Origin of the sequence: Streptomyces gottesmaniae, assembly GCF_031845845.1 — a bacterium.
GTDB lineage: Bacteria > Actinomycetota > Actinomycetes > Streptomycetales > Streptomycetaceae > Streptomyces > Streptomyces akebiae.
The window spans coordinates 172,062-213,369 of record NZ_JAVRFJ010000014.1 but is presented as its reverse complement, the minus strand read 5'-3'; the positions used below and the strand labels follow the sequence as shown (position 1 = coordinate 213,369).

Sequence of the window (41,308 nt, the reverse complement as noted above, 5' to 3'; positions counted from 1 at the left end):
GCGAAGGCCCGCTGGGCGGGTCGGGGGGTCGGACGAGCGGACGGCGGGCGGCGGGCGGCGGAGCGGCGGGGCGGCGGGGCGGCGGGGCGGCGGCGCCGGGGAGGTCCAGGGACGGGAGACCTGACGGTCGAGCATCGGCGGAAGTTGGTCGGAGGGGACACAGGAGACCTGACGGCCGAGGATCGGCCGAAGGCCCGGTGTCCGGGGACCAGCCGGACGGGTCGAGCGGCCGACGGTCCAGGACCTGCCGAGGGGTTGGGGAGCCGTCGGAGGGTTGCGTGGTCGGCCCGGGGCTCCGGCGCTCAGCCGGACGGACGAAGGCGGCTGGGAACGTCGGCGGACCGGAAGATGCCGGAGGGCCGGAGGGCTGCCGGAGCGGCGGAGGCACCCCGGGTGCGCGGCGCCCGGCGGGGAGGGCGTGGTCCAGCGGCTGAGGGCATGACCCGACGGCCGGCGGCGGGGCCGGGCGGGCGGCGGCGGGGGCCGGCGCAGGGCAGAGCGGGACTGTGACGGCAGGGCCTAGCCCGGCTGGCCGTAGTCGCGGAGGCGGGCGCCGGCTGCCGCCAGTTGGTCGGGGGTGAGGAGGTGCGGGGTGCGGCCCGGGACGGAGGACGCCGTCAGCCAGACTCTGGACATCCATTCGAGCTGGGCCGTGCGGTCGTAGGCCTCGGAGAGGGTGCTTCCGTAGGTGATCGTGCCGTGGTTCTGCAGGAGACAACCGGTGCGCCCTGTCAGAGCGCGGAGCATGTTCTCGGCCAACTCAGGGGTGCCGTAGGTCGCGTAGGGGGCGACCCGGACCGGTCCGCCGAGGGCGGCGGACATGTAGTGGATCAGCGGCAGCTCGCTCACGAGGGTGGAGACGGCCGTCGCGTGGACCGCGTGGGTGTGGACGACGGCGCGGGCGTCGGTGGTGCCGTGGATCGCCAGGTGCATGGGGAGTTCGCTCGTCGGGCGGAGCGTGCCGAGGACCTGCCGGCCCGAGAGGTCCACACCCGTCACGTCGTCCGGGGTCAGACGGTCGTACGGCACTCCCGTCGGGGTGACCAGGACGGTGTCCCCGACGCGCACGGACACGTTCCCCGAGGTGCCCACGACCAGGCCCTCGGCCACCGTCCGGCGGGCCGTCGTGACGAGCTCGTCCCACGCGTGCGCCACGTCGTCCGGCACTGCGCTGCGCCGCTCGCCCCGCGCACCTCGCGGAACCTCGACGGCGCCCTGCTCGCCCCGGGCGTTCCCCTGCTGCTCGACCATGCCGCGATCCTGCCAGGCGGCCGCCGGTGAGGGGCACTCGGCGGAGGCGCGGCGGGCGTATCACGGCCCTGCGGAGGGCGCCATATACGCATACGTCACTCCGAGTTGGCGATGGGGCGATGGTCGAGCGGGATTCAGTGATCTTCCAGTAATCTCCGGATGTTTTGTCGCACAATCGCCATTCCGGGGGGAATTATGACCACCGCTCCCAAGCCGTCGCGTCGCCGCAACCGCGCGTTCGCCGCCGTCGTCGCGGCGCTCACCCTCGGGGGGACCGCCCTCGCCGAGATCCCCGTCTCGGCCGCCGCCAAGGCCAGGGGGCACGACGTCTCCTCGCACCAGAAGAAGGTGAACTGGTCGAGCGCGAAGTCGAAGGGCGCCCGGTTCGTCTACGTCAAGGCGACCGAGTCCACCACCTACCGCAACCCGTACTTCGGCCAGCAGTACAACGGCTCGCGCGAGGCGGGGCTGATCCGCGGCGCGTACCACTTCGCACTGCCCCACCGGTCGTCCGGGAAGACCCAGGCCCGCTACTTCGTGGACAACGGGGGCGGCTGGCGCGCGGACGGCTGGACGCTGCCGCCGGCGCTCGACATCGAATACAACCCGTACGACAGGAAGCGGAAGTGCTACGGCCTGAGCGACAGCGCCATGGTCGGCTGGATCAAGTCGTTCAGCGACGAGGTGAAGCGCCTCACGGGCCGCCGCCCGGTGATCTACACCACCACCCACTGGTGGAAGACCTGCACCGGCGACAGCGCGGCCTTCGGCGGCAACCACGCGCTGTGGCTGGCCCGCTACGACGCCGCCGGGGCGGGGGAACTCCCCGCAGGCTGGAAGTACTGGACGATCTGGCAGTACGACAACGGCAGCGGGACCCTGCCGGGTGACCAGAACCTCTTCAACGGGTCGACGAACCGGCTGAAGAGGTTCGCCCAGGGGTAGCGGATCTCGATATTCCGCCTCAGTTCGAAGGCCGGACCGCCGCTCCGCCAGGCCCTGGCCGCCCACCGGCCCACAAGCGGAGTGGCGGCACCTCGTTCATTACACCCGCGCGCCTGCCCCAGTTCATCTTCCGTTCACCCAGGTTGCCTACGGTCCACATGCCACTGACGTCCGAAAGAAGCCCGGGTAAATGGAAAACTTCTCGCTGATCCTCGCGATCGTGGTCATCACCGCGCTTGCGTTCGATTTTACGAACGGTTTCCACGACACCGCCAACGCGATGGCCACCACCATCTCGACCGGCGCGATGAAGCCCAAGGTCGCGGTGGCCATGTCCGCCGTGCTCAACCTTGTCGGCGCGTTTCTCTCCATCGAGGTCGCCAACACCATCTCCAAGGGACTCGTCGACGAGTCCGGGATACAGCCAGAGGTCATATTCGCGGCGCTCGTCGGCGCCATCCTCTGGAATCTGCTGACCTGGCTGGTGGGGCTCCCCTCCAGTTCCTCGCACGCCCTGATGGGCGGCCTCGTCGGCGCCACCATCGCCTCGGCCGGCACGAGCGGGGTCCACGGCGACGTGCTCGTCACCAAGGTGCTGATCCCCGCGATCGCGGCCCCGCTGGTCGCCGGCCTCGCGGCGATGTTCGCCACCCGGCTGACGTACAAGCTCGGACAGCACACGAGCGAGAAGGCCTCCGGCAAGGGCTACCGCGCCGGTCAGATCGCCTCCGCGGGCCTGGTCTCGCTGGCCCACGGCACGAACGACGCCCAGAAGACGATGGGCATCATCACCCTCGCCCTGGTGGCCGGCGGCGCCCTCGCGCCCGACTCCGACCCGCCGGTGTGGGTCATCGTCTCCGCCGGTCTCGCCATCGCGCTCGGCACCTACCTGGGCGGCTGGCGCATCATCCGCACGATGGGCAAGGGCCTGACCGACCTCCAGCCGCAGCAGGGCTTCGCCGCCCAGACCAGCGCGGCCACGGTCATCCTGGCCTCCTCGCACCTCGGCTTCTCGCTCTCCACCACGCACTCGGTCTCCGGTGCGGTGATGGGCGCGGGCCTCGGCCGCAAGGGCGGGGTGGTCCGCTGGTCCACCGCGACCCGGATGTTCGTCGCCTGGGGCCTGACCCTGCCGGCCGCCGCGCTCGTCGCCGCGCTCGCCGAGTGGGTGACGTCCTTCGGCAGCTGGGGCACGGCCGTCGTCGCGGTCTTCCTCATCGCCTCCAGCGCCGCGATCTGGGTGATCTCCCGCCGCGAGGTCGTCGACCACACGAACGTCAACGACACCGAGGAGCCGCCCGGCGTGGTGACCACGGCGATGGCCGCCGTGACGCCGCCGCCGGCCGGACCGGTCACCGAGGACCTCTCGGCGACCATCCCGGTCCCCGCGGCCGCGACCGCCGCCGAGGCCACGTCCCCGGCGAACTCGTCCACGCCGACGCCCGCCCTCTGAGCCCCGCGACCTCCTGAGGAAGAACACCAACATGCACATCGACTGGGCAGCCCTCGGCTCCGTCTTCGGAGTCAGCCTCGTGGTCACCGTGGCCCTCGTCGGCCTCTTCACCCTGGGGATCGTCGGCCTCTCCAAGCGGGAGGCCGCGACCACCGCCGGCACGTCGCCCGCCCTCGCCACGACAGCGGCGTACGCCTGCTTCGCGGCCTGCACGGCGGCGGTGGGTTACGGGATCTACCTGATCATGGCCTGAGGCCCGTCCACCCCTCCCACCTCGCACGACACACAGAGACAAACCCCTCGTACCGTTTGACCGGGTACGAGGGTTTTGTCCATTGTCCACAGCGGGCCGTCACCCTCGCCGGGTGCTGCGCGCCCGCGCGGATGCCGCGCGGCCCGTCGGCCTCAGCGCTCCTCCGGCCCCCGCGGGCGAGCCCCGACCAGAGCCCGGTCCAGGGCCCTCAGCCGCTCCGTGACCGGGGCGAGCCCCCACCACAGGCCCGCCCCCGTGGCGAGGAGGGCGGTCACCGCCGGCCAGACGACAGCCCGCGCCTCGGTCCCCGGCACCAGCAGGGCGGCGAGAGCTCCCACCCCGACGGCGAGGACCCCGGCGACCGTACTGAAGAGCACCAGCGGCGCGGCGGCGGACAACAGCGTCCGCCGGTCCCGCGATGCCCGCGCACGCGCCGAGGCGGTTCCCTTGGTCCGATCTTCCATCGCGTGTACCTCCCGTCCCCCGAACGGTTCTTCAGGAGCCGTCCGCTCCCGGGTCCACAAGCCCCGCCAGAAAACCACACCACGCGCTGTGACGGAAGGAGAGCACAGCGTATTTCTTCGAGCTCGAGTCACACACCAGAACCCGCCCCTCCTCGAACGACGCCCGACCTCCACCTCACAAGTCAGCGCGCCGACACGCGTACTGCCGTTCCCTCAAGTGTTCCCGCCCGGCGCTGCGGAGATGAGCGCGGAAAGAGCCGATTCGGGCGTCTGGCCATATTTCAGCGATGTGGGGCTGAGCACACCCCTGCACCGCAGGTCAACAGCAAGTTGACGGGTCTTCCGGGAGCGTGGTGGACTGCCGGGGCCATGTACGACGGCAGGAGAGGAAGCCGGTGCGAGTCCGGCGCGGTCCCGCCACTGTCACCGGGGAAGAACCTCCCGGGAGCCAGGAACTCTCGCCGTCGGTCTCGTCGAACCAGGGCGTGGACACCCTGAGTGAGGACATATCGCCATGTGCGGCTGCCGCTTGAGTCCCGGTACCGGATCCTCGTCCGACCTCGCGATCGGCTGAACCGGTGCGTGCCGATCGCGTCTTCGCGTACGGCGCCACCGCCGGACTCCTCGGCGATCTGCTGCTCGGCGATCCTCGCCGGGGGCATCCGGTCGCCGCGTTCGGACGGGCCGCCGGTGCCGTGGAGCAGGTGCTGTGGCGGGACCACCGAGGGTGGGGCGCGCTGCACACCGCCGTGTGCGCGGGTGGCGCCGTGGCGCTCGGGGCCTTCGCCTCGTCCGCCGTACGCCCGTCGCGTGCGGCCTCCGTCGCGTTGACCGCCGCCGCCACCTGGGCCGTCCTCGGGGGGACTTCGCTCGGGCGGGAGGCTCGGGCGATCGCGCGGTCCCTCGACGCGGGGGACGTCGAGGGCGCCCGGGCCCGGTTGCCCCATCTGTGCGGGCGGGATCCCCAGGCGCTCGACCCGGACGGGATCGCGCGGGCGGTCGTGGAGTCCGTCGCCGAGAACACCTCCGACGCCGTGGTGGGCGCGCTCGTATGGGGAGCCGTGGCGGGTGTGCCCGGGCTGGTGGGGTTTCGGGCCGTCAACACGTTGGACGCCATGGTCGGACACCGCTCGGAGCGGTATCGGCGGTTCGGATGGGCCTCCGCGCGGCTGGACGACGTGGTGGGCTGGCCGGGGGCCCGGCTGACGGCGGTGCTGGCCGCGGCCTGCGGTGGGGATGCCCGCGGGGCCGTACGGGCCTGGCGCGCGGACGCCGGCAGGCACCCGAGTCCCAACGCGGGGCCCGTGGAGGCGTCGTTCGCGGGGGCGCTCGGAGTGCGGCTGGGGGGCACGTTGTCGTACGGGGGGCGGGTCGAGCACCGGCCGGTGCTGAATGGGGAGGGACGCGCCGTCGTCGTGGGTGACATCGAGCGGACCGTCCGGTTGTCCCGGCGGGTCGGATGGCTGGCGTTGGGGATCGGTGCGGGTGTGTCGCTGCTGCGGACGAGGAGGCACGGATGAGTGGCGGGCTGTTGGTCGCCGGGACCACCTCCGACGCGGGGAAGAGCGTGGTCACCGCCGGGATCTGCCGGTGGCTGGTGCGGCAGGGGGTCAAGGTCGCCCCGTTCAAGGCGCAGAACATGTCGCTCAACTCCTTCGTGACGAAGGAGGGCGCCGAGATCGGGCGGGCGCAGGCCATGCAGGCGCAGGCGTGCCGGGTGGAGCCCACCGCGCTCATGAACCCCGTGCTGCTGAAGCCCGGAGGCGAAAGCAGCAGTCAGGTGGTGCTGCTCGGCAAGCCCGTGGGCGAGATGAGTGCGCGCGGGTACCACGGGGGGCGGCAACAGCGGCTGCTCGGGGTCGTGCTGGAGTGTCTCACCGAGCTGCGGGGCACGTATGACGCGGTGATCTGCGAGGGGGCCGGCTCTCCGACCGAGATCAATCTGCGGCGGACCGACATCGTCAACATGGGGATCGCCCGGAACGCCGGGCTGCCCGTGCTCGTGGTCGGTGACATCGACCGCGGCGGGGTCTTCGCGTCGTTCTTCGGGACCGTCGCGCTGCTCTCCCCCGAGGACCAGGCCCTCGTCGCCGGGTTCCTCGTCAACAAGTTCCGGGGGGACGTCTCCCTGTTGGAGCCGGGGCTCGACATGCTGCGCGGGCTCACCGGGCGGCCGACGTACGGGGTGCTGCCCTTCCGGCACGGGCTCGGGATCGACGAGGAGGACGGGCTGCGCATCTCGCTGCGGGGCACGGTCCGGGAGTCGAACGTCGCACCGCCCGTCGGGGAGGACGTGCTGCGGGTCGCCGTGTGCGCGGTTCCGCTGATGTCCAACTTCACCGACGTGGACGCGCTCGCCGCCGAACCCGGTGTCGTGGTGCGGTTCGTGGACCGCGCCGAGGAACTGGCCGACGCCGACCTGGTCGTCGTCCCCGGGACCCGGGGCACGGTCCGGGCGCTGGAGTGGCTGCGGGAGCGCGGGCTCGCCGAGGCGTTGGTGCGCAGAGCCGCCGAAGGGCGGCCGGTGCTCGGGCTCTGCGGCGGGTTCCAGATGCTCGGGGAGCACATCGAGGACGACGTCGAGAGCCGCCGAGGACACGTCCCGGGGCTCGGGGTGCTTCCCGTCCGGGTGCGGTTCGCCCCGGAGAAGACGCTCACGCGGCCCGTCGGGGAGGCCCTCGGGGAACGGGTCGAGGGGTACGAGATCCATCACGGGGTCGCCGAGGTCCTGGGCGGCGAACCCTTTCTGGACGGGTGCAGGGTCGGACAGACCTGGGGCACGCACTGGCACGGGTCACTGGAGTCGGACGGGTTCCGGCGGGCCTTCCTGCGCGAGGTGGCGACGGCCTCGGGGCGGCGGTTCGTGCCGGCCCCCGACACGTCGTTCGCCGCGCTGCGCGAGGAGCAGCTCGACCGGCTCGGCGACCTGATCGAGGAGCACGCGGACACGGACGCGCTGTGGCGGCTCATCGAGTCGGGCGCGCCGACGGGGCTGCCGTTCGTGCCGCCCGGGGCACCGGGAACACCGGGAGCGTCCGAATGAGCACGGGCACGCTGTTGAACGACCGGCCGCGGGTCAACCGCCCGCTGCCGGAGGGTGACTTGGAGGGCGACGCAAAGTGAGTGTTCCTTTTCCGTTCACGGCCGTCGTCGGCCAGGACGACCTGCGCCTCGCGCTGCTGCTGAACGCGGTGTCGCCGGCCGTCGGCGGTGTGCTGGTGCGCGGCGAGAAGGGCACCGCGAAGAGCACCGCCGTGCGGGCGCTCGCGGCGCTGCTGCCGGAGGTGGAGGTCGTCGTCGGCTGCCGCTTCTCCTGCGATCCCGTGAAGCCGGACCCGGCGTGTCCGGACGGGCCGCACGAGCCGGCGTTCGAGACCCGGCCGTCGCGGATGGTCGAACTGCCCGTCGGTGCCTCCGAGGACCGGCTCGTCGGCGCCCTCGACATCGAACGGGCGCTGTCCGAGGGCGTGAAGGCGTTCGAGCCGGGGCTGCTCGCGGACGCGCACCGGGGCATCCTCTACGTCGACGAGGTGAACCTGCTCCACGACCACCTCGTCGACCTGCTGCTCGACGCGGCCGCGATGGGCGCCTCGTACGTGGAGCGCGAGGGCGTCTCGGTACGGCATGCCGCGCGGTTCCTGCTGGTCGGGACGATGAACCCCGAGGAGGGCGAGCTGCGGCCGCAGTTGCTCGACCGGTTCGGGCTGACCGTGGAGGTCGCGGCCTCGCGGGAGCCGGACCAGCGGGTGGAGGTCGTCCGGCGGCGGCTCGCCTACGACGACGACCCGGCCGGTTTCGCGGCCCGTTGGGCGGACGAGGAGGCCGACGTACGGCAACGGGTCGTCACGGCGCGGGAGTTGCTGCCGTCCGTGGTGCTGGGCGACGGTGCGCTGCGGCAGATCGCGGCGACCTGCGCGGCCTTCGAGGTGGACGGGATGCGGGCCGACATCGTGATGGCCCGGACCGCGACCGCGCTGGCGGCGTGGAACGGCCGGACCGAGGTGCTCGCGGAGGATGTGCGCCGGGCGGCGCTGCTCGCGCTGCCGCACCGGCGTCGCCGGAACCCGTTCGACGCGCCGGGGCTCGACGAGGACAAACTCGACGAGACGCTGGAGGAGTTCGCGGAACCGCCGCAAGGCGCACAGGACCCGCAGGACCCGCAGGACCCGCAGGACCCGCAGGACGACGATCCCGATCCCGATCCCGACGGGCCCGGTGGGGGTGGGCGGCCGCCCGCTCCCGAGTCCGACGGACCGCAGGGCGGCGACGGGGGCGCGCAGCCCGAGTCCGGCGAGGGTGTGCCGGCGCAGGCACCCGCCGCCGGGGAGCAGTCCGCCGTGCGGGCCGCCGAGCCGTTCCGTACGAAGGTGCTCAGCGTGCCGGGGCTCGGGGAGGGTGCCGCCGGGCGGCGTTCGCGCGCCCGGACCGAGCACGGGCGCACGACCGGGGCGCGCAGGCCGCGTGGCACGCTGACCAAGCTGCATCTGGCGGCCACGGTGCAGGCCGCCGCGCCGCATCAGCGGACACGGGGGCGGTCCGGGCCGGGGCTGGTGGTACGGCGTGACGATCTGCGGCAGGCGACCCGGGAGGGGCGGGAGGGCAACCTCGTGCTGTTCGTGGTCGACGCCTCCGGGTCGATGGCGGCACGGCAGCGGATGGGTGCCGTGAAGGGCGCGGTGCTGTCGCTGCTGCTCGACGCCTACCAGCGGCGGGACAAGGTGGGCCTGGTGACGTTCCGGGGCTCGGCCGCCGAGGTGGCGTTGCCGCCGACCTCGTCGGTGGACGCGGCGGCGGCCCGGCTGGAGTCGCTGCCGACGGGCGGGCGGACACCGCTGGCGGCCGGGTTGCTCAAGGCGCACGACGTGCTGCGGGTGGAGCGGCTGCGGGACCCCGCGCGCCGCCCGCTGGTCGTGGTGGTCACCGACGGCCGGGCGACCGGTGGGCCGGAGCCCGTCGCGCTCGCCGGGCGGGCGGCACGGCTGTTCGCGGCCGCGGGCCACGCGTCCGTGGTGATCGACTGCGAGTCGGGCCATGTCCGGCTGGGGCTCGCCGGGCAGCTGGCGGGTGAACTGGGCGGTACGGCGGTGACGTTGGACGAACTGCGTGCGGACTCCATCGCCGGGCTCGTCCGGGATGTGCAGGGGACGCAGCGCACGCAGGGGACGCAGAACACACCGAGGAGGGCCGCTTAGATGCCGCAGGGACAGCCGAGTGTCGTACCGGACGACGGACTGACGACCCGTCAGCGCAGGAATCGTCCGCTGGTCTTCGTGCACACGGGAATCGGCAAGGGGAAGTCCACCGCCGCTTTCGGGCTCGCGCTGCGCGCCTGGAACCAGGGGTGGCCGATCGGGGTGTTCCAGTTCGTCAAGTCGGCGAAGTGGAAGGTCGGTGAGGAGAACGCGCTGCGCGTGCTCGGGGCGTCCGGTGAGGGCGGGTCCGTGGACTGGCACAAGATGGGTGAGGGCTGGTCATGGGTGCAGCGCGACGGCCAGATGGACAACGAGGACAAGGCCCGGGAGGGCTGGGAGCAGGTCAAGCGGGACCTGGCGGCCGAGACGTACAAGCTCTACGTGCTGGACGAGTTCGCGTACCCGCTGCACTGGGGGTGGATCGACACCGACGAGGTCATCGACGTGCTGCGGAACCGGCCCGGGACCCAGCACGTGGTGATCACCGGACGGAACGCGCCCGAGAAGCTCGTCGACTTCGCGGACCTGGTGACCGACATGTCGAAGGTCAAGCACCCCATGGACGCGGGCCAGAAGGGCCAGCGGGGCATCGAGTGGTGACATCGTGACCTCTTACACCTCGGTCCCCTCCGTCCCCCGGCTGGTGATCGCCGCGCCCTCGTCGCGCAGCGGCAAGACCACCGTGGCCACGGGTCTCATGGCCGCGCTGACCGAGCGGGGGCTCGCCGTGTCCCCGCACAAGGTGGGGCCGGACTACATCGACCCCGGCTACCACGCGCTCGCCAGCGGGCGGGTGGGGCGGAACCTCGACGCGTACCTGTGCGGGCCGGAGCTGATCGCGCCGCTCTTCGCGCATGGGGCGCGCGGGTGCGACATCGCCGTCGTCGAGGGTGTGATGGGGATGTTCGACGGCGCCTCGGGGCAGGGCGAGCTGGCGTCCACGGCGCACGTGGCGAAGCTGCTGCGGGCGCCGGTGGTGCTGGTCGTGGACGCGTCGTCGCAGTCGCGGTCGGTGGCCGCGCTGGTGCACGGGTTCGCCTCCTGGGATCCCGAGGTGCGGATCGGGGGCGTGATCCTCAACAAGGTCGCCTCGGACCGGCACGAGGAACTGCTGCGGGACGCCCTGGAGTCGACCGGGGTGCCCGTGCTGGGGGTGCTGCGGCGGGCTCCGCAGGTGGACACCCCGTCCCGGCATCTGGGACTGGTCCCCGTCGCCGAGCGGCAGGCCGCCGCGCTGGAGGCCGTGGCGGCGATGGCCGCGCAGGTGCGGGCCGGGTGCGATCTGGAGGCGCTGGTCGCGCTCGCCCGCAGCGCGGGGGCGCTGTCGGGGGCCGTGTGGGAGCCGCCCGTCGCGGCCACGGGGAGGCGGGAGGTCGTCGCCGTGGCCGGGGGGCCCGCGTTCACCTTCTCCTACGCCGAGCACGCCGAGCTGTTGACCGCCGCCGGTGCCGAGGTGGTCGTCTTCGATCCGCTGCGTGACGAGCAACTGCCTGATGGGACGCGCGGGTTGGTGATCGGCGGCGGGTTCCCCGAGATGTACGCCGCCGAGCTGTCCGCCAACGAGCCGCTGCGCAAGGCCGTGGCCGAGCTGGCGTTCGGCGGGGCTCCGGTGGCCGCCGAGTGCGCCGGTCTCCTCTACCTCTGCCGGGAGCTGGAAGGGCGCCCCATGTGCGGCGTGCTCGACGCGACGGCGCGGATGGACGAGCGGCTGACCCTCGGGTACCGGGACGCGGTGGCCGTGGGCGACAGTGTGCTCGCGTCGGCCGGGACGCGGATGCGGGCCCACGAGTTCCACCGGACGGTCGTCGAGCCGGGGGCCGGGCCCGCTCCCGCCTGGGGGATACGGTCCCCTCGGCCCAGGGTCGAGGGATTCGTGCAGGGAGGGGTGCACGCGAGCTATCTGCACACCCACTGGGCCGGGGAGCCCGGTGTCGCACGGCGGTTCGTGGAGAGATGCCGGGCGTCATGAGCGGTCCGGGGGGCGTCCCGAGCGGTTTGCCGAGTGTCATGAGCGGTCCGCCGTGCGTCACGGGCCGCCGGTCGGCCGGTGGGCCGGCCCGCTCACTCCGCCACGCCCACCACCAGCCAGATGAAGGCCGCCCCGCCGATCGTGCACAGCAGCGTGGAGTGGGCCGGGTGTTCGTGGTGGGCCTCGGGGAGGATCTCCGCGGCGGCGAGATAGAGCAGGGCGCCGCCGAAGAAACCGAGATAACAGCCGAGCGGGCCCTCCGGGATCGTGAACAGCAGCGTGGAGGCGGCTCCCACCACCGGGGCCGCCGCGTCCGCGAACAGCATCGCCAGCGCGCGGCGGCGGGCGTTGCCGTAGACGCTGGTGAGCGTGTACGTGTTGAAGCCGTCCGCGAAGTCATGGGCGATCACCGCGAGCGCGACCGCGATGCCCATGCCCTCGCCGATCTGGAACGCCGCGCCGATCGCGACACCGTCCATGGCACTGTGTCCGACCATCGCGGCCGCGGCCGTCAGACCCACCTGGGGCGTACGGCCGTTGTTCTCCTCCGCACCGTGCGCCGCCTGGCGGACGGCCAGCAGGCGTTCCACCAGGTGGGCCAGGAGGAACCCGGCGACGAACAGCAGCAGGGCCGCCGGTACGCCGAAGATCTCGTCGCCCGCCGCCTCCAGCGCCTCGGGGAGCAGATCGAGGCCGACCACGCCCAGCATCAGACCGCCGGCCAGGCCCAGCACCAGGTGACGGCGGTCCGTCACGCGTTGCGCCGTCCAGCCGCCGAGCAGCGTCATCAGGAACGCGCCGAGTGCCACGAAGACCGCCATGGCTCCTTGCTACCGGAAGAGGTGGGGCTCTTGGCTGCGGCGCCCCGAGGGAGTGAGGAGGGAGGGGACCGGGTTTCGGCCGCGCGTCTCCGTTGGCTGGTCCCGCCCACGCGGCGGAGCCGCACATGTCACGGCCCCGCCCTCCTTGAGGGGCGCGGCTGTGGCTGACCCTGTGTCCGGCCCGCTCCTCGTCGGTGTGGGCGCCTCCCGAGGTGTGCCGGTGGCCGAGGTCCTCGCCCTGGTCGAGGGGACCCTGCGGGATGCGGGACTCTCCGCCGAGGCGGTCGTCGCGCTCGTCACCGTCGAGGCCAGGGCCGGCGAACCCGGGCTCGTCCGGGCCGCCGAACGGCTCGGCGTCCCCCTGGTCACCCGCTCCGCCGGGGAGTTGGCGGGCGTGGCGGTGCCGAACCCCTCCGGCGTGGCCCTCGCCTCCGTCGGCACTCCGTCCGTCGCGGAGGCCGCCGCGCTCGTCGGCGGGGGTGAACTCCTCGTGCCGAAGCGGAAGTCGGCGCCGGTGGACGGGCGGCCCGGGAGGGTGACCTGTGCCGTCGCGACGGCGAACCCTGGCTTCGCCGGACGCGGTGGCAGTGGGCATGATGATCGTCGTGGTCACGATCACGATCACGACCGTGGCCGTGACCACGACCATGGCCGTCGAACGACACCATGACGGTGACCGCCGCCGACCTGCCCCCCGCACCCGCACCACCCCTTCCGCCTTCGAGGAGACACCGTGACCACCCCGCCGCCCGCCCTGCTCATCGCCGGTCATGGAACCCGGGACGATGCCGGGGCCGAGGTGTTCCGCGACTTACTGCGCGAGCTGGGGCGCCGCCACCCCGGGCTGCCCGTCGGGGGCGGCTTCGTCGAGCCGTTCCGGCCGCCGCTGGGCGAGGCCGTGACCGCGCTCGTGGAGCACGGGGCACGGCGGTTCGTCGTGGTCCCGCTGGCATGGGAGCCCGCCGGGCGTGCCGAGGCGGACGTCGAGGCGGCGCTGGACCGCGTGCGGGAGCGGCACCCGGAGGTGTCGCACGGGCGCGGCCGTCCCCCGGGCCCGCACCCCACGCTGCTGAGCCTGTTGGAGCGACGGGTGGAGGAGGCTCTGGGGTCGCCCTCGCCGAGGGCCCCGGGCGACCGGGCCGATGTCACCGTCCTGCTCGTCGGGTACGGGTCCACGGACCCCGGGGCCAACGCCGAGGTGCACCGGGCTGCCCGGTTGTTGTGGGAGGGGCGCGGGTACGCGGGTGTGGAGACGGCGTTCGTCTCGATGGCCGCGCCGGACGTGCCGAGCGGTCTCGACCGGTGTGTGCGGCTGGGCGCGCGGCGGATCGTCGTCCTGCCGTACTTCCCGCTCGACGGCGGGCCGGCCGACCGGGTGCGGCAGCAGACCGAGGGCTGGGCTGCCGCACGTCCGGAGATCGCGGTACGGTCGGCCGATGTCATCGGCCCGGAGCCGGAGCTGCTCGATCTGATCGTTGAGCGGTACCGGGAGGCGCTGGAGGGCGACCCGTACATGAACCGCGATTCCCACGACGCCTCCGTACCCGGCGGCACTCCGCCCGGCGGGAACAGCCCGGGGCTGCCGCGACAGCCACACGCCCGTCCGGACGACGACGGGCACCACGGTCACGATCGACACCACTGGGGACACACGCACTCCCATGCACACTGAATCCGACTCCGGGAGCAGGCACGACCTGCGGAACACCCGTCATGGCCCGTCGCACACGGGTGACGACCCGTCGAACGCGGGTCATGACCTGCGCCATCACGGCGACGCCGAGGTGCGGGACGACGGGGCGAGGCTCATCGACCTCGCCGTGAACGTCCGGGCCGACACACCGCCCGCCTGGCTGCGTGAGCGGATAGCCGGGTCGCTGGCCGGGCTGGCCGCCTACCCCGACGGACGGGCCGCGCGGGCGGCGGTGGCGGCCCGGCACGGGCTGCCGGTCGAGCGGGTCCTGCTCACGGCGGGCGCCGCCGAGGCGTTCGTGCTGCTCGCCCGCGCCCTGAAGGTCCGTCACCCGGTGGTCGTGCACCCGCAGTTCACCGAGCCCGAGGCCGCGCTGCGGGACGCCGGGCACACCGTGGACCGGGTGCTGCTGCGGGAGTCGGACGGCTTCCGGCTGGACCCGGCGGCCGTACCGGAGGACGCGGACCTGGTGGTCGTAGGCAACCCGACCAATCCGACGTCGGTGCTGCACCCGGCGGAGTGCCTCGCCCGACTCGCCCGGCCGGGGCGGACGCTGGTCGTCGACGAGGCGTTCATGGACGCGGTGCCGGGTGAGCGCGAGGCGCTGGCCGGGCGGACGGACGTGCCCGGCCTCGTCGTCCTGCGCAGCCTCACCAAGACCTGGGGGCTGGCCGGGCTGCGGATCGGTTACGTCCTCGCCGCGCCCGGGACGATCGCCGAGCTGGAGCGGGCCCAGCCGCTGTGGCCGGTGTCGACGCCCGCCCTCGCGGCGGCCGAGGCGTGTGTCTCGGACCGGGCGCTGGCGGAGGCGGCCGAGGCGGCCGGTCGCCTCGTCGCCGACCGGGCCCATCTGGTCGCCGGGCTGCAGGAGTTCGCCCCCGACGGCCTGGTCGTGGCCGAGCCCGCCGAGGGCCCGTTCGTGCTGATCCGGCTGCCCCGCGCGACCGCCGTACGCCGGCATCTGCGCAGTCTCGGCTTCGCCGTCCGCCGCGGTGACACCTTCCCGGGGCTGGACGACGCGTGGCTGCGCCTGGCGGTCCGTGACCGGAGCACGGTCAACGGCTTCCTCCAGGCGCTGGACCGGGCGATGACGCTGGCGGACCGCTGAGCGGAGGGGCTCGGCGGTCCGCCGGCGGAACGAGCCGGGTGGTTCGGGTGCTACGGCGTCAGCGCTGCGGGGGTCAGCACTGCGAGCTGTGCTTGCAGTGCATCTTGACGCCCATCTTGTGGTTGAAGTCCTGCCACTTGCCGCGCGCGAACGACTTGTTGACGCTGTCCGGCACGGAGGGCTTGGCGACGTGGGCCCAGACGTGGAGCATCAGGTAGCCGGTCTTCTTCTCGTTGTAGAACTGGAAGTAGACCTTGGAGCCGGCGCCGTCGAAGTGGCCCTTCTGCGCGACGAAGTACCAGCCGTTCTTCATGCCCTTCGTGTAGAACTTCACCGGCGCGTTCCGGCAGCCGAAGGGCCCGGCCGCACAGGCCTTCAGCTTGATCAGCTGGCCCTCCTTGGGGTACTTCTTCGGCGCGTTCTTCACCGGGAACGTGCAGTTGAAGCACCGCTTCAGCTCCTGCATCGGCTCACTGGCCCTCCAGGGGCGGCCGATGTACTTGGCGTTGTTGGGCTTCACGTGGAAGCGCCAGTCGTAGAGCTTGCGGAGCTTCACGGCGGACGCGGCCCCGGTGTTCTTCTCCGCGACCGTCGCCCGGCTCTTCTTCACGACGGCGGCGTCGCCGTGGGCGGACGCGACGCCGGCCGGGGCGAGGACCGCGAGCATGGCGGCCCCCGCGACCGCCAGGTTCGACAGCTTGCGGATGAGGGGTGAGCGGGTGAGCACTGGATCTCCCTGGTGTCGGACGGACGTCTGGGACGGACGTGCGGTGCGCCACCAAGCTAGGGAGTTCACAGGTTCCCCCGACATTGTCACTTCGGGCACTGCCCCTGAGGGAGTGTCAGTGGGGTCGCCCGTACGGCGTCTGGGTCCCGCGGACCGACTCACGGGTGCCGTCCGGGAAGCGGATGTCCACGCCTCCGTGGGCGTCGACCCCGGCGCTCGCGCCGGTGTGCGGCGTGTGCGGGTCGCCGCTGAGCAGGACGAGGGTGACCAGGAGGGATTCGGTCCCGCCGGGCGCCGTCCGTCCTTCGAGGACGGGCGTCGCCGAGTGGTGCCCGTAGGCGTTCGTCCCGACGGCCCCCACGACCCTTCCGGGGCCGTCGCCCCAGCCGTGCAGGCCCACCAGCGCGCTGGTCAGGCCGTCCGCGCGGCGGGCCAGCGCCCAGCCCGGGCCGGACGTCCCCTCGGGCGGCCCGTCGCCGTCGGCCACGGCCCAGCCCCCTTCGCGTACGGGCGTGCCGGCCGGCGCGTGGACACGGTGCACCCGCACCTCCCAGGGGCCGTGCACCACGCTGACCGTCTCGATCCCGTCGCCGTCCTCGCCGCCGTACCGGGACGCGGCGCGGCGGCCCTCGGTGCCCAGGGGACGGATACGGCCTCGGGGGGAGGGTGTGCCGTCGGGTGCGAGCAGGGCGAGGTGGTTGTCGGGGCCCGTCGGGGTCTCCGGTGCCGTGGCGCTGGAGTAGGCGAGCCGGGCGTAGTGCGGGCTGTCGTCGGCGGTGGCGGGCGGGGGCGGCAGCCGGTCGCTGCCGTGGTTGACGAGCCGTACGAGGCCGTCGGCGGCCGTGGTGTGCAGCAGCCAGCCGGGGCCGGGCAGGGCGAGCGTGGTGTCGGCGGTGTCGATCGGCGCGGGCTCCTCCCGCGCGGTCCACACGGGGTGGCTCTCGGGCAGGAGCAGGCCGAGGAAGGCCTTGCTCGCCCAGTACGGGGAGGCGGGGCCCGAGTAGCGCTGGGTGACGGGGAGGAAGGGCCGGTACCAGCCCAGGGTGAGCAGGCCCCGCTCGTCGGGCACCCCCCGCTCAGCGAAGTGCCTCAGGGCCCCGGAGGCGAGCCGACGGGTCCGGCCCGGCGGCAGGGGTGTGGCGTCGGCGAGGGCGCCCGCCCACAGCGGGGCGGTGGTCGCGAAACGGTAGGTGAGGGAGCGGCCCTGGTGGACCGGAGCCCCGTCGGCGCCGAAGAAGTGCTGGTGGGCGGCGAGGAACTCGCGCAGCCGCCCGCGGTGCCGGGCCACCGCCGCCGCGTCCGCCCGTGGACCCGCGATCCGCGCCCACAGCACCGGATACAGGTGCAGCGCCCAGCCGTTGTAGTAGTCGAACTTCCGCCCGTCGCCGTCGGTGTACCAGCCGCCGCCCCGGTACCAGTCCTCCAGCCGGGCGAGGCCCGCGTCGATCTCGGCGCGGCTGTGCGGGGCGCCGACCGAGGCGAGGAACTCCTCCGTGATCACCTGGAAGAGCCGCCAGTTGGAGTCGTTGACGTCCGCGCCGACGAACCCGCCCAGCCAGTCGGCGACCCGGCCGCGCACCCCGTCGTCGAGCCGGTCCCACAGCCAGGGACGGGTCTCGTGCAGGGCGATCGCGATCGACGCGGCCTCCACCATGGGCTGCGCCCGGTCCGTGATCGCCGGCCACCGCTCGTCACCGCCGGCGGGGTCGGTCCCGGCGGCGAGCCCGGCCGCGTACCGTTCGATCAGCGCGGGCCCGACCCGCCCCCGCGAGCCCGCGATCCGAAAGGCGGCGAGCAGGAAGGACCGTGCGAATCCCTCCAGCCCGTCGGACAAGGGGCCGGAGTGGCTGGCCCGCCCGGGCAGCCGGTACTGCGCCAGGCCGGGTGAGGCATAGGGCACGATCCCTTCGAGCAGCCGGTCGGCGAGCGCCTCCCAGTGGGCACGGGTCCAGCCCGTGAGGGGGGAGAGGAGAGAGTCGGTGGGCGGAAGCGTCGAGGTGTCGGCGGGTGACATGTGCGGCGCGGTCATACGGGGTCGCGACCTCCGGTGAGTTGTGGACAGAGAGCGGTGCGCGCCCCGTCAGGGGCGCGGGGAACTGCGCGACCAGCCGCGAACAACCCGCACTGTCACGACGGCCCCCTCGGCGGAGCCACCGGCGGAGCCACCGGCGGAGCCACACTCCGCCGCACGACGATGTGCGTGCCCAGCACATGCCGCCCCCCTACCCCCCGCTCGGGATCCCGCAGAGCGATCCGCACCGCCGCCCGCCCCAGCTCCTCCGCCGGGGTGCGCACCGTCGTGAGCGGCGGATCGAAGTCCTCGGCCAGCGGGATGTCGTTGTACCCGACCACCGAGATGTCGTCGGGAACCCGAAGCCCGGATTCGGCGATCGCGCGGAGCGCCCCCGCCGCGACCATGTCGTCCCCCGCGAAGACGGCCGTGAACTCCCGTGTCTCCTTGAGTAGTTCGGTCATCGCGCGGAGCCCCGCAGGGCGGCCGAGGCCGCAGTTCACGACCCGCGCGGCCTCGGGCGGCAGCCCGTGCTCCGCCAGCGCGGCCCGGTAGCCCGCGACGCGGGCGTCGAGCGCCGTGTTCCCGGGCAGCCCGCCGAGGAAGACGATCCGGCGGTGTCCGGCCGACAGCAGGTGCCCGGTGATCGCCCGCGCGCCGGCCTCGTTGTCGAACTCGACGACCAGCGCCGGGATCGCGGGATCGGGGGCCGGCCGCCCGCACAGCACGAGCCGGGCCCCGGAGGCGTCCAGGGCCTGCGCGTACTGGGCCACGCGCGAGCGGTACGCGTCGTCCTCGACGACCCCGCCGACCAGGATCACCAGCCGCGCCCCCTCCTCGCGCATCAGCCGTACGAAGTCCATCTCCCGCTGCGGGTCTCCCCCGGTCGCGCCGACCACGCACAGCCAGCCCCGGTCGGCGGCCTCCGCCTCCACGCCCTCGGCGACCTGGGCGTAGAAGGGGCTGGTGACCTGGCGGACGACGACGGCGGCCATCTTGCGGCCGCCGCCGACCAGGGCGCGGGCGTGCGCGTTGGCGACGTAGTCGAGGTCGCGGGCGGCGCGCAGGACGCGGGCCCGGGTGGTGGCGGGCACCGGATGGTTGCCGCTGAGCGCGCGGGAGGCGGTGGCTGTCGACACCCCCGCCCGCACGGCGACCTCCCGGATCGTGACCCGGCCTCTGGCCGCCGGGTCCTTGGGCTCCGTCTCCTCGGGGCCCGGCGCCCCGGAGAGCGGTTCCTTCCGCGCCGGGGCCTTGAGTTCCGTCTCCTCGGACGCCATGTCGTTCCCCATCCCCCGCGTCTCCTGTTCCGCTGCCGTCGGCCGCAGGCCGTCGCTCATGTGTTGGCCGCGTAGTCCTTCGCGAACTCCTCGGCCATTCTGTCGCCGCCCCGCTGCCGCCACTTCTTCACGGTCGCGTCCCATTCCGAGAGCGGGAGCCGCCCGGCGACGATGCCGGTGATCGTGTCCTCGACGAGGGCCTTGAGCGTGGCTCCCTGGGAGTTCTTGGTGGCCGACTGGAGCCCGAAGGAGGCGTTGCGGATGGCGTGCGGCACGACCTCGCGCTGCCAGGAGTGCAGGGCCCGTACGGCGTCCGGCATGCCCGGTACGAACAGCACCTGCGGGCCTTCGGCGAGGTACTTCAGCGGCAGGTTGGTGTTGTTCTCGACCTCGCCGACCTTGCTGACCTGCGGGGAGCCGTCCTTGGCGCGGGTGAAGTGGGTGCCCTCGACGCCGTAGTGGACGAGTTCCCACTCCTCGCTGCCGAAGGGCGCGGCGAGATAGTCCAGGATGCGCAGCAGCAGTTCGATCCGTTCCTTCTTCGCCTTCTTCAGGACCGTGTAGCCGAAGGAGCGACGGGCGGCGACGATTCCGCCGGGCTCACCGCCGACGCTGTACGGCAGGGCGGCCGCGGGGGTCAACTTGCCCTTGCTCTCGCGGTATTTGGGGAGGTAGGCGCCGAAGCCGTCCTGCATCGAGCCGACCGTGCCGTTGTAGTAGAGCGTGGTCAGGTCGATCTGGGAGACGGAGGTGGCGTCGGGGTGGTACGAGCCGTCCTGGCGCAGCCGTGCCTGGAAGGCGATGGCCGCCTTGAAGCGCTCGTCGGCCCAGGCGGGCTCGAAGGCGCCGCCCTTGGTCACGGACCACTCCATGGGGGCGTTGTGGGCCGCCGCGTGGACGGCGTTGCCGAAGAGGGAGCCGGCCGCGGCGCCGAGGGCGTAGGCGCGCCCGCCGGTGGCCCGTTTCGCGACGGCGGCGAAGTCGTCGGCGCTCCAGCCCTCCCGCATGCCCGCGTCGGTGAACATGCCCTGGTTGAGCCAGAGCGTGGAGCCGGGCAGCGGGCGCTCCAGCGGGATGCCGTAGAGGAGGCCGCCGATGCGGCCCATGTCCCGCCAGGCGTGGGTGGGGATGTTGGCCAGGTTCGGGTAGGCGCCGATCGCGTCGCCGGAGAGGTACGGCGTGAGGTCCTCGGCCCGGCGCCGGACGAACTCGGCCTCGCGGGGCAGGACGAAGCCGGAGAAGACGTTGATGATGTCCGGCAGGGTGTCCGGGTCGCCCGCCATCACCGTCGCCATCTTCTTCTGGTAGTCGGCCTGGGGGACGATCGTGTACTCGATCTTCACCCCGAGGGCCTTCTCGACGGCCGCCCAGAACCGGTTGGCGGAGGCGGGCTTCGGGGGCGTGCCGAACGACACGGACAGCACCTTGACCGTGGAGCCGTCGCCCGGGGTGCGGGAGACGGATCTGGCGAGGTCGGCGGGGTAGGCGGTGTAGCCCGCCTGGACGCCGGCCTCGGTGGGCGCGAGGTCCGGCTTGGGGCCCCGCGCGGGTGTGTACGTCGGCCAGGGCGCGAGCTTCTTGCCCGCGTTGGAGACGTCGCTGTCGCCGGAGCTCGTGGAGCAGGCGGTCAGCACGCCCGGGACGGAGGCGGCGGCCAGGGAACCGAGCAGAGTGCGTCGGGACATGCTGGGCATGGGTGAACCCCTCGTGTCGGCCTGAATCGGCGTGGGTCAGCTCTTGATGGCGCCGGTGAGCACGCCCTTGGTGAAGTACTTCTGGAGGAAGGGGTAGACGAGCAGGATCGGTACGGTGGCGATCACCAGCACCGCCATCTGCACGGTCTGGGGCGCGGTGACCGTGCCCTCTCCGGTCGTCGCGTCGGTGAGCCCGGAGCCGGCCACCACATAGGTGCGCAGGACCTGTTGGAGGGGCCAGTGGTCGCTCTCCAGGTAGAGCGAGGCGTAGAACCAGGAGTTCCAGTACGCCACCGCGTAGAACAGCCCGACGACGGCGAGCGCGGCCTTGGACAGCGGCAGGACGACGGAGAACAGCACCCGCCAGTCCCCCGCGCCGTCGAGCCGGGCGGCCTCGTACAGCTCCTCGGGGATGCCCTGGAAGAAGCCGCGCAGGACGACGAGGTTGAAGACGTTGACGAGGACGGGCAGCACCAGGGAGGCGTAGCTGTCCAGCAGGCCCAGCTCCTTGACCAGCAGGAAGCTCGGGATCATGCCGGGTGGGAAGAGGAACGTGAACAGGATGAGCAGCAGGGCCGGCCGGCCTCCGAGGACCCCGGGGCGGGAGAGCGCGTAGGCGAGGGTGACGGTGCAGGCCAGGCTGAGCAGGGTGCCGACGGCCGTCACCCCCGCGCTGACGCCGAGGGCGTGGGTGACGATGCCGCCGTCGAGGATGTCGCGGTAGGCGTCGAGGCTGGGCTCGGTCGGCCAGAGGACCCAGCCGCCGTTGGCCACGACCTCGTCGGTGGAGGCGAGGGAGGTGGAGACGATGACGAGGAACGGCACGCAGACCAGGAGGACGACGGCGGCGAGGGCGACGGCCTTGGCGGCCTGGGTCAGCGGTTTCGGCTTCTCCAGCCAGCCGGGCCGGACGTCGGTACGGGAGCCGGCGCGCCCGGCGGGACGGGTGCGGGCAGTGCCACCGGTGCGGGCGCTCACTTGTAGACCCCCTGTTCGCCGAGACGGTGGGCGACCTTGTTGGCGGCGTACACGAGCAGCGCGCCGATGACGCCCTTGAACAGGCCCGCGGCGGCGGCGAATCCGTAGTCGCCGCCGACGACGCCCTGGTAGTAGACGAAGGTGTCGATGATCTCGGCGGCCTCGGGGCCGACCGCGTCGCGCTGGAGCAGCATCTGCTCGAAGCCGACGGAGAGGATGTCGCCGAGCCGCATGATGAGCAGCAGCACGATCACCGGGCGGATGGCGGGCAGCGTGACGTGCCAGAACCGCCGCCAGGGGCCCGCCCCGTCGATCGCGGCGGCCTCGTACTGCTGCTCGTCGACCTGGGCGAGGGCGGCGAGGAAGATGATCGTGCCCCAGCCCGCGTCCTTCCAGATGACCTGGGCGACGGTGAGCGGCCGGAAGGCGTCCGGGTTGCCGATGATGTCGACGGTGCTCAACCCCATGCCGTCGAGGGAGGAGTTGAGCAGTCCGGTGTCGCCGAGCACCTGCTGGAACAGGGCGACGACGATCACCCAGGAGATGAAGTGCGGCAGGTACGCCACCGACTGCACGAAGCGGCGGACGCTGCTGAAGGTCAGGCTGTGCAGCAGCAGGGCGAGGCCGAGCGGCACGGGGAAGTAGAAGACGAGCTGGAGGACGGCGATCCAGAGGGTGTTGAGGACGGCCGCCCAGAACGCCCCGTCGTCGAACATCCGTCGAAAGTTGTCCACGCCGACCCAGGGGCTGCCCCAGATGCCGTCGAACGGGACGTATTCCTTGAACGCGATGAGGTTGCCGGCCAACGCGCCGTAGTGGAACAGGAGGAAGTAGGCGAGGCCGGGGAGCATGAGCAGCAGGAGAGCCCGGGAACCCCGTTCTCGCCTCCGTCCCTGAAAACCTTTTCGTCCCGGCGGTGCGCCGTTCGCACGACGACGATCCCGTCCAACCTCCTCTTTACCTGTGCGTTCCCGTAGTACAACGGCCACGGGTCCCCCTCACGTCTCGAAGTCGGAGTGAGGGGAAGTTAAAACGTTTTCAATGGCCGGTCAACAGCCCTGACACAGAAGGGCCGTTGACCTGGTGACCGGATCCGGCCGACCCGCCGCCGCGGCTTCACACCGCCCCACCGGTCCGTACAGGACTTCTTCGCAACGTTCGCAGTCCGGAACTCGCCCCTTCATTTGACATGTCATTGACATGGCTTTGGGGGGCCTTGGTAGACAGTTGCGCCCGGCGATTCCTGTGCGACCCCTGTGCTCACGGGGAACAAGGAGCCCTTCATGGCAGCCTTAGACCACACCCGCGTCCGTACCCGCCTCCGCCGCGTCCGCCTGCGCCGTTTCCGCCTCCGCGCCGCCCTGGTCGGCACCGTGGCGACGGCCCTGATCATCAGCGGCGCCCCCGCCACTCCCGCCACAGCCGGCGAGAAGAGACCCGCGGCCGCGGCCGAACCCGACACCAGCGATCCCCGCGAGGGCTGGAGACCCGCCAGCGAACTCGCCGAGGACGAGGACGAGGACGACCCGGGCGTCCTGGAGCGCCTCTTCGGCGACGACGAGGACGGCGAGGAGATCGACCGGGGCGACGACCAGGAACCGCCCCGCATCGGCCTGGACCGCTCACGGGGCTCGTCCTCCCTGACCCACCGCGGCGTCACGGGCGACACCGACGGCGTCCGCATCGCCGCGCCCCGTACCACACACGCCACCGGCGCCGACCTCGCCTGGAGCGCGTACCGGGGCAAGGACCTGCGGGAGTACGAGGTCCACCGCGCCACGAGGAAGGACTTCACCCCGACCGACGAGACCCTCCTCGCCCCCGTCGACCGCGACACCCGGACCTTCGCCGACCGCACGGCGCCCCCGGCGCTCGACGGCGGCGGCGGCAAGGACAAGACCAAGGCCGAGGCCGAGGACAGGACCAAGGGCAAGGGCAAGGGCAAGGGCAAGGGCAAGGGCAAGGGCAAGACCTACCACTACCGGATCGTCGTCCGCACCCAGCAGGGCAGGCTGCTGGCCGGCCCCGCCCGCACGGTGGAACTGCCCCCGCTGGGCCAGGTCGCCGAAGGGGCGAAGCTGCTCGCCGCCCCCGAGGGGGAGACCTACTTCCTGCCGTACACCCCGGCGCGGATGATCCCCGGCGAGAAGGCCACCGTCGAGGCGACCCTCACCAACACCACGGACACGGTGTGGAAGAAGGGCGAGCGCGTCCTGTCGTACCGCTGGACACTGGACGGCAGGGACGTCACCCATCTCCTCAACAAGGACGCGACACCGCTGCCCGAGGACGTGCCGCCGGGCGAGACGGTGACCTTCGACGCGGAGCTCAAGGCCCCGGTCCTGGTCGACCCGCTCGACAAGCGGCTCACCTTCGGCCTGGAGTGGGACCTGCGGGAGAAGGCCACCGGCGACTGGCTGTCCGAGACGGACGGGGTGCCGCCCTCCGCGCACCAGGTCACCGCCGAGTACCCGACCTCCGACCAGCTCGGTCTGGAGGACTTCCACTCGTACGCCGGCAAGAACACCGGCGCGGGCTCGGCGCTGATGAGCAATCTTCACGCGGGCAACGCGGTGTGGTCGTACAACGCCTTCTCCAACCCGTCGCTCGGCTTCTCGACCTTCCTGCGGCTGGCCTACAACTCGCAGGACGCGTCCAGCACTCCGGCCGGTTTCGGCTGGTCGCTGCAGGCCGCCTCACCGGTCCGGCTGGGCACTGCGCTGGACTTCCACCCCACCGCGCTGCTGCCCAAGCAGATCACGCTGACCGACGGCGACGGCACCAGCCATGTCTTCAGCAAGAACAAGAAGGGCGAGTGGGACTCCCCCGCCGGCGTCCACTTCCGGGTCAGGCAGCTGGAGAAGGACTGTCTGCTCCACCCCCACCAGCGCGAGGCCTGGGAGTTCCTGCGCCCGGACCGCACCCGGTTCCTCTTCGACTGCCAGGGCTTTCCGAGCGCCCAGGTGGACAAGAACGGCAACCGGATGGAGTTCACGTACGAGGAGCGGCTGCTCGGGCACCCGTCCAAGCTGCTGAAGTACGTCACCGACGCCGAGGGCAGGCGCACACTCACCGTCGACTACTGGGAGAAGGGCGAGGCGTACTCGTACGTCGACAAGGACGGGAAGGTGAAGGAGGGCAAGCATCTCCTCAATCCGTTCATCATCGACAAGGTTCGGTCGGTCACCGACATCTCCGGGCGCCGGGTCGACCTCACCTTCACGGAGAAGGGCCTGCTGGCGCGGCTGACGGACGGCGCGAACGCCGAGGACAAGCTGCGCAAGGTGTTCAGGTTCGAGTACGGCAAGGAGTTCGACCACCCCGGCGTGAAGCTGGTCCAGGTCACCGACCCTCGCGGCAACTCCTCGAAGGTCGACTATGTCGGCCCGCACGACGACAAGGACCAGCTGCACTACCTGGGGTACACCAAGACGGTCACGGACCGGCTCGGCGGTGTGACCGAGTACCACTACAAGGACCCCGACGGCCATGACGGCAAGGGGACCGAGACGGTCGTCACGGACGCCGAGGGCAACCCGTCCACCCAGTCGATGGACGGCTACGGCCGTCCGGTGAAGCTCACCGACGCCAAGAAGCGGACCACGAAGCTGGGTTGGGACGCGGACAACAACGTCACGCGTCTGGAGGAGAACAACGGCGCCGCCCGCACCTGGAAGTACGACCCGAAGACGGGCTACCCGCTGGAGAGCCGGGACGCGGAGTCGGTGAAGAACGACCGGCCCGCCGCCACGCTCACCTACGCGACCGGTGAGAACGGCTATATCGCCGACCTGGTGCGCCGGGTCTCCCCGGAGGGCCGTACCTGGCGGTTCGGCTACGACGGACGCGGCAACATGACCTCGGTCACCGACCCGAAGGGCGTGGAGAGCGAGCCCGCGGACGACTACACCTCCACCAACGCCTACGACGCGCGGGGACGGCTCGTCTCCGCGACCGACGCGGGCGAGCACACCACGAAGTTCGAGGACTACGACCCGTCCGGCTATCCGCGGGTGATCGTCGACGCCCTCGGCAACCGCACGCTGACGACGTACGACGTGCGCGGCAACGTCACCGAGGTCGAGGAGGCCGACGGGGCGACGACCACGCAGACGTACGACCTGTTCGGGCGTCCGCTGGAGAACCGCAGGCCGAAGGACCAGCAGGCCGGCGAGTTCATCGTCACGCCCGCGCCGCAGTACGACAGGAACGACAACACCCTCGTCTTCACCGCCCCCAACGGGGTGTCGAGCACCAGCGAGTTCGACGCCGCCGACCAGCTGCTGAAGTCCAGCCAGCCCGGCGACGAGGAGGGCGCGCCCGCACGGGTGTCGACCTTCACGTACGACAAGGCCGGCAACCAGCTCACCTCTACGGAGCCCAAGGGCAACCTGACCGAGGAGCCCGGCGACTTCACCTCGACGACCAGGTACGACGAGGTCTACCAGCCGATCGAGGCGGTCAACGCGGCCGGCAAGCGCGCCTCGGCCGTCTACAACGACGTCGGTGACCTGGTGAAGGTCGTCGACGCCCGCAAGAACGAGACCGACGACCCCGACGACTACACCACCAAGTTCCGCTACGACCTGGACCACCGGCTGCTGGAGACCACCGACGCGATCGGCAAGTCGACGACCAGCACCTACGACTGGGACGGTCTGACCACCGCCACCACCGACGCGGACGGCAACCGCACCGAGCTGGTCCTGGACGCCCGCGCCGCCCTGGTCGAGGCGCACGTTCCGCACGACGACGGCGTCACACGCAAGACCCGCTTCGAGTACGACGAGGTCGGCAACCAGACCCGGGTCATCACCCCGCGGGGCATGGAGACCGAGGACCCGAAGGACTTCGCCACCGAAACCGTCTACGACGAGCTGAACCGCGTCAAAGAGACCCTGAGCCCCTTCGACCCGGACGACGACCGCTACAACACCCCCGACCGGACGACGTACGAGTACGACGCGCTGAGCAGGCTGAAGAAGGTCAGCGCCCCGCCGTCCGAGGGCCAAAGCGTCCGCAACGAGACGGAGTACACCTACTTCGACACCGGCTGGATCAAGACGTCGGTCGACGCCTTCGACATCAAGAACACCTACCGGTACAACGACCTCGGCCAGCAGATCCAGAACACCCTGAGCAGCGCGGGCGATTCGGTCTCCCGCACCCTCAACTCCTCCTTCTACCCGAGCGGCGCCCTCAAGTCCCGCTCGGACGACGGGGTCCCGGTGGGCCTTCAGGTCGCCCTGGTCGACAACAGCGACATCAACAACACGGCGCAGCAGGGCACGTGGGCCGCGGTCGACGCCGAGGGCTCGTACGGCTACGACGCGCAGACGCACGCGCCCGGTGCGGGCGAGGACCGCTTCGTCTGGCAGCTGACGATCCCGCAGGCCGGCGACTACACGGTCTACGTCCGGTACCCGAAGGTCGACGGGGCGGCGAAGGACGCCGCGTACGAGATCAAGCACAAGGACGGCACCGAGACCAAGACCCTCGACCAGAGCGAACTCCCCGGTGAGTGGCGCTCCCTGGGCAAGTACGCCTTCGCCGAGGACACCGGTCAGGCCATCACCCTCACCGACAAGGCGACCGGCACGGTGGTCGCGGACGCGGTCCGGCTGGTCCGCGACTACGAGGGCGACACCGACAACGAGAAGAAGGACTTCTCCTACCGGTACGACGCCAACGGCAACCAGGTCGAGATCACCGACAACAGCCCCGGCGTCGAGACCGACCGCTACACCCTGGCCTACGACGAACTCAACCAGCTCACCGAGGTGGTGGAGCACGACGGCGACAGCGTCCGCGACAAGACGGCCCTGACCTACGACGCCAACGGCAACACGCTCACCACCACCCACGACCTGACCTGGAGCAAGCTGGACTACGACCCGCTGGACCGGGTCGAGCGCATCACCAACGCGTCGTCGCCGACGGCGGACGACCGCCAGATCACCTCGGTCGAGTACACGGCCCGGGGCGAGCTGGCGAAACAGACGAAGCCGAACGGCAACGTCCTGACCGTCGACTACTACCTCGACGGCACGACGAAGAAGACCACGGAGCGGCAGTCCGACGACACCCTCGTCGCCGAGCACGCCCTGAAGTACAACGCCAACGGCCACAAGGTCGAGGACGTCCTGAAGCTGATGGACGCGGACGACCACGGCTCCACCATCGACAACACGTACGCGTACACGTACGACCCGCAGGACCGCATCGCCAAGGTCGCGAAGACCGGCGACGACGAGAAGACGGAGGAGTACCGGCACGACGCGGCCGGAAACGTGGTCTGGCAGACGGTCGACGACACGACCACCACCCACCGCTACGACCGCAACCGCCTCCTGACCTCCACGGCGGACGGCGCGTCCTCGACGTACAACTACGACCCGCTGGGCCGCCTCGACACCGTCTCCTTCGGCGGCGAGACGATCCAGAAGTACCGCTACGACGGCTTCGACCGTCCGGAGTCGATCACGTCGGGCACCGGTGACGCGGCTCGGACGACCCGTCTGACGTACGACGCGTTCGACCGCACGGTGAAGGAGGCGGTCGGCAGCGGCGACGACGCGAAGACCACCCTCTTCACCTACCTGGGCATCACCTCGAACTCCCTGCGGGAGGAGGTGACGGACGAGGGCGTCACGTCCTTCCAGTACGCCTCCTGGGGGCAGAAGCTCACCCAGATCAAGGACGAGGAGGACAAGGACCCGGAGACCACGCAGTACCTCTACCACCCGCACGGTGACGTGGAGGCGCTGACCGACAAGGACGGCGACACCAAGACCACGTACGGCTACACGGCGTACGGCAAGAACGACACGGCCCAGTTCACGGGCGCGGACAAGCCGGGCGCGGGTGGCGAGGCCGCGGAGCCGTACAACTCGTACCGCTTCAACGCGAAGCGCTACGACACGGCGTCCGGCACGTACGACATGGGTTTCCGCACCTACGACCCGGGCCTGAACCGCTTCCTCACCCGTGACATGTACGGCGGGGCCCTGGCCGACATGGGTCTGACCATGGACCCGTACACCGGCAACCGCTACGCGTTCGCCGGCGGCAACCCGATCTCCTTCATCGAGATCGACGGCCACCTGTTCGGCCTCTCCTGGTCCGACATCGGCCACGCCGCCCTGGACGTGGTCGGCCTGATCCCGGTCGTGGGCGAGGTCGCGGACCTGGCCAACTGCGGCTGGTACGCGGCCGAGGGCGAGTACGTCGACGCGGCCCTCTCCTGCGCCTCGGCGATCCCGTTCGCGGGGTACGGGGCGACGGCGGCGAAGGCGGCACGGTACGGCGACAAGGCGTTGGACGCGATCGACACGGCGAGCGACACGGCCCGGGCGGCGGACAACGTGGCGGACGCGGGACGGGCGGCGGACACCCCGCCGACCGGCGGCACCCCGGACGCCCCCACCACCCCGAAGGACCCGGCCCCGGCCGACCCCGCCCCTGCACCGGCCAACCCGGCACCCGCTCCGGCACCGGCCCCGCCGAAGGCCCCGGACACGCCGCCGGCCAGCGGCGCTGCCTGCCAGCTGGCGAACAGTTTCGTCCCGGGCACCCAGGTACTGATGGCCGACGGCACCACGAAGGCCATCGAGGACGTCGAGACCGGTGACAGGGTCGCCGCCTCCGACGTGGAGACGGACGATGCTCAGAGCCGCACCGTCACCCGTACGATCGAGGGTGACGGCACCAAGCGGCTGGTCACGATCACCGTCGACACCGACGGTCGCGCGGGTGACGGCACCTCCACGATCACGGCCACCGACGGTCACCCGTTCTGGCGGCCCGACCTGGGTCTGTGGGTCGACGCCGGCGAGCTGCGGCCGGGCCAGTGGCTGAGCACGGGCAGCGGCAGCTGGATCCGCGTCACAGCCGTCGAGGAGCGGTCGGCACGGGCGACGGTGCACAACTTCACCGTCGACGGTCTGCACACCTACTTCGTGCTGGCGGGCGCGACACCGGTCCTCGTCCACAACGTCGGCCGGCAGGAGTGCATGGCCGAGGTCTCCTCCATGAACAAGGTGACCTCGGGCATCCTGGACATCCAGGTCGACGAGGTGCCCTTCGCCAGTGGTCCGAACTCCGGCGGGTTCATCGACGACATCGCCCGGGTGCCGGGCATGACCGCCGAGAACTTCCATCACGTCGAGATGCAGGCCGCCGCGTACATGCGGTTGAACGAGATCGGACAGGGAGTCCTCTACATCAATCATCCGCGCGGTGTCTGCGGATTCTGCAGCGGGCGGGCCTACGGGGGTGGCGTCAACATCGAGGACGCGCTGCCGCCCGGTGCGCAGCTGTGGGTGGTGGCGGCGGGGCTGCCGACGAGGAGGTTCACCGGAAACGCCAGGTGAGTCGGGCCCCGCGTCAGAACGGGAGGTCGTCGGCGCTGACGTCGGCCGACGGCCTCCGGTCCGCACCGGCGGGGACATAGCTCTCCAGGCTTGAGCGGTATCGCCGGACATCCGCGCCGGCAGCCACGGCGACGGTCAGCATCCAGCTCGGCTCGCCGCCGTCGGGCACATATCCGGCGGGCGGTGGAGCGACCCTGGCCAGGGCGTCCTCTCCGCAGTACAACCGGGCCGAGGGGCTCTCGTTCGCGAACGGAGGGAACGGCAGGGCGGTGAAAGCGGTCAGCGCGTCCCGGAGGACCGGTTCCGGCACCACCGCGGAGAACTTGGAGTCCGCGCCGAGCATCGCCTCGCGCACGGTGGAGTGCAGCAGGAACCCCTCCAGCGGCTCTCCGGAGTCCCGCCAGAGATCCGAGCCCAGCTCCCTGACATGGACCGGGTGTCCTTCCTGGGCCGGATCGACCGCCCAGTGGTAGCCCCCCTGGTTCTCGACCCAGAAGACGATCATCCCGTCGTCGGATCTCTCCAACTCGGCCAACGGAACCGGGTATTCCTGGAAGACGACGTCCACACCGGTCGCCGCCGCCGCCTCGTGCCAGTCGATCAGCTCCAGCGGAATGCCCGGAACCGACGGACCGGCGGGAAGAGCCCCCCGCGCCCCCTCGCCACCGCGTCCGTACCAGCGGGCCAGGAACGATCTGACGCTGTCACGCCGGGGATCCGTCAGCTCTTCCATGCCGGAATCCTAGGACACCTCACCCGACGACCCGACCGTTCAGCACCGCCCTCGACGGCGCCCCCAGCACCCGTACGTCCGTGCGGGGGTCCTCGCCGTAGACGACCAGGTCCGCCGGGGCGCCCTCGGTCAGGCCGGGGCGGCCCAGCCATTCGCGGGCGTGCCAGGTGGTCGCCGCGAGGGCCTCGACGGGTGGGATGCCGGCCTTGACCAGTTCCGCCACCTCCGCCGCCACCAGGCCGTGCGCCAGGGAACCGCCCGCGTCCGTGCCGACGTAGACCGGGATGCCCGCGTCGTAGGCGTTGCGCACGGTGTCGTAGCGGCGGGCGTGGAGGCGGCGCATGTGGGCGGACCAGGTCGGGAACTTGGTCTCGCCGCCGGCCGCCATGGACGGGAAGGTGGCGATGTTGACCAGGGTCGGGACGATCGCGACGCCTCGGGAGGCGAAGAGGGGGATCAGGTCGTCCGTCAGGCCCGTCGCGTGCTCGATGCAGTCGATGCCCGCCTCGACGAGGTCGCGGAGGGACGACTCGGCGAAGCAGTGGGCCGTCACGCGGGCGCCCAGGAGGTGCGCCTCCGTGATCGCCGCCTCGACCGCCTCCCGCGGCCAGCACGGCGACAGGTCGCCCAGCCCCCGGTCGATCCAGTCCCCCACCAGCTTCACCCAGCCGTCCCCGCGCCGGGCCTCCTGGGCCACGTACGCGACCAGTTCGTCCGGCTCGATCTCGTGGGCGAAGTTGCGGATGTAGCGGCGCGTGCGGGCGATGTGGCGGCCGGCCCGGATGATGTTCGGCAGGTCGTCGCGGTCGTCGATCCAGCGTGTGTCGGAGGGGGAGCCCGCGTCGCGGATCAGGAGGGTGCCCGCGTCGCGGTCGGTGAGGGCCTGTTTCTCCGCCTCGTCGGCGTCGACCGGGCCCCCGGGGCCCAGGCCGACGTGGCAGTGCGCGTCGACGAGGCCGGGCAGCGCCCAGCCCTCCACCGTGCGGACGTCGCGGACGGTGGAGGGACGGTCGTAGGAGATCCGCCCGTCCACCACCCACAGCTCGTCGCGGACGTCCTCGGGCCCGACCAGCACCCGGCCCTTCACATGCAGCACCGGCTCATCGCTCATGGACCGCAGACTAGTCACCCGACTGGTCGGCCTTGCCCACCTGGTCCGACGTCTCCTCCTCCACGTCCGCCATCGCCGGGTCGAGCAGGCGGGAGAGGAAGTGGCGGGTGCGCTCGTGCCGGGGGCTGCCGATGACCTGGGCCGGGGTGCCGTCCTCGACGATCACGCCGTCGTCCATGAAGACGACGCGGTCGGCGACCTCCCGGGCGAACGTCATCTCGTGGGTCACCACCATCATCGTCATGCCCTCGTTCGCGAGCATGCGCATGACCGCGAGGACGTCGCCGACGAGTTCCGGGTCGAGCGCCGACGTCGGCTCGTCGAAGAGCATCACCTCGGGGCCCATCGACAGGGAGCGCGCGATGGCCACGCGCTGCTGCTGGCCGCCGGAGAGCGAGGCCGGGTAGGCGGTCGCCTTCTCGGACAGACCCACGCGTTCCAGGTTCTCGGCGGCCACCCGGGCCGCCCGTGCCTTGTCCCGCTTGAGGACCCGGCGCTGCGGCAGCGTGAGGTTCTCGGTCACCGTGAGGTGCGGGAAGAGGTTGAACTGCTGGAAGACCATGCCGATGCGGCGGCGTACGGCGTCGATGTCGACGTCGGGGTCCGTCAACTCCGTACCGCCGACGAAGACCTGGCCCTTCGTCGGCTCCTCCAGGAGGTTCACACAGCGCAGCAGGGTCGACTTCCCGGAGCCCGACGGGCCGATGACGCACACCACCTCGCCGCGCCCGATCTCCAGATCGATGCCCTTCAGCACCTCGTTGGCGCCGAACGACTTGTGCAGGCCTCGGACCTCGATCTCCGCCCTGGTACTCATTTCACGGCCTCCTGGGCCTTCGCCTCCATACGGCGCACGACGAAGCCGAGCGGGATGGTCACCAGCAGGTAGCACAGGCCGGCGACCAGGATCGGCGTGGAGTTGGCGGTGGTGCTGGCCAGGTCACGGCCGTACTTGGACAGTTCGCGCTCCTCCAGCGTGACACCGAGGAAGAGGACGAGCGAGGAGTCCTTGAACAGCAGGACCAGTTCGTTGGTGAGCGGCGGCAGGATGATCCGGAACGCCTGCGGGATGATGATCGAGACCATCGCGCGGGCGGGCGAGAAGCCCAGCGAACGGGCCGCCTCCAGCTGCCCCTTGGGGACCGCCTGGATGCCCGCGCGGATCGTCTCCGCCATGTACGCGGCGGCCACCAGACCGAGCGCGAGCGCCACCTTGCCGTACGTGCCGCCGGGGATCTCCGTGCCGGGGAAGGCCAGCGGCACGGCGACGCCGATGAAGATGAAGATCAGCAGGGCGGGCAGGCCCCGGAAGATCTCGATGTACACGCCGGCGAACCAGCGGTACGGGCCCACCGACGACAGCCGCATCAGCGCGATGACCATGCCGAGGACGAGACCGAACACGAAGCCGGACAGCGTGTAGAGGACGGTGTTCTTCAGCGCCAGCGTGATGACGTCGGGGAACATCTGCTCGGCGATGTCCCACTGGGCGAACTGGTTCTTCAGCCGGGCCCAGTCCGCCGACACCGCGAAGGCGACGACGGCGGCGACGAACAGCACGTACTGCGCGCCCCGCGAGAGGGCGCGCCTGCGGCTCCGGCTGAGGCCCTTCCGCTTCGGCTGGAGCGGTGTGTCGGGGTCGGTCACGCTCATGAGGCGGACGGGGAGGCGGAGGCGGCGCTCTCGTCGTACGGGCCGATCCACTGCTCGTACAGCTTCTTGTACGTGCCGTCGGACTTGGCGTCCGCGAGGGCCTTGTTGACGGCGTCGAGGAGCTTGGTGTTGCCCTTCTTGACCGTGAAGCCGTACTCCTCGCCGGTGTTGATCTGCTCGGCGACCGTGTAGGCGTCGGCGAGCTCCGCGCTCTTCAGCCAGCCCTGGACCACGGGGTAGTCGATCACGACGGCGTCGACCTGGCCGGTGCGCAGGCCGTTGAGGACGGCGTCGGAGGACTCGAAGGAGACCGGGTCGAGGCCCTGGCTCTTGGCGTAGTCCTCACCGGTGGTCTGTGCCTGGGTGCCGACCTTGTGGTCCCCGTCGCCCTTGAGGTCGGCGAAGGAGCCGATGTCGGCCTTCTTGGCGGCGAGGACGGCCTGGGTGGCCTCGAAGTACGGGTCGGAGAAGTCGACGTTCTTCTTGCGCTCCTCGGTGATCGTCATGCCGGCCGCGGCGAGGTCGCACTCACCGGAGTTCAGGAAGGCGCCCGTCTTGAAGTTCTCGAAGGGGGTGTCGAGGATCTCCTGCTTCACCCCCAGGTCGTCGGCGACGAGGTCGATCAGGGACACGTCGAAGCCCTGGACCTTGCCGTCGATCTCCGACTGGAACGGCGGGTACGGGAGGTGGGTGCAGGTCGTCAGCTGACCGGCCTTCACCAGCTCGACCCCGCCGGCCGCGGTCTTGGTGCCGCCGCTGCCGCCGTCGTCCGAGGAACAGCCGGCCACGAGCAGCAGTCCGGCCGCGGCGGTGGTGGCGGCGAGGATGCGGGTCCGGCGTCCGGGGACCGAGTTCACGGGGAGACCTCCTGTGGGGGAACTGAGACAACCGATGATAAGGAAATGTTTGGCTTGCTCAAACTATTCCGATGGCTACCGGGCCGTCTGACCTCCGATGTCGCCGGCGAGGGGCGCGCGGGTGCCGTCGGTACCCTCGACACCATCTACCCCGTCTGTGAAGAGAGCACCCCGTGACACACCCGTTTCTGGATCTGGCCCCGCTGAGCGCGTCGCACTTCGCCTCGATCGAGAACCGGGTGGCCCGGCTGCTCTCCACCGAGCAGGACGTCGTGATCACCCAGGGCGAGGCGCTGCTGCCGCTGGAGGGCGCGATCCGCGGGGCCGCCGGGCCCGGCACGACCGCGCTGAACGTGATCACCGGGCCGTACGGGCAGACCTTCGGGGACTGGCTGCGGGACTGCGGGGCGACGGTCGTCGACCTGGCGGTGCCGTTCCACTCGGCGGTGACGGCCGAGCGGATCCGCGACGCCTTCGCCGAGCACCCGGCGATCGACTTCGTGTCGCTGGTGCACGCGGAGGCGGCCACCGGCAACACCAACCCCGTGGCGGAGATCGGTGAGGTCGTCCGCGCGCACGGCGCCCTGTTCTACCTGGACGCGGTGGCCTCCGTCGGAGCCGAGCCGGTCCTGCCGGACGCGTGGGGTGTCGACCTGTGCGTCATCGGGGCGCAGAAGGCGATGGGCGGGCCGGCCGGGGTGTCGGCGATCTCCGTGAGCGAGCGGGCGTGGGCGCGGATGGCGGCCAACCCGCGGGCGCCGCGCCGCTCGTACCTCTCCCTCCTGGACTGGAAGGAGAGGTGGATCGACGGCGGCCGCCGGGCCCTCCTGCACGCGCCCGCCCAGTTGGAGATGCTCGCCCTGGAGGCCTGCCTGGAGCGCGTCGAGGCGGAGGGGCTCGACACGGTGATGGCGCGGCACGCGTCCGCCGCCGCGGCGACCAGGGCGGGGGCGCTCGCGCTGGGCGGGGGCCTGGAGCCGTACGTGCGTGAGGCGGCCGACGCGGCGCCGGTGGCCACGACCCTCCGGGCACCCGCCGGGGTCGACGCGGCGGAGCTGGTGGCCAAGACGCTCGCCAAGGATCCGGCGCTCCCGCTGGCCGCCGGCGGCGGGGCGCTCGCCTCGGAGATGATCCGCGTGAACCACTACGGCCCCGACGCGACCCCGGACGTCGTGCGCTCCGCCCTCGCGGGGCTGGGCGCGGCGCTGGCGGAGTTCGGCGCCGCGGTCGACCCGGAGGGGGCCGGGCGAGCGGCGGCGGAGGCCTGGGCGTAGAAAGCCCGCTCCATCGGCGGGGGAAATGCGATCGGCTTTTCCGGCAGGAATACAATGGAATTCCCAGAACAGGATCCCGTATCCTTCTGCCCGCTCTCCCCTCGCTTAAACGCAAAGGTTTCGCGAACACTGGCGGGGCCGATTCGAGCAGAAGTCGTGAGGGTTACGTACGTGTGACCGACTCCACAACGTGCCCTTTTTGTGCGGTAATTTACGGGCGAAACCGGCCATACCGACCAGGTAACCGCAGGTTCCTCACGCCCGCGTGATAACACGTGAACGGCCCATGCGTAACCCCGTGCGGCGATGCAATTCGAATTTCCCATGGGTAAATTCAAGCCTCATGACTGCCGCACAAGCAGAACCACTGACAGAAATCGCGGAAGGGATTCGGATCGACCGCCCGGACGTGTCGGACGGCGCGTCGCTGTGGCGCATCGCCGGCGACTCCGGAGCCCTGGACCTGAACTCCTCGTACAGCTATCTGCTGTGGTGCCGGGACTTCGCGGACACCTCGGCGGTGGCGCGGGACGAGTCCGGGGAGCCGGTCGGGTTCGTGACCGGATATGTGCGGCCGGAGCGACCGGACACCCTGCTGGTGTGGCAGGTGGCCGTCGACGAGGCGCACCGGGGGCTCGGACTCGCGGGCGCGCTGCTGGACGGGCTCACCGCCCGGGTCGCGCGACGGCACCCCCTGACCACCGTCGAGACGACGATCACGCCCGGCAACACCGCGTCCGAGCGCCTGTTCGCCGCGTACGCCGAACGGCACGGCGCGAGCGTCGAGCGCACGGTCCTGTTCGAGGCGGGGGACTTCCCGGACGGCCCGCACCAGCCCGAGGTGCTCCACCGCATCGGCCCGCTGTCCCCCTGAGGCCGCCGCCCGTCCGGTCTCCCGCCCGCCCGGGTTCTCTCGCCCGCCCGGGTCCTCCGCCCGCCGGAGGACCCGGGCCCTTCTCCCCTCCCCCTCCCTCCCCTCACCCCCCACGCACCGAGGAGCGATTCGACGTGACCATCACCCAGCCCGACCTGAGCGTCTTCGAGACCCTGGAGTCCGAGGTGCGCAGCTACTGCCGCGGCTGGCCCACCGTCTTCGACCGCGCGCAGGGCAGCCGGATGTTCGACGAGGACGGCCACACGTACCTGGACTTCTTCGCCGGCGCCGGTTCGCTCAACTACGGCCACAACAACCCCGTGCTCAAACGCGCCCTCATCGACTATCTCGAACGGGACGGCGTCACCCACGGGCTCGACATGTCGACGACCGCCAAGCGAGCGTTCCTGGAGTCCTTCCAGAACCTGGTGCTGCGGCCGCGCGACCTGCCGTACAAGGTCATGTTCCCGGGGCCGACCGGCACCAACGCGGTGGAGTCGGCGCTGAAGCTGGCGCGGAAGGTGAAGGGCCGGGAGTCGGTCGTCTCCTTCACCAACGCCTTCCACGGCATGTCGCTCGGCTCGCTCGCCGTCACCGGCAACGCCTTCAAGCGGGCCGGGGCGGGGATCCCGCTGGTGCACGGCACCCCGATGCCGTTCGACAACTACTTCGACGGCACGGTCGAGGACTTCCTGTGGTTCGAGCGGCTCCTGGAGGACCAGGGCTCGGGGCTGAACAAGCCCGCCGCGGTGATCGTGGAGACCGTGCAGGGCGAGGGCGGCATCAACGTCGCCCGCCCGGAGTGGCTGCGCGCGCTCGCCGATCTGTGCGAACGGCAGGACATGCTGCTCATCGTCGACGACATCCAGATGGGCTGCGGTCGTACGGGCGCCTTCTTCTCGTTCGAGGAGGCCGGCATCACGCCCGACATCGTGACCGTCTCGAAGTCCATCAGCGGCTACGGGCTGCCCATGTCGCTCTGCCTGTTCAAGCCGGAGCTGGACATCTGGGAGCCGGGCGAGCACAACGGCACCTTCCGCGGCAACAACCCGGCGTTCGTGACGGCGACCGCCACGCTGGAGGCGTACTGGGCCGACGGCTCCGTCATGGAGAAGCAGACCCGCAAGCGGGGTGAGCAGGTCGAGCAGGCGTTCATCTCCATCACGGAGGAGAACCTCGCCGACGTGAAGGAGTACCGGGGCCGCGGCCTGGTGTGGGGCATGGAGTTCCACGACAAGCAGCGCGCGGGACGGGTGGCCAAGCGGGCCTTCGAACTCGGGCTGCTGATCGAGACGTCCGGCCCGGAGAGCGAGGTCGTCAAGCTGCTGCCCGCCCTCACCATCACCCCCGAAGAGCTGGACGAGGGCCTGCGCGTCCTCGCCCGCGCCGTACGGGAGACCGTCTGACGCCGCACGGGAGACCGTCCGGCGCCGTACGGCGAACCATCTAACTAGGAGGCATCGCACCACCGTGATCGTCCGTTCGTTCAAGGACATCGAAGGAACCGACCGCCATGTGAAGTCGGCGTCCGGCACCTGGGAGAGCAAGCGCATCGTGCTCGCCCGGGAGCGGGTCGGCTTCTCCCTGCACGAGACGACTCTGTACGCGGGTACGGAGACGTCGATGTGGTACGCCAACCACGTCGAGGCCGTCGTGTGCGTCGAGGGCGAGGCCGAGCTCACCGACCAGGAGACCGGGCGGAGTTACACGATCACGCCCGGAACCATGTACCTCCTCGACGGGCACGAGCGGCACACGCTGCGGGTGAAGGAGGACTTCCGCTGCATCTGTGTCTTCAACCCGCCCGTGACCGGCCGGGAGGACCACGACGAGAACGGCGTCTACCCGCTGCTCACCGAGCCCGAGGAGGTGTGACATCACCATGACCACGACCACCACGATGAACACTGCCACCACCGTCCCCGACCTCTACCCCAGCCGTGGGGCCACCGAGGTGTCGGTCCCGCGTCAGGACCCGGTCGTCTGGGGCTCCCCCGGCACGCCCGGCCCCGTCTCCCTCGCCGAACTCCAGGCGTACGAGCGCGACGGCTTCCTCCCCGTCGAGCAGCTGATCGCGCCGGACGAGGTCGCCGTGTACCGGCAGGAGCTGGAGCGGCTCGTCGCCGACCCGGCGATCCGCGCCGACGAGCGCTCGATCGTCGAGCCGAAGTCGCAGGAGATCAGGTCGGTCTTCGAGGTGCACCGGATCAGCGAGCTGTTCGCGCGGTTGGTGCGGGACGAGCGGGTCGTCGGGCGGGCCCGGCAGATCCTCGGCTCGGACGTCTACGTCCACCAGTCGCGGATCAACGTGAAGCCGGGCTTCGGCGCGTCCGGCTTCTACTGGCACTCCGACTTCGAGACCTGGCACGCCGAGGACGGGCTGCCGAACATGCGGACGGTGTCCGTCTCGATCGCCCTGACCGAGAACTACGACACCAACGGCGGTCTGATGATCATGCCGGGGTCGCACCGGACGTTCCTCGGCTGTGCGGGAGCCACCCCGAAGGACAATTACAAGAAGTCGCTGCAGATGCAGGACGCCGGCACCCCGTCCGACGAGGCGCTGACGGCCATGGCGTCGGAGTACGGCATCAAGCTGTTCACCGGCAAGGCCGGTTCGGCGACCTGGTTCGACTGCAACTGCATGCACGGTTCGGGCGACAACATCACACCGTTCCCGCGCAGCAACGTCTTCATCGTCTTCAACAGCGTGGAGAACACGGCCGTGGAGCCGTTCGCGGCGCCGGTACGGCGGCCGGAGTACATCGGCGCCCGGGACTTCACCCCGGTGCGGTGAGCCCACCGCCCCCCTGACGGGGCCGGGCGGTCGCCACCCCTGAGCGACCGCCCGGCCCCTTTCGCGCGTCTACAGCCAGGCCAGCGAGGCCGCCCGTTCCAGTACGTTCCGTGCCGCGCTCTCGTCGCCCGTGACGCCCCTCGGTACCTCCTCCGGAGCGTAACGGCCGCCGACCAAGAGGCAGAAGTCGACGGGATCCAGGCTGAGTTCCGCGTGCACGGGGTCGGTGTCGTCGCCGAGGATCCAGCTGGTGCCGGTGGGCCCGGTGACCTCGAAGAGGACGGGGGGCGCGCCGTGGAGGGCCGGGCCGAGGATGCGGACGGCCAACCGGACCAGGGACCACAGGTGTTCGTCGGGGGGCGGCGGCACGGGGAGACCGAGGGCCCGGCCGATGTCGTCCGTGTGGATCCAGGCCTCGAAGGCGCGGATCACGAAGTGGTCGGCGACCGGCAGCCGCAGGCCCATCACCGTGACGGGCCGGGCGGCGAGTTCGGGGTCGGCGGCCTCGGGGGTGGCGAGCAACGCGGCGGCCTGCGCGGCCCAGGTGGCGACCGTCTGCGCGGGCGTGCGCCCGTGCTCGTGGGCGATGACGTCGGCGGTGTGCCGGGCCCAGGCGTCCTCGGCGGGCGTCCCCTCCGGGATGTGCGAGACGGGCAGCCGCGTGTCGACGCCCAGGCGTACGGCGAGGTGTTCGTCGGCGGCGACGAGGTGGGCGACGGTGGCGTGCGCGTCCCAGTCGTGCACGACCGGGGTGCCCCAGCGGCCCTCCACCTCCGGTACCAGCGCCTGGAGTCCGGCCACGGCCGCGGCGTAGGGCGCCGCGTGGTGGGCGATCTCGGCGGCACGGGGTCGGCGGGAGCGGAGGGCGAGCGAGAGGACGCCGTCGGCGGCCGCGTTCACCGCGCCGTCGGGGCGCCCGTGCACCGCGCCGTCCGGCGGGGCGGTCGTCCCCGGCTCCGGCCGCGGCGTCGCGGACGGCTCCGGTGTGCCGTCCAGCAGTCGTACCGTGTCGCGGAGCCGTTCCGCCTCCGCCCCGCACGACGTGCAGTCGGCCAGGTGCTGGACGACTCCGAGCCGGTCGCCGGGCGGGAGGGCGCCGACGGCCCAGGCGGCCAGCGACTCCCGTACGCCGTCGTGGTCGTTGGTCATCGCGCGCCGCCCTTTCGCCCTGCCACGTCCACGATACGCAGGTGCCGCGCGCTCCGGACGGTCCCGTGCGCCCCCATCACGCGCCCCTTGCCGCTGCCGGGTCCGGTGGGTCCGCGAGGGACTCCGCCAGTGTGCGCAGCGCCGATCGGAGGCGGCTCTTCGCGGTGCCCTCGGGTATGCCCAGTTCGACGGCGGCCTGGCGGTAGGTGCGGCCCGCGAAGTAGGCGAGGTGGACCACCTCCCGCTGGGGGCGGGGGAGTGCGGCGAGGGCGCTGTGCAGCAGGAGGGAGCGCTCGCGGTCGACGAGCGCCTCGGCCGGCTCGGGGGCAGGGTCGGGGATGGCGTGCAGCGCCGAGTCGTCCGCGCGGACGTCCTTGCGGTGCCGGGCCTCGCCGCGCACCCAGTCCACGGCCCGCCGGTGGGCGACCATGGACAGCCAGGTGCGCAGTGAGCCCCGGCGCGCGTCGAAGCCGTACGGCCTGCTCCACAGCTGCGCGAAGACCTCCTGCGCCACGTCCTCGGCGGCCGCCGGGCTGCGGGTGACCCGGACGGCCACCCGCCGGACGAGTCCCCCGTACGCCGCGTACGCCTCACGCAGCGCGGACTCGTCCCCGTACACCAGCCGCCGATGCAACTCCACATCGATGGA

Annotated in this window: 32 protein-coding genes, 1 pseudogene and 1 riboswitch (1 of these 34 running past the window's edge); of the genes and pseudogenes, 17 read left to right on the top strand and 16 right to left on the bottom strand. The window is 71.7% G+C overall.

The window, feature by feature from the left end; genetic code table 11:
* Positions 1 to 519: 519 nt before the first annotated feature.
* Positions 520 to 1,251: a class II aldolase/adducin family protein gene (locus RM704_RS18270; RefSeq protein WP_033529180.1), complete on the bottom strand. Its 732-nt coding sequence runs from the start codon at positions 1,249 to 1,251 to the stop codon at positions 520 to 522.
* 195 nt (positions 1,252 to 1,446) lie between these two features.
* Here RM704_RS18270 and RM704_RS18265 point away from each other — a divergent pair, with 195 nt between their 5' ends.
* From RM704_RS18265 to RM704_RS18255, 3 genes are all read left to right on the top strand, one after another.
* Positions 1,447 to 2,196, top strand: a complete 750-nt coding sequence (locus RM704_RS18265; RefSeq protein WP_033529179.1) for a lysozyme — start codon at positions 1,447 to 1,449, stop codon at positions 2,194 to 2,196.
* Positions 2,197 to 2,386: 190 nt separating this feature from the next.
* Positions 2,387 to 3,649: an inorganic phosphate transporter gene (locus RM704_RS18260; protein WP_033529178.1), complete on the top strand. Its 1,263-nt coding sequence runs from the start codon at positions 2,387 to 2,389 to the stop codon at positions 3,647 to 3,649.
* 31 nt (positions 3,650 to 3,680) lie between these two features.
* Positions 3,681 to 3,902 (top strand): hypothetical protein, encoded by a 222-nt coding sequence (locus tag RM704_RS18255; protein WP_033529177.1) that lies wholly within the window; start codon positions 3,681 to 3,683, stop codon positions 3,900 to 3,902.
* 152 nt (positions 3,903 to 4,054) lie between these two features.
* On the opposite strand, the gene RM704_RS18250 is transcribed toward RM704_RS18255, so the two are convergent.
* Complete coding sequence (locus RM704_RS18250) at positions 4,055 to 4,366, bottom strand: hypothetical protein (protein ID WP_311590831.1); 312 nt, start codon at positions 4,364 to 4,366, stop codon at positions 4,055 to 4,057.
* 337 nt (positions 4,367 to 4,703) lie between these two features.
* Positions 4,704 to 4,846, top strand: a riboswitch (cobalamin riboswitch).
* Positions 4,847 to 4,944: 98 nt separating this feature from the next.
* Here RM704_RS18250 and RM704_RS18245 point away from each other — a divergent pair.
* The 5 genes from RM704_RS18245 (at position 4,945) to RM704_RS18225 (ending at position 11,527) form a co-directional block, all read left to right on the top strand.
* Complete coding sequence (locus RM704_RS18245) at positions 4,945 to 5,886, top strand: cobalamin biosynthesis protein (RefSeq protein WP_311590830.1); 942 nt, start codon at positions 4,945 to 4,947, stop codon at positions 5,884 to 5,886.
* Positions 5,883 to 7,409 (top strand): cobyric acid synthase, encoded by a 1,527-nt coding sequence (locus tag RM704_RS18240; protein ID WP_033529176.1) that lies wholly within the window; start codon positions 5,883 to 5,885, stop codon positions 7,407 to 7,409. The genes RM704_RS18245 and RM704_RS18240 overlap by 4 nt, the downstream gene beginning before the upstream one ends.
* Before the next feature lie 76 nt (positions 7,410 to 7,485).
* On the top strand, positions 7,486 to 9,558 hold the full coding sequence (locus tag RM704_RS18235) for a putative cobaltochelatase (protein WP_033529175.1): 2,073 nt from the start codon (positions 7,486 to 7,488) through the stop codon (positions 9,556 to 9,558).
* Complete coding sequence (cobO, locus tag RM704_RS18230; protein ID WP_033529174.1) at positions 9,559 to 10,158, top strand: cob(I)yrinic acid a,c-diamide adenosyltransferase; 600 nt, start codon at positions 9,559 to 9,561, stop codon at positions 10,156 to 10,158. It begins immediately after the preceding gene.
* Between the two features lie 4 nt (positions 10,159 to 10,162).
* Positions 10,163 to 11,527: a cobyrinic acid a,c-diamide synthase CobB gene (locus tag RM704_RS18225; protein ID WP_033529173.1), complete on the top strand. Its 1,365-nt coding sequence runs from the start codon at positions 10,163 to 10,165 to the stop codon at positions 11,525 to 11,527.
* Between the two features lie 92 nt (positions 11,528 to 11,619).
* On the opposite strand, the gene RM704_RS18220 is transcribed toward RM704_RS18225, so the two are convergent.
* Complete coding sequence (locus RM704_RS18220) at positions 11,620 to 12,348, bottom strand: ZIP family metal transporter (RefSeq protein WP_033529172.1); 729 nt, start codon at positions 12,346 to 12,348, stop codon at positions 11,620 to 11,622.
* Between the two features lie 184 nt (positions 12,349 to 12,532).
* On the opposite strand from RM704_RS18220, the pseudogene RM704_RS18215 reads away from it, so the two are divergent.
* The 3 genes and pseudogenes from RM704_RS18215 to cobC form a co-directional block, all read left to right on the top strand.
* Positions 12,533 to 12,898, top strand: a pseudogene (locus RM704_RS18215) (cobalamin biosynthesis protein); the annotation flags it as partial.
* Positions 12,899 to 13,081: 183 nt separating this feature from the next.
* Positions 13,082 to 14,020 carry a sirohydrochlorin chelatase gene (locus RM704_RS18210; protein WP_033529171.1) on the top strand — a complete coding sequence of 313 codons (939 nt, stop codon included), beginning with the start codon at positions 13,082 to 13,084 and terminating at the stop codon, positions 14,018 to 14,020.
* A complete protein-coding gene (cobC, locus tag RM704_RS18205) occupies positions 14,010 to 15,149 on the top strand; it encodes an Rv2231c family histidinol phosphate aminotransferase CobC (RefSeq protein WP_078937247.1) in 1,140 nt (379 codons plus the stop codon). The genes RM704_RS18210 and cobC overlap by 11 nt, the downstream gene beginning before the upstream one ends.
* Before the next feature lie 73 nt (positions 15,150 to 15,222).
* On the opposite strand, the gene RM704_RS18200 is transcribed toward cobC, so the two are convergent.
* The 6 genes from RM704_RS18200 to RM704_RS18175 form a co-directional block, all read right to left on the bottom strand.
* Positions 15,223 to 15,876, bottom strand: coding sequence for a hypothetical protein (locus RM704_RS18200; RefSeq protein ID WP_033529170.1), 654 nt, complete (start codon positions 15,874 to 15,876; stop codon positions 15,223 to 15,225).
* A gap of 115 nt (positions 15,877 to 15,991) precedes the next feature.
* The gene (locus RM704_RS18195) at positions 15,992 to 17,905 is read right to left on the bottom strand and encodes a DUF2264 domain-containing protein (RefSeq protein WP_033529169.1); all 1,914 of its coding nucleotides are present in this window, start codon (positions 17,903 to 17,905) and stop codon (positions 15,992 to 15,994) included.
* Between the two features lie 98 nt (positions 17,906 to 18,003).
* The gene (locus tag RM704_RS18190) at positions 18,004 to 19,227 is read right to left on the bottom strand and encodes a LacI family DNA-binding transcriptional regulator (RefSeq protein WP_311590827.1); all 1,224 of its coding nucleotides are present in this window, start codon (positions 19,225 to 19,227) and stop codon (positions 18,004 to 18,006) included.
* Complete coding sequence (locus RM704_RS18185; protein ID WP_033529168.1) at positions 19,224 to 20,861, bottom strand: extracellular solute-binding protein; 1,638 nt, start codon at positions 20,859 to 20,861, stop codon at positions 19,224 to 19,226. Before RM704_RS18185 ends, RM704_RS18190 begins: the two co-directional genes overlap by 4 nt.
* A 36-nt stretch (positions 20,862 to 20,897) precedes the next feature.
* Positions 20,898 to 21,758, bottom strand: a complete 861-nt coding sequence (locus RM704_RS18180; protein WP_033529246.1) for a carbohydrate ABC transporter permease — start codon at positions 21,756 to 21,758, stop codon at positions 20,898 to 20,900.
* Positions 21,759 to 21,835: 77 nt separating this feature from the next.
* Positions 21,836 to 22,690, bottom strand: coding sequence for an ABC transporter permease (locus RM704_RS18175; RefSeq protein WP_033529167.1), 855 nt, complete (start codon positions 22,688 to 22,690; stop codon positions 21,836 to 21,838).
* A 432-nt stretch (positions 22,691 to 23,122) separates the two neighbouring features.
* Between RM704_RS18175 and RM704_RS18170 the strand changes: the two genes are divergently transcribed.
* Complete coding sequence (locus RM704_RS18170) at positions 23,123 to 30,211, top strand: golvesin C-terminal-like domain-containing protein (RefSeq protein WP_052146207.1); 7,089 nt, start codon at positions 23,123 to 23,125, stop codon at positions 30,209 to 30,211.
* A 13-nt stretch (positions 30,212 to 30,224) separates the two neighbouring features.
* On the opposite strand, the gene RM704_RS18165 is transcribed toward RM704_RS18170, so the two are convergent.
* The 5 genes from RM704_RS18165 to RM704_RS18145 are packed head-to-tail and all read right to left on the bottom strand — an operon-like array spanning position 30,225 to position 34,565.
* On the bottom strand, positions 30,225 to 30,944 hold the full coding sequence (locus RM704_RS18165) for a hypothetical protein (RefSeq protein WP_033529166.1): 720 nt from the start codon (positions 30,942 to 30,944) through the stop codon (positions 30,225 to 30,227).
* A gap of 19 nt (positions 30,945 to 30,963) precedes the next feature.
* Positions 30,964 to 32,055, bottom strand: coding sequence for an amidohydrolase family protein (locus tag RM704_RS18160; RefSeq protein WP_033529165.1), 1,092 nt, complete (start codon positions 32,053 to 32,055; stop codon positions 30,964 to 30,966).
* A gap of 10 nt (positions 32,056 to 32,065) precedes the next feature.
* On the bottom strand, positions 32,066 to 32,872 hold the full coding sequence (locus RM704_RS18155) for an amino acid ABC transporter ATP-binding protein (RefSeq protein ID WP_033529164.1): 807 nt from the start codon (positions 32,870 to 32,872) through the stop codon (positions 32,066 to 32,068).
* Positions 32,869 to 33,702, bottom strand: coding sequence for an amino acid ABC transporter permease (locus tag RM704_RS18150; RefSeq protein WP_033529163.1), 834 nt, complete (start codon positions 33,700 to 33,702; stop codon positions 32,869 to 32,871). Before RM704_RS18150 ends, RM704_RS18155 begins: the two co-directional genes overlap by 4 nt.
* A gap of 2 nt (positions 33,703 to 33,704) precedes the next feature.
* Entirely contained in the window at positions 33,705 to 34,565 is an 861-nt protein-coding gene (locus RM704_RS18145) for a transporter substrate-binding domain-containing protein (protein WP_033529162.1), read from the bottom strand.
* 173 nt (positions 34,566 to 34,738) lie between these two features.
* Here RM704_RS18145 and RM704_RS18140 point away from each other — a divergent pair, with 173 nt between their 5' ends.
* The 5 genes from RM704_RS18140 (at position 34,739) to thpD (ending at position 39,510) form a co-directional block, all read left to right on the top strand.
* The gene (locus RM704_RS18140; RefSeq protein ID WP_033529161.1) at positions 34,739 to 35,839 is read left to right on the top strand and encodes a pyridoxal-phosphate-dependent aminotransferase family protein; all 1,101 of its coding nucleotides are present in this window, start codon (positions 34,739 to 34,741) and stop codon (positions 35,837 to 35,839) included.
* A gap of 343 nt (positions 35,840 to 36,182) precedes the next feature.
* A complete protein-coding gene (ectA, locus tag RM704_RS18135; protein ID WP_192829732.1) occupies positions 36,183 to 36,713 on the top strand; it encodes a diaminobutyrate acetyltransferase in 531 nt (176 codons plus the stop codon).
* A gap of 134 nt (positions 36,714 to 36,847) precedes the next feature.
* Entirely contained in the window at positions 36,848 to 38,119 is a 1,272-nt protein-coding gene (ectB, locus tag RM704_RS18130; protein ID WP_033529159.1) for a diaminobutyrate--2-oxoglutarate transaminase, read from the top strand.
* Between the two features lie 64 nt (positions 38,120 to 38,183).
* Positions 38,184 to 38,588: an ectoine synthase gene (locus tag RM704_RS18125; RefSeq protein WP_033529158.1), complete on the top strand. Its 405-nt coding sequence runs from the start codon at positions 38,184 to 38,186 to the stop codon at positions 38,586 to 38,588.
* Positions 38,589 to 38,595: 7 nt separating this feature from the next.
* Entirely contained in the window at positions 38,596 to 39,510 is a 915-nt protein-coding gene (thpD, locus tag RM704_RS18120; RefSeq protein WP_192829731.1) for an ectoine hydroxylase, read from the top strand.
* A gap of 69 nt (positions 39,511 to 39,579) precedes the next feature.
* Here the strand turns inward: thpD and RM704_RS18115 are convergent, their stop codons facing one another.
* Both RM704_RS18115 and RM704_RS18110 read right to left on the bottom strand, forming a co-directional pair.
* Positions 39,580 to 40,659: a maleylpyruvate isomerase family mycothiol-dependent enzyme gene (locus tag RM704_RS18115; RefSeq protein ID WP_033529157.1), complete on the bottom strand. Its 1,080-nt coding sequence runs from the start codon at positions 40,657 to 40,659 to the stop codon at positions 39,580 to 39,582.
* A 76-nt stretch (positions 40,660 to 40,735) separates the two neighbouring features.
* Positions 40,736 to 41,308 carry the 3' portion of an RNA polymerase sigma factor gene (locus tag RM704_RS18110; protein ID WP_033529156.1) on the bottom strand. The gene runs 36 nt beyond the window's last position, so only the last 573 of its 609 coding nucleotides appear in the window; its start codon lies beyond the right edge, outside the window; the stop codon is at positions 40,736 to 40,738.

Excerpts from the sequence above, each read along its gene's own strand:
- RM704_RS18185 (WP_033529168.1), bottom strand. The coding sequence starts at position 20,861 with ATGCCCAGCATGTCCCGACGCACTCTGCTCGGTTCCCTGGCCGCCGCC.
- RM704_RS18270 (WP_033529180.1), bottom strand. The coding sequence starts at position 1,251 with ATGGTCGAGCAGCAGGGGAACGCCCGGGGCGAGCAGGGCGCCGTCGAG.
- RM704_RS18115 (WP_033529157.1), bottom strand. The coding sequence starts at position 40,659 with ATGACCAACGACCACGACGGCGTACGGGAGTCGCTGGCCGCCTGGGCC.
- RM704_RS18175 (WP_033529167.1), bottom strand. The coding sequence starts at position 22,690 with ATGCTCCCCGGCCTCGCCTACTTCCTCCTGTTCCACTACGGCGCGTTG.
- thpD (WP_192829731.1), top strand. The coding sequence starts at position 38,596 with ATGACCACGACCACCACGATGAACACTGCCACCACCGTCCCCGACCTC.
- RM704_RS18260 (WP_033529178.1), top strand. The coding sequence starts at position 2,387 with ATGGAAAACTTCTCGCTGATCCTCGCGATCGTGGTCATCACCGCGCTT.
- ectA (WP_192829732.1), top strand. The coding sequence starts at position 36,183 with ATGACTGCCGCACAAGCAGAACCACTGACAGAAATCGCGGAAGGGATT.
- RM704_RS18220 (WP_033529172.1), bottom strand. The coding sequence starts at position 12,348 with ATGGCGGTCTTCGTGGCACTCGGCGCGTTCCTGATGACGCTGCTCGGC.
- RM704_RS18190 (WP_311590827.1), bottom strand. The coding sequence starts at position 19,227 with ATGAGCGACGGCCTGCGGCCGACGGCAGCGGAACAGGAGACGCGGGGG.
- RM704_RS18195 (WP_033529169.1), bottom strand. The coding sequence starts at position 17,905 with ATGACCGCGCCGCACATGTCACCCGCCGACACCTCGACGCTTCCGCCC.
- RM704_RS18165 (WP_033529166.1), bottom strand. The coding sequence starts at position 30,944 with ATGGAAGAGCTGACGGATCCCCGGCGTGACAGCGTCAGATCGTTCCTG.
- cobO (WP_033529174.1), top strand. The coding sequence starts at position 9,559 with ATGCCGCAGGGACAGCCGAGTGTCGTACCGGACGACGGACTGACGACC.
- RM704_RS18240 (WP_033529176.1), top strand. The coding sequence starts at position 5,883 with ATGAGTGGCGGGCTGTTGGTCGCCGGGACCACCTCCGACGCGGGGAAG.
- RM704_RS18255 (WP_033529177.1), top strand. The coding sequence starts at position 3,681 with ATGCACATCGACTGGGCAGCCCTCGGCTCCGTCTTCGGAGTCAGCCTC.
- RM704_RS18250 (WP_311590831.1), bottom strand. The coding sequence starts at position 4,366 with ATGGAAGATCGGACCAAGGGAACCGCCTCGGCGCGTGCGCGGGCATCG.
- RM704_RS18160 (WP_033529165.1), bottom strand. The coding sequence starts at position 32,055 with ATGAGCGATGAGCCGGTGCTGCATGTGAAGGGCCGGGTGCTGGTCGGG.
- RM704_RS18265 (WP_033529179.1), top strand. The coding sequence starts at position 1,447 with ATGACCACCGCTCCCAAGCCGTCGCGTCGCCGCAACCGCGCGTTCGCC.
- cobC (WP_078937247.1), top strand. The coding sequence starts at position 14,010 with ATGCACACTGAATCCGACTCCGGGAGCAGGCACGACCTGCGGAACACC.
- RM704_RS18170 (WP_052146207.1), top strand. The coding sequence starts at position 23,123 with ATGGCAGCCTTAGACCACACCCGCGTCCGTACCCGCCTCCGCCGCGTC.
- RM704_RS18155 (WP_033529164.1), bottom strand. The coding sequence starts at position 32,872 with ATGAGTACCAGGGCGGAGATCGAGGTCCGAGGCCTGCACAAGTCGTTC.